General features: G+C 64.7%; 42 protein-coding genes (1 of these 42 running past the window's edge). 22 read left to right on the top strand and 20 right to left on the bottom strand.

Annotated features, from left to right (window positions below; genetic code table 11):
- The 7 genes in view from GWC77_RS13120 to GWC77_RS13150 are tightly spaced (at most 51 nt apart) and all read left to right on the top strand, a layout consistent with a single transcriptional unit that may run on beyond the window.
- Window positions 1–42, top strand: the 3' portion of a protein-coding gene (locus GWC77_RS13120) for an AAA family ATPase (protein ID WP_173257361.1). It extends 1,185 nt beyond the left edge of the window; 42 of the gene's 1,227 nt are visible here — the last part of the coding sequence; its start codon lies beyond the left edge, outside the window; the stop codon is at window positions 40–42.
- A complete protein-coding gene (locus GWC77_RS13125; protein WP_254366935.1) occupies window positions 42–1,493 on the top strand; it encodes a CpaF family protein in 1,452 nt (483 codons plus the stop codon). Before GWC77_RS13120 ends, GWC77_RS13125 begins: the two co-directional genes overlap by 1 nt.
- Window positions 1,490–2,488 carry a type II secretion system F family protein gene (locus tag GWC77_RS13130; RefSeq protein ID WP_173257363.1) on the top strand — a complete coding sequence of 333 codons (999 nt, stop codon included), beginning with the start codon at window positions 1,490–1,492 and terminating at the stop codon, window positions 2,486–2,488. The genes GWC77_RS13125 and GWC77_RS13130 overlap by 4 nt, the downstream gene beginning before the upstream one ends.
- On the top strand, window positions 2,485–3,429 hold the full coding sequence (locus GWC77_RS13135; RefSeq protein ID WP_173257365.1) for a type II secretion system F family protein: 945 nt from the start codon (window positions 2,485–2,487) through the stop codon (window positions 3,427–3,429). The genes GWC77_RS13130 and GWC77_RS13135 overlap by 4 nt, the downstream gene beginning before the upstream one ends.
- Window positions 3,430–3,480: 51 nt before the next feature.
- Window positions 3,481–4,350 carry a lipopolysaccharide assembly protein LapB gene (locus GWC77_RS13140; protein ID WP_173257367.1) on the top strand — a complete coding sequence of 290 codons (870 nt, stop codon included), beginning with the start codon at window positions 3,481–3,483 and terminating at the stop codon, window positions 4,348–4,350.
- Window positions 4,347–4,790: a TadE/TadG family type IV pilus assembly protein gene (locus GWC77_RS13145; protein WP_173257368.1), complete on the top strand. Its 444-nt coding sequence runs from the start codon at window positions 4,347–4,349 to the stop codon at window positions 4,788–4,790. Before GWC77_RS13140 ends, GWC77_RS13145 begins: the two co-directional genes overlap by 4 nt.
- Before the next feature lie 34 nt (window positions 4,791–4,824).
- The gene (locus GWC77_RS13150; RefSeq protein WP_367949044.1) at window positions 4,825–5,889 is read left to right on the top strand and encodes a TadE/TadG family type IV pilus assembly protein; all 1,065 of its coding nucleotides are present in this window, start codon (window positions 4,825–4,827) and stop codon (window positions 5,887–5,889) included.
- Between the two features lie 343 nt (window positions 5,890–6,232).
- Here GWC77_RS13150 and GWC77_RS13155 read toward each other — a convergent pair whose 3' ends face one another.
- The 3 genes from GWC77_RS13155 to GWC77_RS13165 are packed head-to-tail and all read right to left on the bottom strand — an operon-like array spanning window position 6,233 to window position 12,257.
- On the bottom strand, window positions 6,233–7,762 hold the full coding sequence (locus GWC77_RS13155; RefSeq protein WP_173257435.1) for an efflux transporter outer membrane subunit: 1,530 nt from the start codon (window positions 7,760–7,762) through the stop codon (window positions 6,233–6,235).
- A gap of 7 nt (window positions 7,763–7,769) precedes the next feature.
- Window positions 7,770–11,027, bottom strand: a complete 3,258-nt coding sequence (locus GWC77_RS13160) for an efflux RND transporter permease subunit (protein WP_173257370.1) — start codon at window positions 11,025–11,027, stop codon at window positions 7,770–7,772.
- An 18-nt stretch (window positions 11,028–11,045) separates the two neighbouring features.
- Window positions 11,046–12,257, bottom strand: a complete 1,212-nt coding sequence (locus GWC77_RS13165; protein ID WP_173257372.1) for an efflux RND transporter periplasmic adaptor subunit — start codon at window positions 12,255–12,257, stop codon at window positions 11,046–11,048.
- Between the two features lie 451 nt (window positions 12,258–12,708).
- Between GWC77_RS13165 and GWC77_RS13170 the strand changes: the two genes are divergently transcribed.
- Entirely contained in the window at window positions 12,709–13,338 is a 630-nt protein-coding gene (locus tag GWC77_RS13170) for a TetR family transcriptional regulator (protein WP_173257374.1), read from the top strand.
- Window positions 13,339–13,382: 44 nt separating this feature from the next.
- On the opposite strand, the gene GWC77_RS13175 is transcribed toward GWC77_RS13170, so the two are convergent.
- A complete protein-coding gene (locus GWC77_RS13175; protein WP_173257376.1) occupies window positions 13,383–14,024 on the bottom strand; it encodes a cysteine hydrolase family protein in 642 nt (213 codons plus the stop codon).
- 149 nt (window positions 14,025–14,173) lie between these two features.
- On the opposite strand from GWC77_RS13175, the gene GWC77_RS13180 reads away from it, so the two are divergent.
- On the top strand, window positions 14,174–15,211 hold the full coding sequence (locus GWC77_RS13180; protein WP_173257378.1) for a helix-turn-helix domain-containing protein: 1,038 nt from the start codon (window positions 14,174–14,176) through the stop codon (window positions 15,209–15,211).
- Here the strand turns inward: GWC77_RS13180 and GWC77_RS13185 are convergent.
- The 6 genes from GWC77_RS13185 to GWC77_RS13210 all read right to left on the bottom strand — a co-directional run bounded on the left by GWC77_RS13185 (window position 15,168) and on the right by GWC77_RS13210 (window position 20,615).
- Window positions 15,168–15,920 (bottom strand): CoxG family protein, encoded by a 753-nt coding sequence (locus GWC77_RS13185; RefSeq protein WP_173257380.1) that lies wholly within the window; start codon window positions 15,918–15,920, stop codon window positions 15,168–15,170. The two genes, GWC77_RS13180 and GWC77_RS13185, sit on opposite strands and share 44 nt — an antisense overlap.
- Window positions 15,921–15,960: 40 nt before the next feature.
- Entirely contained in the window at window positions 15,961–16,317 is a 357-nt protein-coding gene (locus GWC77_RS13190; RefSeq protein ID WP_173257382.1) for a DUF427 domain-containing protein, read from the bottom strand.
- A gap of 122 nt (window positions 16,318–16,439) precedes the next feature.
- Window positions 16,440–16,940: a carboxypeptidase-like regulatory domain-containing protein gene (locus GWC77_RS13195; RefSeq protein WP_173257384.1), complete on the bottom strand. Its 501-nt coding sequence runs from the start codon at window positions 16,938–16,940 to the stop codon at window positions 16,440–16,442.
- A gap of 87 nt (window positions 16,941–17,027) precedes the next feature.
- Window positions 17,028–18,515 carry a DegQ family serine endoprotease gene (locus GWC77_RS13200; RefSeq protein WP_173257386.1) on the bottom strand — a complete coding sequence of 496 codons (1,488 nt, stop codon included), beginning with the start codon at window positions 18,513–18,515 and terminating at the stop codon, window positions 17,028–17,030.
- Window positions 18,516–18,619: 104 nt separating this feature from the next.
- A complete protein-coding gene (locus GWC77_RS13205; protein ID WP_173257388.1) occupies window positions 18,620–19,918 on the bottom strand; it encodes an ATP-binding protein in 1,299 nt (432 codons plus the stop codon).
- Between the two features lie 34 nt (window positions 19,919–19,952).
- The gene (locus GWC77_RS13210) at window positions 19,953–20,615 is read right to left on the bottom strand and encodes a response regulator (protein ID WP_173257437.1); all 663 of its coding nucleotides are present in this window, start codon (window positions 20,613–20,615) and stop codon (window positions 19,953–19,955) included.
- A 300-nt stretch (window positions 20,616–20,915) separates the two neighbouring features.
- Here GWC77_RS13210 and dacB point away from each other — a divergent pair, with 300 nt between their 5' ends.
- The 6 genes from dacB to GWC77_RS13240 all read left to right on the top strand — a co-directional run bounded on the left by dacB (window position 20,916) and on the right by GWC77_RS13240 (window position 27,446).
- Window positions 20,916–22,352 carry a D-alanyl-D-alanine carboxypeptidase/D-alanyl-D-alanine-endopeptidase gene (dacB, locus tag GWC77_RS13215; RefSeq protein ID WP_254366940.1) on the top strand — a complete coding sequence of 479 codons (1,437 nt, stop codon included), beginning with the start codon at window positions 20,916–20,918 and terminating at the stop codon, window positions 22,350–22,352.
- A gap of 276 nt (window positions 22,353–22,628) precedes the next feature.
- The gene (locus GWC77_RS13220; protein WP_173257390.1) at window positions 22,629–23,486 is read left to right on the top strand and encodes a sterol desaturase family protein; all 858 of its coding nucleotides are present in this window, start codon (window positions 22,629–22,631) and stop codon (window positions 23,484–23,486) included.
- Window positions 23,487–23,536: 50 nt separating this feature from the next.
- Window positions 23,537–24,676: an SGNH/GDSL hydrolase family protein gene (locus GWC77_RS13225; protein WP_254366936.1), complete on the top strand. Its 1,140-nt coding sequence runs from the start codon at window positions 23,537–23,539 to the stop codon at window positions 24,674–24,676.
- 312 nt (window positions 24,677–24,988) lie between these two features.
- Window positions 24,989–25,606 carry an NUDIX hydrolase gene (locus GWC77_RS13230; RefSeq protein WP_173257394.1) on the top strand — a complete coding sequence of 206 codons (618 nt, stop codon included), beginning with the start codon at window positions 24,989–24,991 and terminating at the stop codon, window positions 25,604–25,606.
- Entirely contained in the window at window positions 25,603–26,739 is a 1,137-nt protein-coding gene (locus tag GWC77_RS13235) for an adenosylhomocysteinase (RefSeq protein WP_173257396.1), read from the top strand. Before GWC77_RS13230 ends, GWC77_RS13235 begins: the two co-directional genes overlap by 4 nt.
- Window positions 26,736–27,446 carry an HD domain-containing protein gene (locus tag GWC77_RS13240; protein ID WP_173257398.1) on the top strand — a complete coding sequence of 237 codons (711 nt, stop codon included), beginning with the start codon at window positions 26,736–26,738 and terminating at the stop codon, window positions 27,444–27,446. The genes GWC77_RS13235 and GWC77_RS13240 overlap by 4 nt, the downstream gene beginning before the upstream one ends.
- Before the next feature lie 62 nt (window positions 27,447–27,508).
- Here the strand turns inward: GWC77_RS13240 and GWC77_RS13245 are convergent, their stop codons facing one another.
- From GWC77_RS13245 to GWC77_RS13285, 9 genes are all read right to left on the bottom strand, one after another.
- Window positions 27,509–28,549, bottom strand: coding sequence for an L-threonylcarbamoyladenylate synthase (locus tag GWC77_RS13245; protein WP_173257401.1), 1,041 nt, complete (start codon window positions 28,547–28,549; stop codon window positions 27,509–27,511).
- 67 nt (window positions 28,550–28,616) lie between these two features.
- Window positions 28,617–29,843 carry a 5-(carboxyamino)imidazole ribonucleotide synthase gene (locus GWC77_RS13250; protein ID WP_173257403.1) on the bottom strand — a complete coding sequence of 409 codons (1,227 nt, stop codon included), beginning with the start codon at window positions 29,841–29,843 and terminating at the stop codon, window positions 28,617–28,619.
- 63 nt (window positions 29,844–29,906) lie between these two features.
- Window positions 29,907–30,434 (bottom strand): 5-(carboxyamino)imidazole ribonucleotide mutase, encoded by a 528-nt coding sequence (purE, locus tag GWC77_RS13255; protein WP_173257405.1) that lies wholly within the window; start codon window positions 30,432–30,434, stop codon window positions 29,907–29,909.
- A gap of 61 nt (window positions 30,435–30,495) precedes the next feature.
- Window positions 30,496–31,386 carry a phosphoribosylaminoimidazolesuccinocarboxamide synthase gene (locus GWC77_RS13260; protein WP_173257407.1) on the bottom strand — a complete coding sequence of 297 codons (891 nt, stop codon included), beginning with the start codon at window positions 31,384–31,386 and terminating at the stop codon, window positions 30,496–30,498.
- Between the two features lie 152 nt (window positions 31,387–31,538).
- Window positions 31,539–32,603 carry a class II fructose-bisphosphate aldolase gene (gene fba, locus GWC77_RS13265; protein ID WP_173257409.1) on the bottom strand — a complete coding sequence of 355 codons (1,065 nt, stop codon included), beginning with the start codon at window positions 32,601–32,603 and terminating at the stop codon, window positions 31,539–31,541.
- Window positions 32,604–32,831: 228 nt separating this feature from the next.
- Window positions 32,832–34,268, bottom strand: a complete 1,437-nt coding sequence (gene pyk, locus GWC77_RS13270) for a pyruvate kinase (RefSeq protein WP_173257411.1) — start codon at window positions 34,266–34,268, stop codon at window positions 32,832–32,834.
- Between the two features lie 149 nt (window positions 34,269–34,417).
- Window positions 34,418–35,611: a phosphoglycerate kinase gene (locus tag GWC77_RS13275; RefSeq protein ID WP_173257413.1), complete on the bottom strand. Its 1,194-nt coding sequence runs from the start codon at window positions 35,609–35,611 to the stop codon at window positions 34,418–34,420.
- 162 nt (window positions 35,612–35,773) lie between these two features.
- Window positions 35,774–36,097, bottom strand: coding sequence for an AzlD domain-containing protein (locus tag GWC77_RS13280; RefSeq protein WP_173257415.1), 324 nt, complete (start codon window positions 36,095–36,097; stop codon window positions 35,774–35,776).
- Window positions 36,094–36,858, bottom strand: coding sequence for an AzlC family ABC transporter permease (locus tag GWC77_RS13285; protein ID WP_173257417.1), 765 nt, complete (start codon window positions 36,856–36,858; stop codon window positions 36,094–36,096). The genes GWC77_RS13280 and GWC77_RS13285 overlap by 4 nt, the downstream gene beginning before the upstream one ends.
- Window positions 36,859–37,190: 332 nt before the next feature.
- Between GWC77_RS13285 and GWC77_RS13290 the strand changes: the two genes are divergently transcribed.
- The 7 genes from GWC77_RS13290 (at window position 37,191) to moaC (ending at window position 42,446) form a co-directional block, all read left to right on the top strand.
- Complete coding sequence (locus tag GWC77_RS13290; protein ID WP_173257419.1) at window positions 37,191–38,114, top strand: branched-chain amino acid transaminase; 924 nt, start codon at window positions 37,191–37,193, stop codon at window positions 38,112–38,114.
- Between the two features lie 72 nt (window positions 38,115–38,186).
- The gene (locus tag GWC77_RS13295; protein ID WP_173257421.1) at window positions 38,187–38,381 is read left to right on the top strand and encodes a zinc-finger domain-containing protein; all 195 of its coding nucleotides are present in this window, start codon (window positions 38,187–38,189) and stop codon (window positions 38,379–38,381) included.
- 145 nt (window positions 38,382–38,526) lie between these two features.
- Window positions 38,527–39,561, top strand: a complete 1,035-nt coding sequence (gene waaF, locus GWC77_RS13300) for a lipopolysaccharide heptosyltransferase II (protein ID WP_173257422.1) — start codon at window positions 38,527–38,529, stop codon at window positions 39,559–39,561.
- A 166-nt stretch (window positions 39,562–39,727) separates the two neighbouring features.
- On the top strand, window positions 39,728–40,180 hold the full coding sequence (locus tag GWC77_RS13305) for a nuclear transport factor 2 family protein (protein WP_173257423.1): 453 nt from the start codon (window positions 39,728–39,730) through the stop codon (window positions 40,178–40,180).
- 54 nt (window positions 40,181–40,234) lie between these two features.
- The gene (locus GWC77_RS13310) at window positions 40,235–41,284 is read left to right on the top strand and encodes a YheT family hydrolase (RefSeq protein ID WP_173257424.1); all 1,050 of its coding nucleotides are present in this window, start codon (window positions 40,235–40,237) and stop codon (window positions 41,282–41,284) included.
- Complete coding sequence (locus tag GWC77_RS13315) at window positions 41,277–41,879, top strand: DUF2946 family protein (protein ID WP_173257425.1); 603 nt, start codon at window positions 41,277–41,279, stop codon at window positions 41,877–41,879. Before GWC77_RS13310 ends, GWC77_RS13315 begins: the two co-directional genes overlap by 8 nt.
- 30 nt (window positions 41,880–41,909) lie before the next feature.
- A complete protein-coding gene (moaC, locus tag GWC77_RS13320; protein ID WP_254366937.1) occupies window positions 41,910–42,446 on the top strand; it encodes a cyclic pyranopterin monophosphate synthase MoaC in 537 nt (178 codons plus the stop codon).
- On the opposite strand, the gene GWC77_RS13325 is transcribed toward moaC, so the two are convergent.
- Window positions 42,406–42,758: transposase (locus GWC77_RS13325; RefSeq protein WP_173257426.1), on the bottom strand; the 353-nt coding region annotated here is incomplete at its 5' end. The two genes, moaC and GWC77_RS13325, sit on opposite strands and share 41 nt — an antisense overlap.

Here is a 42,758-nt window from a genome sequence, read left to right on the forward strand (position 1 = left end):
CCCTGGTATCGGCGTCTCGCGCCCGCACGGAGGGCAAGCTGATGTTCGGCCGCCGCAACGGGTTGCTGAGCGCCGATCCGGCAACGGACACGGACGATCTGCCGGCCTCGCCGGCCGAGCCAGCGTACGCCGCGCCTGTGGCCGGAAGCTTGCGCGACGGGAGCGCCAGCACCGCGGCCTCCGCGGCAATTCACGCCCCCTCGGTCGCGAGCGTGTCGGACCGCCACGAAGCGGTCATCCGCTCCGACACATTCAAGACGATACGCACGGCGGTCTTCTCGTCGATGAATATGTCCGCCGCACTGATGATGTCGCGCAGCGACGTGCGCGCCGGCATCGAGCAGATCGCGGCCGAGACGATCGCACGGGACAGGCTGACGCTGACGCTCGGCGAACAGACGCTGATCGTCGACGAGATCGTCAACGACATGTTCGGCATCGGGCCGATCGAGCCGTTGCTGGCCGACGAACGGGTGACCGACATCCTCGTGAACGGGCCCGATCACGTCTATGTCGAGCGCGGCGGCCGTCTCGAGTTGACGCCGTTGAAGTTCCGCGACAACGCACACGTCATCAACGTCGCGCAGCGCATCGCAGCCGCCGTCGGTCGGCGCGTGGACGAAAGCAGCCCGATGGTGGACGCGCGACTGGCCGACGGCAGCCGCGTGAACGTCGTACTGCCGCCCATCGCGTTGCGCGGCGCCTCCATCTCGATCCGCAAATTCGCCAAGCGCAATATCACGCTGGGCCGCATGGCGCAGCAGGGCAACATCTCGACGGCAATGGTCGACGTGCTGAGGATCGCCACCGCATGCCGCCTGAACGTCGTGATTTCAGGCGGTACGGGCTCCGGCAAGACGACACTCCTGAACGCGCTCTCGCGTTTCATCGACGAAAGCGAGCGGGTCGTCACGATCGAAGACGCGGCCGAACTGCAACTGCAGCAGCCTCATGTAGTCAGCCTCGAAACGCGGCCCGAGAACAGCGAAGGGCTTGGCGGCGTTTCTCAGCGAGACCTCGTGCGCAACGCGCTGCGGATGCGCCCCGACCGCATCATTCTCGGCGAGACGCGCGGCACGGAAGCGTTCGACGTGCTGCAAGCGATGAATACGGGCCACGACGGCTCGATGACGACGGTCCATGCGAACACACCGCGCGACGCGATCACGCGACTCGAAAGCATGGTGATGATGGCCAACGGCAATTTACCGCTGATGTCGATTCGCAGACAGATTGCGAGTGCAGTCCATCTGATCTTGCAAGTCGAGCGCATGCGCGACGGTGTGCGGCGCGTGACGCATGTCACCGAGATCGCGGGCATGGAAGGCGACGTCGTGATTACGCAAGACCTTTTCACGTTTCGCTACAACGCAAGCGCCTATGAAGAGCAAGTGCGCGGTGCGTTCGAATGCTCGTCGCTGCGACCTGTTTTCGCGCAACGGGCTATCTACTACGGACTCGAAGAGGCGCTGCTCGCAGCGATGCAATCATGAGACCGGTGGACGTCGTCACCGCCGGTGCATTCTTTGCACTCGTCGTGCTGGGCCTCATCGTGAGGTCCGTGCGTCAAATGGCGCGGCAGCAACCGGCCACGCGCATTCGGACGCGCATTGCCGAACTGGGTGACGAACAGCAGGTCGCCACGACGCGACGCAGCGACAAGGAAGGGCAAGACAAACAGCACGAGCTGCTCAAGCGCAAGCGCCGCCTGCCCGATCAGGCGGCACTGCTGGCCCCGTTCGTGGCGAAGTACGAACGCGTTCGCACGGTCGGCGGCGCGGCGGGCATACGGCTCATCTGCGTCGTCGGTGTCGTGGCGCTCGTCGCGTCGTTCGTCGGCGCGACGTCGTTCTCGTTGGGCCCGTTGGCGCGTCTCGCGATTTCAGTCGGCGCGACTGTTATCGCAATGCGCGCCGCTTACCGATGGGTCATCGGGCGGTTCCGACTGCGCTTTCTCGCAGTCTTTCCCGACACACTCGATCTCATCATTCGCGCGGTGCGCGCAGGCATCCCCGCGGTTCAAGCCATCTGCATTGCGGGCGTCGAAAGCGAAGAACCCGTGCGAACGACGTTTCGCACGATGGGCGATGCACTGCTCGTGGGCGCGGAGCTGAAGGAAGTGCTCGAACAGGCGGCAGCGCGTTTGCAGATCGCCGATTTTTCGTTTTTCACAGTCTGCCTGATCCTTCAACGCGAAACAGGCGGCAACCTCGGGGAGACCCTCGAGACCCTGGCGGCCATTGTGCGCTCGCGGCGCGACATCCGCGCAAAGAGCAAGGCGTTGACGGCCGAAGGCAAGCTCGCCAGCAAAATGATCGCGGCCGTCCCGTTCGTGATCATGGGCGTGTTTTATGTCGTGAATCGGCCGTACCTCGAAGTGCTCACGAATACGCACGCAGGTCACAAGATACTGGCGCTCGCGGCCGGGTTGATGACGGCCGGCTTGTGGCTGATCAGCAAGATTGCCAACCTGGATACTTCGCGATGATGAATGCCGACTTCTGGCGCAACGCCGCCTTGCTCTTGTTGCTTGCCGTCATCACGTTGTGGCTCGTCTTGCGCGGCACGAGCAAGCGCGCGCGCATCGCCCAACGGGTCCGGCAAAGCACGGTGCGCGGCGGCAGCAACGCCCAGACCGCCGCGGCCGCGATCAATGTGCCGAAACGGCTCGCCACACGCGTGGCCTCGATTGGCGAGCGCATGCCTGTCGTGCAGGCGGAAGACCGTGCGAAGCTCGCGACACGACTGGCCAGTGCCGGCTTTCGCGACCGGCGCGCCGTAGCGGTGATGTCGGGACTCAAGGTTGTCGTCGGCGCCTGCCTCGCTTTGAGCGCGATCGCGCTCGGCGGGCATCTGCCTAAACTCGGGCAATTCTTTATGTTCCGCGTTCTGCTGATGGCCGGCGCCTTCGTGATCGGCATGATGCTGCCGGAGTACGCAATGGGTTTTCTCATCCGGCGCCGCCGCCGGGCGATCGCCGTTGCCCTGCCCGATGCGCTCGACCTGCTTGTCATCTGCACGAACGCCGGCAACAGCCTCGTAGTAGCGATCAAGCGCGTCGCAACCGAGCTGCGGATCATCTGCCCGCCGCTAGCCGACGAACTCAGCGTGACCGCGGACGAGCTCAGCCTCGGCGGCGATAGCGGTCTCGCGCTGCACGCCATGGCGGGACGCATCGGCCTGTCCTCGGTGCGCGCGCTCGTGACCACGCTCGTGCAGGCCCAGAAGTACGGCACGCCGATCACACAGGCGCTGCGCACGTTATCGCGTACGGAGCGCTCGATGCAAATGGTCGCGCTCGAAGAAAAGGCCGCGAAGCTCGCACCGAAGATGACGCTGCCGATGATGCTGTTCATCATGCCGACCGTGGCGCTCATTGCGGTCGGCCCGGCCGCCATCCGGCTCGTCGCCGTATTTCGTCACCATTGAATGGCCGTTTCCGTTTTGTTTTTGGTTTTTGTTTTTGTTTCTGGAGGTGGCATGACCACACCCCGCCCCACCCGCTCGAATCGCGCCTTGCTGGCGCTCTGCACGTCGATTGCGGCAGCGCTGCTCATGGCGGGCTGCGCGAGTAATCACTACGTGGTGCCGCAGCCGGTGCCCGTCAGCCATATTCCCGACGCGAACGCCGACTTGCATATAGCTGAAAGCGCGCTCGGAGCGGGCGACACCCAGTTGGCCCTCTCCCTCTTCGAGAAGCTTTTGAAGGCCGATCCGCAATCGCGGCCCGCGCAATTGGGTCTCGCCGATACGATCTATCAGACGGGCGACCTTGCCCGAGCCAGCGTGCTCTATGCGCGCGTCGCGGCTTCGGCCCCCGACGATCCGCGCACCCAACTGGGACTCGCGCGCATCGCGCTACGCCAGCGGCATTTGGGCGAAGCGGAGCAGCGCTACCGCAAGTTGACCTCGGCCTATCCCGATAACGCGGTGGCGGCCGAGGGACTCGGAGCGACGCTGGACCTGTTGGGCCGGCATGAAGAGGCGCAGGCTGTCTATCGCGCCGCGCTGGAACGCCACCCCGAAGTTCAGGGCCTCAAGGCAGACCTGGGGTTGTCGCTCGTGCTCTCGGGCCAGGCGCGAGCCGGCGCGAACGTATTGCTCGACATTGCGAGCCTGGCCGATGCGCCTCCGCAAGCGCGCCAGAACCTCGCGCTCGCCTATGGCTTGCTCGGCAACGGCGAGGCGGCCAAGCGCATTCTCGTATCGGAGATGCCGGCCGAATCGGCCGAAGACAATCTGCGTTTCTATCGCGACTTGCGTGAACGATTGACGGCACAAGTCGGCAGCGGCGCGCACGCGGTACCGGTGCCGGGAGACGGCATTTCGTCGGGCGGAGCCATTCGATGAAACCGCGTCGGCATCTCGGCAGGCATCGCCGCACACGCGCGGGCGGCATCGTCTCGCTCGAGTTCGTGCTCATGCTGCCGTTCTTGCTGATGCTGATGCTCGGGATCATCGACATGAGCCTGCTGCTTTGCGACAAGGCAATCATTACGAACGCCGCGGGCGCCGCGGCGCGTCAGGGCGTGGTGTTGCGTTCGACGCCCTACACAACGACCCAGATCCAGAACGTCGCGTTGACCTTCATGCAGGGCAGCCTCGTGAGTGGCGGGACGGCCACGACGCCGACAGTCACTCCGTCGGGCAGTTGCTTGACGATCGGCAGCGGCAATGCACTGCAAGTGACGATCAAGTACACGTATAACGGGCTCATGGTCGGCTCGGCATTCAGCGCGCTGACGGGTCCTCTCACGCTAACAGCCACGGCGGTAATGAACTGTGAATGAGCGCCTTTACTCGAGCGAACTCAATTCCGCTGCGATTGGGCCGTTAGCTGCTGGTCCCGGCCACTCGCGCCGGTGGCCAGGCCGTTCCAAAGAGCGTGGATCGGCTGCGCTCTGGTTCTTGTTCACCTTGCCGCTGTTGCTGATGTTCGGCGCTTTCGCGGTCGATGTTCCGCGCTTTTTCGCCGTCAGCCACGAATTGCAGAATGCAGCCGATGCAGCGGCGCTCGCCGGTGCCGGCGCGCTCACGACGGGTTCCACTGTGCCCAACTGGACGGCGGCCGCAGCATCTGCAACGGCCGCGGTCCCATTGAACATATCGGACGGCGTCAAGCTATCGACCGGAACGGTCAAGACCGGCTACTGGGACGTCGCCGCGACGTCCCCGACTTTGGTTGCGCCCAGCGCGGTCATCCTACCGCCTCTTTCAGGGCACATGCCCGAACCAGCCGTGCAGGTCACCGTCACGCGAGATGCGAGTACCAACGGCGGACTCGTCACACTCTTGCTCGGCGCGCTGCTCGGCATGCCGTCCACCTCCGATAGCGCAACGTCCGTCGCGGTCATTACGCCGCCCTCGGCGCTCCCGGCCGGCGGGCTTTTTCCCGTCGTAATGGATCAGTGCGTCTACAACCAATATTGGGACAGCACGACGAATCAGCCGAAGCTCGACGCGGCCGGCCAACCCAAATCGTTCTCAATCGGCAACGGCGCCACCTATGGCGGCTCATGCGAAGCCGGGCAGTGGACTTCGTTCAAAACCGTCGCAAACGATACGCCGACCATCCGCGGACTCATCACCAACGGCAATCCTACCGCGTTGTCGATTGGGGACAGCATCTACGTTCAGCCAGGCGTAAAAGACACGATCTACAGCAGCGTGCCGACGGGTGTCACCGTTGTTATGCCTGTCGGCACCAATGTTTCGACGAGCGGTAGCACGCCGATCGTCGCGTTCGCCGCCTTCCACATCGATACGTCGAACGGCGCCAGCTCCAAGTACATTACCGGCCATTTCGTCGCAGGCTTCAAGATACCCACTCAGGCATCGGGCATTGGCACCGGCTACGGCAGCTATGTGGCACCGCGGATCGCGTATTGAACATGCCCGGACCGACATCGCACCCGCAAGAGTCGCGCTATTGCTATCGGCGCTCATGCGTGATCGGCTGGACGATCATAGGCGGAGGGGTGCCAGCACCCGGTGCATACGGATTCCGTACCGGATCCATCTTGTAGGGACCTTAGCAAGTTTATGTTCAATCAATAAACTCGCATCTTAGCGGGACGTTCGCTGCCGTCAACAGTTAGCTTCGGACGGCGTCGTCCCCTCGCAGAGCGATCGAATTGCTGCGCCGACCCGTGCTCGCGGGATGTATAAAACGAAACCGGCGAGCTGGATTGCCGCTCGCCGGTTCAAAATCATTTTGAAAAGCGCGGCCGCCTCAACTAGCCGGCGCCTTCACCGCCGAAGCCCCGCCTTGCGGCACCTGGGCAGGCAACGACCCATAATCCGTCCCCGCGTCCGCCGGCCTCGGTGTCTCACCCGTCTGCTGCACCCACCCACCGCCGAGCGCCACATACAGATCAACAAGACTGGTCAGCCGTGCGACACGCGCATTGATCAGCGATTGCTGCGCCGAATACAAATTGGTCTGCGCGGTCAACACCTGCAGATAACTATCGACGCCATTCCGATACCGCAGCTGCGACAAATCAAGCGCCCGCTGCTCCGCATTCGTATTGCGCTCGAGCGCACCGATCTGCGCATCATAAGTACTCCGCGCCGCGAGCCCATCGGCCACATCCCGAAACGCCGACTGAATCGCCTTCTCATACTTCGCGATCTCGATCCGCTTCTGAATATTGGCAAGATCGAGATTTGCGATATTCCGCCCACCCTCAAAAATCGGCAGCGAAATTTGCGGTGTAAAACTCCAAGCCGCCGACCCAGGCTTGAACAATCCACCAAGCGTCAAGCTCTCGGTACCAGCCGAACCCGTCAGCGAAATCTTCGGGAAAAACGCCGCACGTGCCGCGCCGATATTCGCATTCGCCGCGCGCAGCGAAGCCTCCGCTTCCATGATGTCGGGTCGGCGCGTCAACAAATCGGACGGCAGCCCCGCCGGGATATCGCTCAAAAGCGCCTGATCGCCAAGCGAGCGGCCGGGCGGCAGATCGTCGGGCAGCGACTGCCCGATCAGCAGCGCGAGTGCGTTTTCCGCCTGCGCACGCGAACGGGCCTGTGCTTCGCGATTTGCCTTCGCCTGCTCGACGACCGTCTCCGCCTGACGCAACGAAAGCTCGGAGCCCGTGCCGTTATCGAATTGCAGCTTTGTCAGATCGTAGGAGCTCTGCGCCGATTTCAGCGTGTCTTCGGTCACCTTGAGCAGATCGTCGAACGCGAGCATCTGCAGATACTCGTCGGCCACCTGCGAGACGAGCGAAATCTCAGCCGCTTTGCGCGCCTGCGCCGTCGAGAGATATTGCTCGAGCGCCTGGTCCTTGAGACTGCGTATACGGCCCCAAAAGTCGATTTCCCAGGAAGCGTCGAGCCCGACCGAATATGTCCGCGAAATCGTCTTGCCGAAAAAGCTCAAATCCTTCGGCGTACGCGAGACGCTTTCCTGGCCCGACGCATCGAGCGTCGGGAACAGGTCGGCACGCGTGATGCGATATTGCGCACGCGCCTGATCGACATTGAGCACGGATACGCGCAAGTCCCGGTTGTTCGCCAGCGCGATCTCGATGAGCCGCTGCAAGCGCTCGTCGACGAAAAAGTTCTTCCAGCCGATATCGGCCGCCGCTTGACCGCCGGCACTGCGGCCCGGCGTGCCGGCCGGCTGCGTGGCATAAACGCCCGAACTCGGGAACGCCGCAGCTACCGGCGGCGCCGGGCGCTCGTACTTGGGCTGGAACGAGCAGCCCGCGGCAAACACCGCAACCGCGATCGCAATCAGGGAATGGTTTCGCATCTGCATGTCACTGTCCTTCATTGCGGGGACCGCCGCCCGCGCCACTGTTACCGCCGTTGCCATCATTGCCGCCATGGCCGTCCCCACGCTCACCGCCATCTTCCAGCTTCGGCGCATGATGCGCTTGGGCCAAGCGCGCGGCTTCGTCGGGATCCTCGGTCTCGCCGGAGAACTTCGCGCGAATGACGACGAAGAACATCGGGATGAAGAAAATGGCCAGGAACGTTGCGGTCAGCATCCCGCCGATCACGCCCGTACCGATCGCGTGCTGGCTGGCGGAGCCCGCGCCGTTGCTGATCGCAAGCGGCATCACGCCCAGAATGAACGCCAGCGATGTCATCAGAATCGGCCGCAACCGCAGCCGCGATGCTTCCATCGCCGCCTCGACAGGTCCCATGCCTTCCTTGTGCTGCAACTCGCGCGCGAATTCGACGATCAGAATCGCGTTCTTCGCCGAAAGCCCCACCGTCGTCAGCAGACCGACTTGGAAGAACACGTCGTTCTCGAGCCCGCGCACCGTGGCGGCCAGCAGTGCGCCGATCACGCCCAGCGGCACCACCATGATGACCGAGAACGGAATCGACCAGCTTTCATACAGCGCGGCAAGACACAGGAACACGACGAGGATCGAGATGCCGTACAAAATCGGCGCCTGCGAACCCGACTGGAGTTCCTGATACGAGAGCCCCGTCCATGCGTAGCCGATCCCGGCCGGCAGTTTCGCGGCGAGCCGTTCCATGGCCGTCATGGCCTGTCCCGTACTCTTGCCGGCCGCGGCCTGCCCTTGAATCTCGACCGCCGAGATCCCGTTGAAGCGTTCCAGTTTCGGCGAGCCGTAGGTCCATTGCCCCGACGCGAACGCTGTGAACGGCACCATGGCGCCCGAGCCGTTACGCACGTACCACTTCGACATATCCTCGGGCGACATCCGGAACGGTGCATCGGACTGCAGGTAGACCTTCTTGATCCGGTTGTCCGTATCGAGGAAGTTGTTCACGTACTTCGACGCCCAGGCAATCGAGAACGTCTGGTCGATCGCTTCCGCGGTGACGCCGAGCGCCTGCGCTTTTTCGCGGTCGATATCGACTTTGAACTGCGGCGTGTCATTCAAGCCGTTCGGCCGGACCAGCGCAAGCGTCGGATCCTTGGCCGCCATCCCGAGCAACTGATCGCGCGCCGCCATCAGCGCCTCGTGACCATGCCCCGCGTTGTCGGTCAGCTCGAAGTCGAAGCCGGACGCGGTACCGAGCTCGGGGATCGACGGCGGATTGAACGGAATGACGAGCCCGTCCTTGTAGTTCGCATAGTGCATGAACATCCGCTGAATGACGGCCTGCACCTTCTGGTCCGCGTGCTGCCGCTCGCCGTAATCCTTTAGCCGCACGAAGACGAGACCCGAGTTCTGGCCGCGGCCCGCGAAGCTGAAGCCGTTGACCGTGAACACCGATTCGACGACCGATTTCTCTTTGTTGAGCAGATAGTCGGCGATGTTCGCGAGCGTCTTGCCCGTCGTCTCCTGCGTGGAGCCTGTCGGCGTGCGCACGAGAATGAACGCGTAGCCCTGATCCTCGTCAGGCAGGAACGATTTCGGCAAGCGCACGAACAGCAGACCGATCGCGACGATGACGACGATATAGATCAGCAGCCATCGGCTCGAACGGCGAATGACGTGATGCACGCCTTTCTGATATTTCTCGCGGCTCGTGTTGAAGGTGCGGTTGAACCAGCCGAAGAAGCCCGTCTTTTCCTCGTGATGGCCTGCCGGTATCGGCTTGAGGATCGTCGCGCACAGCGCCGGCGTCAGAATCAGCGCGACGAGCACCGAGAGCACCATCGCCGCGACGATCGTCAGCGAGAACTGCCGGTAGATCGCGCCCACCGAGCCGCCCGAGAGCGCCACCGGCACGAACACGGCCGAGAGCACGAGCGCCACGCCGACGAGCGCGCCCGTGATCTGGCTCATCGCCTTTCTCGTCGCCTCCCGGGGCGATAAGCCCTCCTCGGCCATGACGCGCTCGACGTTCTCGACCACGACGATCGCATCGTCGACGAGCAGACCGATCGCCAGCACGAGGCCGAACATCGAGAGCACGTTGATCGAGAAGCCCACGGCGTTCATGATCGCGAACGTACCGAGCAGCACCACCGGCACCGCGATCGTCGGAATCAACGTCGCACGCAGGTTCTGCAGGAACAGGTACATGACCAGGAAGACGAGCACGATGCCTTCGAGCAGCGTCTTGATCACTTCCTCGATGGACAGCCGCACGAACGGCGTCGTGTCGTACGGGTACTTCACCGCAAGGCCGTGCGGGAAGTACCGCGACAGCTCTTCGACGCGCTGGCGCACGAGCTTGGCCGTCTGCAGCGCGTTGGCGCCCGTGGCGAGCTGAATGCCCATACCGACGGTCGGCTGACCGTTGTAGGCGGTGTCGACGTTGTAGTTTTCGCCGCCGAGCTCGATGCGCGCAACGTCCTTGATGCGCACCTGCGAACCGTCCGGGTTCACCTTCAGCAAGATGTCGCCGAACTGACCGGGCGTGCGCAGCAGCGTCTGCTCGGTGATCGTGGCCTGCAGCATCTGTCCCGGCACGGAGGGCGTCCCGCCCAGCTGGCCGGCTGCGACCTGCACGTTCTGGTTCTGTATCGCCGTCGAGACGTCGACCGGCGTGAGCCCGTAGTTCGTCAGCTTGTTCGGGTCGAGCCAGATCCGCATCGCGTACTGTGTGCCGAACAGCGACAAGGTGCCGACGCCGTCGATACGGCTGATCGGATCCTGAATGTTCGAGGCGACATAGTTCGCAAGGTCGTACTTGTTCATGCTGCCGTCTTCGGACACGAACGCGAGCACGAGCAGGAAGCTGCTGCTCGATTTCGTCACCTTCGTGCCGAGCTGCTGCACGACCGACGGCAAAAGCGGCGTGGCGAGCGAGAGCTTGTTTTGCACCTGCACCTGCGCGATGTCAGGATTGGTGCCGGCGGCAAACGTCAGCGTGATCGTGGCGGTGCCCGAATCGTCGCTCGTCGACGAGAGGTACAGCAGGTGATCGAGGCCGCTCATCTGCTGCTCGATGACCTGCGTCACCGTATTTTCGACCGTCTTCGCCGAGGCGCCCGGATAGGACGCGCTGATCTGGATCGAGGGCGGCGCGATCGTGGGGTACTGCGCGATCGGCAGATTGAAGATCGACGCAATCCCCGCCAGCATCAGGATGATCGCAATCACCCACGCGAAAATCGGTCGATCGATAAAAAACTTGGCCATGTAACGGGCTCCCCTCTGTTACGCGCCGGACGCGGGCTGCGATGCCGACGCCGGCTGCGGGGCCGTGGCGGTGGAGGCGCCGGATGCCGGCGCCGCGAGCTGGGCCGGTACGGCCTTCACGGCCATGCCCGGGCGGACTTTCTCCGTGCCCTGAACGATCACGCGGTCGCCCGGATTCAAGCCGCTCTCGACGATCCAGTCGGGCCCACGCATGCCCGCGGTCACGAGCGGACGCGGCGCGACCTTGCCGTCGGCACCGACGACGAGCGCGCTCGCCTGTCCTTTCTGATCGTGCGTGACGCCGACTTGCGGCACGAGCATCGCGCGCTCGTTGACGCCCTCCTCGATGCGCGCGCGCACGAACATGCCCGGCAGCAGGACCCGGTTCGGGTTCGGGAAGATCGCGCGCACCGTGATCGAGCCCGTCGACTGATCGACGGTCACATCGGAAAACTGCAGCTTGCCCTGTTGCGCGTACGTCCTGCCATCTTCGAGAATCAACGTGACCTTCGCGGCGCCCGGTCCATTCGTCTTCAAGCGCCCTTCCTGGATTTCGCGACGCAGCTTGAGCCCGTCGAGGCTCGACTGCGTGAGATCGACGTACATCGGATCGAGCTGCTGAATCGTATCCATGAGCGTGGCCGCGCTCGCCTGCACATACGCGCCCGGCGTGACTTGCGAGACGCCGGTGCGGCCCGTGATGGGCGCGACGACGTCCGTGTAGCCGACATTGATCTGCGCCGTCTGAACGGCGGCCTTGGCCGACGCGACGTCCGCCGCGGCCTGCCCCTGCGCGGCAACGGCATTGTCGTAGTCCTGCTTGCTGACCGCGTTCGCGGCCACGAGCACCTTGTAGCGGTTCGCTTGGGCCGTCGTGCTGGCCAGATTGGCCTGCGCCTTGGCCAGCGACGCCTTCGCACTATTGAGCGAGGCGAGATAGGGCGCCGGGTCGATCTTGTACAAGCGCTGGCCGGCCTTCACTTCGCTGCCTTCGGTGAACTCGCGGCGCAGCACGATACCGTCGACGCGCGCACGCACCTGCGCCACGAGGAAGGCGCTCGTGCGTCCCGGCAACTCGCTCGTGACGGGGACGGCGCTGGTCGTGACGGTGACGACGCCCACCTCGGGCGTTTGCGGCGGCGGTGCCGACTGCTTTTGTCCGCACGCCGCGAGAATCATGGCAGCCGTCGCGGTAGCGATCAGGCGAAGAGGAACCGTTTCGACACGCATGGAGCGACCTCTGATCAATGACTGGGAACAAAGTAGGCCCGCTGCGCCCCATTCCCGCGAGGCGCGCGGCGCGACTCATGTCGCGAAACGCTTGAAGACGACGGCCCCACGAGAGGGCCGAACATGCACGGCACGTCGGGCGCGCGGCACCGCGCTGAGAAACCGGCGGCGCGCCTCGAGCGACAGCGCAAAGCTGGCGCGCGATCCCGCGCGCCACAGCCAGGGACCGATATTACCGGGAATCCGCACTGGACCATTCAAACGTAGGACGGTATTGTATATACATTCATCGATGTATGTAAAAGGTTTTCGTTGCGAAAGATGCGGATTTCGAGCAACAATTCTCGCCTGTAACACGCGGTAATCAATCGATCCGTTCTATTTGTCCGACTGTATCGTTACAGACACGTGACTGTCGGGAATCGACGAAACCCGCCAAGCGGAAAGCAAGATGGTCAGGAAAACGAAAGAAGAGGCACGAGAGACGCGCAACCGGATTCTCGATGCAGCGGAGCAGGTGTTTTATGACAAGGGTGTGTCGCGGACCTCGCTCGCCGACATCGCTGCGCAGGCCGGTGTCACGCGCGGCGCGATCTATTGGCACTTTGCGAACAAAGGCGATGTCTTCACGGCGATGTTCGACCGCGTCTTGTTGCCGCTCGACGAGCTTTCCGCCGGCGATGGCCAGCCGCCCGATCCCCTACTGCGGCTGGCCGAGAAACTCAAATGGTGTTTGCGCGCGGCGGCTATCGATCCGCAACGCCGCCGCGTCTTCGATATCCTTTTCCTGAAATGCGAATTCGTCGACGAAATGGGGCCCGTCAAGGCGCGCCATCAGGCCAGCATGGAAGAAGGGCTCGGCAAACTCGAGGACGATCTGCGCGCGGCCATCGAGCGCGGCCAGTTGCCGCCGGATCTCGATACCCAACGCGCGGCACTGTTTCTGCACGCGTTCGTCGGAGGATGTCTGCGCGATGCACTGATGCTTCCGCCGAAGATCGACCTCAGCGCGCACATCGAAGCGTTCGTCGATGCGTGCCTTCATACGCTGCGTACGAGCCAGGCTCTGCGCCGCGCGTGAACGGACGTAACGCAGAGCCGCTCGTCGCGCCAGCGACCCTACGCCTAAGCCCGCATCGCCGCGGCGCGCTGCCGGGCGGCCTGGTTCGACGCGTAGATCGAGCCGCGCTCGAGCGGCTCGCCCGCTGCAAGCGCCGCGAGCCATGTGTCGGTATCGGCCACGGACGCGAAGCGCGACTGCAGCACCACGCAATAGACGCGATGAATCTCCTGCGCGCTCGCAAAGCCTGCGCTGTTCTCGTAGGGCACTGAACCCGAGGCGTCGGACAGAAACTCGACGGCGAAACCCGCGTGCAGCGCGTGAACGATGGTCGAGGCGTCGCAGTTGTGCGTCATGTAGCCGACCACCGTCAACGTGTCGATTTCCCGCTCGGCGAGCCATTGAGCAAGGTCGGTCCCCGCGAATGCGCTCGGCAGCGATTTCTCGACGTAGTGATCGCGCTCACGGCCGGCGACCACCGGATGCAGTTCAGCTCCCGGCGTGCCGCGCGCAAAAAGCGGCGAGCCCGCTGGCGCGAAGTTCTGGACCACGACGATAGGGACCGAGGCGGCGCGAGCCGCATCCATCGCCCGCCCGATATTGGCGAGCGAACTCTGGACGTTCGGAAATTCGATCGGCAAATCGCCGGTGACATATTCGTTCTGCACGTCGATGACGACGAGTGCACGGCGCGGGAAACGGGACATGGTGAGCTCCTGATGTCGAAAGGGTCCGCGAGGCGGAAGACGGACTCCATTCTTCCGTTCCGGGCCGCCCGTCGATAGTGGCCCGAATGACATTAATCGATATAATCGGGCCAATCCAATCGTCGCATTCTCTGCCAGACGGGAGTCTCATGCGCCAACCGAACGCTGGCTCGCCCGACGCCGCGCCCATCGTCGCTGTCGTCGCTTTCGACGGCATCAGTCCGTTTCATCTCTCGGTGCCGTGCATCGTCTTCGGCGAGGACTACAGCGCGGGGCATGTGCCGCGCTTCGATTTGCGCGTATGCGCATGCCGCGCGGGCGATCTCGGAACAAAGGCGGGATTCACGATTACGGCAGCGCACGGGCTCGATGCACTGGATGTCGCCGACATCGTCATCGTGCCGAGCTGGGACGGCGCTTTCCGGGAACCCGAGGACGCGCTGATCGCTGCATTGCGGCGCGCTCATGCGCGTGGCGCGCAATGCGTGGGGCTGTGCCTCGGCGCGTTCGTCCTGGCGGCCGCGGGTCTGCTCGACGGGCGGCGCGCGACCACGCACTGGGCGTGGGCGGGCGAATTCGCCCGGCGCTACCCGGCCGTGGAGGTCGATGCGTCAGTGCTCTATGTCGATGACGGCGATATCCTGACCTCTGCCGGCACCGCCGCCGGCCTCGACTGCTGTTTGCACGTTCTGCGTACGCGCTGCGGCGCGCAGGCCGCGAACTACGTCGCGCGCCGGCTGGTCGTACCGCCGCACCGTCAGGGCTCGCAGGCTCAATTCGTGGAGCAGCCAGTCGGCAGCGACGCGCGCGATGCGCGGCTCGTCGCGCTGCTCGATTGGGTCCGCGCGAACGTGCACGCCCCCCATACGCTCGACTCGCTGGCCGAACGCGCGCTGATGAGCCGACGCACCTTCACCCGGCGGTTTCGCGAGGCGACGGGCACCACCGTCGGCGCATGGCTGCTCACGGCACGGCTTTCATGTGCTCAGCAGTTGCTCGAGACCACCGACGAGAGCGTCGATGCGGTCGCCGAATCGGCGGGCTTCGGCTCGGCCGTCTCGCTGCGGCAGCATTTCGCCGAGGCATTGAAAACGTCGCCGAGTGCATACCGGCGGGAATTCCGCGGCGCGGCGCGCGCGGTCGCTACTGGAGGCGGTGCAGCAGATAAAGCAATGCCCCGACGATGACGATGGCAAGCGCCCAGGCCCACGGCGGCATCGCTCGGGGTTCGCGGCGTTCGAGCCCGTGCGAGCCGCGCGCGCCAAGCAGCAGACCGCTCAATCGGCCCGAGGCGGGCGCCGGCGCGTCGACGTGTGCACTGCGGTGCACGAGGCCTGCCAGATTGATCGGCCGCAGGAACACATGCTGGCGCCGACTCCATCCGGCAGGCGCCGCACGATTGGGCCGTTTGCCGTGCTTGGCCTCGACCACGGCGGCGAACTCCGCGAAGAAATCCTCGGCCAGCGCTTGCAGCGCATTTTCGATTTGCCCCGGCGGCAACGCGGCCAGCGGCCCCGTGAGCGTTGTCCAGATCGCGTAATCGATGCGCGTGGTCTGGGCCGCATCGCCGGACCCGGCAGGCTCGAGTGCGATCTCGAGTTGGCCCCGCAGCGAACCGACGCCGGCCGCGCCGGCCTTGAAGTTGATCACGCGATGCAATACGCGAGCAGGCTCGCGCTCGGGTGAGTCGTCGACGTCCGCGAGATGGAGCCGTACCTCGTAGCGTCCTCGGAGCGGACCGACAGGCACGGTGAACGTCAACGCGAATTCCCCGTCGGGCAATCGGGTGAACGTCTCGCAGTTCTCGAGGCTTGCGCGCACGAGCGCGAGGTCCGACAGCGCTTGGGCCACGACGGCGGGCGCAAGGTCGACGCGCACCGCATCGGTCAGCTCCATGACGACTCCCTTCGCTGCATGCGCGGCTCCTCGCGTCAGCTTACGACGTCTGGTCGATTCGATCGACGCGCTCGCTGAAAAACGCCAGGCAATCCTTGATCGCGGCAGCGGATTCGTAGGGCGACTCGTAGCTCCATGCCACGTTTTGGATGACCTCGCCGTCTTCCGTGCGCAGATGAAAATACGAGGCATCGCCTTTGTAGGGGCAATGGGTCGTCGTGTCCGAACGCGAGAAGCGCGTCATGTTGACGTCCTCGCGCGGGAAATAGAAAACATCCTGCAAGCCGGTCTCTTTGAGCGTGAATCCCCGGCTCGTGTCCGCCAGCGTGATTCCGCTGTGAATCACCCGCAGACGATGCGGGTTGGGCTCGATATCGACGCGATGGGCATTCGTCATGGCGATTCCCTTGGCAAGGTTCGAACGGAGATGCGCCTTTGCGGCAATGCAAAAAGCCACGGGTTCTCACCCGTGGCTTCCATTATCAGACAAAGATCGCGCACGTGCGCGGCTGGCATGCGCTACTGCGTGTTCCAGTGAAAGTCCGCATGCGCACCGGGCTTACCCGTAACGGTCACCGCGCGAGTTTGCTCCTGGTCCTTGTAGCTCGCGTGCACCGTGTAACGGCCCGGCGGCAGCTTCACGAGCATGTATGGTCCCTTCGAGTCGGTCGACAGCACCTGATCGTTGCCCGCACCGAGAATCTTCACATGGACGTCGGCCAGATAATCGGCCGTCGGTCCCGTGAAACTCAGCGACAGCGGCCACTGATGTGCAGCGCTCTTGAGCGCCGTCGACTCGTCCAGACCCACGCCGCCCGACACGTACGACACCGAACCCTCGTGCTGAACAGGCGGCATGCCGCCGCCGTTCGCGTTGCCGGCGCTCGTCATGTCGGTCGTCGTACCGCCGACCGTACCGGCGCCGGAGGAGGCTTGCGCGAACGCACCGCCTGCGAACCCGAGGGCAAGGACCGCGGCCAGGGCCGAGAGTCTTGCTCGTTTGCTGTTGGGTGTTTTCATGGCATCACTCCTTTTTTCTTCATAACGAAGAGACTCAGCAATGCCCGTGCCCGGCGGGGCGCGATGCCCCGGCACGGGCTGCTGGGTTCAGCCGAGATCGACCGGCACGAAGATCTGCGCATCGTTGCGCTGGATCAGCAGCGCGACACTGCTGCCGGCCTTCGCAATGATTTGCTTCAGTTGCTCCGGCGACGAAACCGGGCTGCCGTTGACCGCGAGGATCACGTCGCCGGGCTGTATCCCCGCGCTCGCGGCCGGACCCGACGATTGCTGCACGACGAGGCCGTGATTCAGCGAACTGCTGTTCTTTTCCTGCGGCGTCAGCGCGCGCACTGCGACGCCCAGGCGGCTCGGCGCGGCGCTCGCGGTGCTGTTGTCGGCCACCTTGGTATCCGAGAGCGAGCCCAGCGTGACCGTCAGCTGCTTTTTCGACTTGTCGCGCCAGATGTCGAGCGTGGCCTTGCTGCCGGGCTTCATCGCCGCGATCTGCGCGGGCAGATCGGTCGAATCGCCGACCGCCGCGCCGTTGACGGCAAGAATCACGTCGCCCGCTTGCAGGCCCGCCTTCGCGGCCGGGCCGCCCGGATCGACCGAGCTCACGAGCGCGCCGGCCGGTTTGGGCAGGCCGAACGAGTTGGCCAGAGTCTGATTGACGCCCTGCACCGCCACGCCGAGCCGCCCGCGGCTGACATGGCCGTGCTTCACGAGTTCGTCCTTGACACGCATCGCTTCATCGATCGGGATCGCGAACGACAGTCCCTGGAAGCCGCCCGTTTGCGAGTAGATCATCGAGTTGATCCCGATGACCTGCCCTTGCAGGTTGAACAGCGGCCCGCCCGAGTTGCCGGGGTTGACCGGCACATCCGTCTGAATGAACGGCGTGTAGTTCTCGTCGGGCAGCGAGCGGCCCTTCGCGCTGATGATGCCCGAGGTCACCGTGTTCTCGAACCCGTACGGCGAACCGATCGCCACGACCCACTGACCGACCTTGCTCTGCTGCGGATCGCCGATCTTCACGACCGGCAGGTTCGAGGCCTCGATCTTGATCACGGCGACGTCGGACTGCTTGTCCGTACCGATGACCTTCGCGCGGAACTCCCGCTTGTCGGTGAGCTTGACCGTGACGACGTTCGCGCCATCGATCACGTGCGCATTGGTCAGGATGTAGCCGTCATTGCTGATGATGAAGCCCGAGCCCAGGCTTGCGCTCGGGGTGGCGTCGGGCTGCGCGTCGCCATCGCCGTCGTTGAAGCCGGGGAACTGGCCGTAAAAGCGCTTGAAGAACTGATAGAACGGATCGCTCGGATCGATCGGCAGTTGTTGCGCACGGCGTGCCGTGCGCTTCACGACATGCTTCGCGCTGATATTGACGACCGCCGGACCATAAGCCTCGACGAGCCCCGAGAAGTCGGGGATGCCGGTTTTCGCGGCGGCTTCGGCCGGCATCATCGGCGCAGCGTGCGCAGCCGTGATGATCTGGGGATCGGCGTGGCGCGTGCCCGCCACATAGCCTCCGGATACAGCGAGCGCAACCGCGACTGCGATCGCCCCGCGCGACAGAACTCTCCTGTTCATCGAATGGGCCTCCTTGCTTGATGGAACGCAGAGTAAGGCGCCTGGCTTAAAGGAGCCTTAACGGTGCGGCAACCCGCCGCACCGGGCTACGACGCAGGAGAAACTCAAAATTGCACGGTGACGAGCAGCCCGCCAAGCGCGGCGTCGCCCAACTCGATCGTCGCGCCGTTTTGCGTAGCGACGCGTTTGACGATGGCCAGACCGAGGCCGCTGCCCGAGACGTCGGCACGGGCGCGCGCCGACGCATCGCGATAGAAGCGGTCGAACACGCGCTCACGCTCGTCTGGCGGGATGCCGGGGCCGCTGTCGGCGATCTGCACGCATGGCCGCGCCTCCTGCCCCACCGTGAGCGTCACATCGATGCGCCCACCCGGCGGCGTGTACTTGACGGCGTTATCGAGCAGATTGCCGAACATCGCGCGCAACGCATCGGCATCGGCCATGACGGTGGCCGGCTGCGCGTCCTCGAAGCCCAGATCGACGCCGCGGCGCTGCGCGAGCGGTGCATGCGCGGCGACGCATTCGGCGAGCAACAGTTGCAAGTCCACCGAATCGCGCACGGCGCCCGCCGCCGGCTCCGCGCGCGCGAGCGCAAGCAGTTGCTCGGCAAGACGCGTCGCGCGCGTGACACCGGCCTGCAAATCGTCGAGCGCCTCGCGGCGGGATGCATCGTCGCGCGCCCGCGCCACGAGCTGCGACTGAATCTGCACCGCGGCCAGCGGCGTGCGCAACTCGTGCGCGGCATCGGCCACGAAGGCGCGCTGCGTATCGAGTGCCTCGGTCAGCCGCGCGAGCAGGCCGTTCAACGCACGCACGAGCGGCTGCACCTCCAGTGGCAGCCGCCTGTCGGGCAGCGGATCGAGCGCTTCGGGCCGCCGCGCATTGAGCGCCCGCGTCACGCGCGCAAGCGGCGCCAACCCGCGCCCGACGATCACCCAGACGGCGAGACCCAAGAGCGGCAGCAGCACGATGAGCGGCCACAGCGTGCGCAGCGCGACGTTCGCGGCCAACCGGTTGCGCACGGACACGGGCTGCGCGAGCTGGACGACGTTGTCGCCGACGATGGCGCCATACACGCGCCAGTCGCCGCGCTCGGTACGCTCGGTCGAGAACCCGAGCTCGGCGCGCGGTGCGAGCGGCGCGCGCGGATGGGAGTAGTACATCAGTGCGCCCGTGCGGCTCCAGATCTGGATGACGATGCCCTCGTCGGCCTCCTTGTGGGCGCCGAAGATCTGCGAGAAAGGCTCCGACGGCAGCGCGGCGGCGATCTCCTGCAACTGGTAGTCGAAGAGTTCGTTGGCCTCGGCGAGTGCCTGGCGATAAATGAGCCAGCCCGCCGCACCCACGCCCGCAACGACGATCGCGAGCAGCCAGACAAGCAGTTGATGACGAATGGAACGCATTGAAGAAAACGAGAGGACCGCGAAAAGGAAGCGCTCAGGCGTCCTTCGCGATCATATAGCCGAGGCCGCGCACGTTGCGGATGAGTTCCGCGCCGAGCTTCTTGCGCAGCGCGTGGATGTAGACTTCGACGGTGTTGCTGCCGATCTCCTCGCCCCATCCGTACATTTTTTCCTCGAGCTGACTCTTGGAGAGCACGGCGCCGGGGCGCGCGAGCAGCGCCTCGAGCAGCGCGAATTCGCGCGCCGACAGCGCGACGGGCGCGCCGTCGAGCGTCACTTGATGCGCAGCCGGATCGAGGGTCAGCGTACCGTGACGGATGACGGACTCGCTGCGCCCCGCCTGCCGCCGGATCAGCGCCCGCATGCGCGCCGCCAGCTCGTCCAGATCGAACGGCTTCACGAGATAGTCGTCCGCGCCGGCATCGAGCCCCTTCACGCGGTCCGCGACGGCGTCGCGCGCGGTCACGATCAGCACCGGCATCGTCAGCCCGCGCGCGCGCATCGCGCGCAGCACGTCGAGGCCGTCGCGCTTGGGCAGCCCGAGATCCAGCAGGACGAGGTCGTACGGCTCCCCGGCCGCGGCAGTCAACGCGCTTTCGCCGTCTTGCACCCAGTCCACCGCGAAGCCCTCGCCGCGCAGCGCTTTACGCACGCCTTCGGCAATCATCTTGTCGTCTTCGACCAGCAATATCCGCATTGCATCCGCGCGGCCGACCGCGCCAGTGTCGCTCATGAAGTGCATTGTAGCCGGCTCGGCGTACCGTCGTGCCGCCCGCACCGGGACGCGCCGCTCTACAATGTCGGCTTTGTCCGACCGTTCGCCATGCCCTTCGTGCCTTTCATGACGATCGCCCCGCTCGCCGCGCTGCTCAATCGGGTTTGCCGTCTCGCCCCGTCCTCGGTATTGCCCATGCGCCCGGAAGCGCCGCGCGCGATCGTCCGGCCGCGGCGCCGCGCGCGGGCTTGCGCACGAAGCGCGGCCGCGCTCGGCGTGACGATGAGTCTCGTCTTTGCCGCCGGTGCGGATGCCGATGCGCGCACACTCAAGCACCGGCCGCACATCAACGTGAGCACCGAGTTGCCCGTCACGGTCACGCGCGCGCTGGCTCGCGCCCATGTGCCGCTGAATTCGGTCAGCGTGGTGATCGAGCGCATCGGCAACGCGACGCCCGCCGTCGCGCTCAATGCCACCAAACCGATGCTGCCCGCCTCCACGATGAAACTCGTGACCACCTACGCCGGTCTCGCGATGCTCGGGCCCGACTACCGGTGGCGCACGCGCGCCTACGCGGACGGCACGGTGGATGCGAACGGCGTGCTGCACGGCGACCTCTACATTCAAGGCACGGGCGATCCGAAGCTCGTGCCGGAAGAGCTCGTCGATCTCGTCGACAAGATCCGCAAGAACGGCATCACGGGCATCGACGGCGCGCTCGTGCTCGACAAGCGCTTTTTCGATCCATCCACGCGCGATCTGCCGCCGTTCGACGACGATGCGAACGCCCCGTACAACGTCGGGCCGGATCCGCTGCTCTATGCATTCAAGTCGCTGTCGTTCACGCTGACGCCGGCCGGCGACGGCGCTGTCGCCATCGACGTGCTGCCGCCGCTGGCTCAGCTCAAGGTCGACAATGCGCTGCGCGCAAGCCCGGGCCCGTGCGTGGGCGCGGCCGATGCGGTGACGCCGAACGTGACGCCGCAAGGCGACGGCACCGTCGAAGCGATGTTCGCGGGCAATTACCCTGCGCGTTGCGGCCCGCGCACGATCAACCTCGCGGTGCTCGATCACACGGCGTTTTTCGCGGGCGGCTTTCTCGCGCTATGGCGCCAGGCGGGCGGAACGTTCAAGGGCACGACGCACGAGGGTGCCGTCCCGTTCGGCGCACGGCTCGTGGGGACTCACCACGGCCCGCCGCTCGCGGACATCGTGCGCGACATCAACAAGTTCAGCAACAACGTGATGGCGCGCAATCTGTTTCTCACGATCGGCGCCGTTGCCAGCGAGCCGCCCGCCACCCCGCAAAAGTCGGCCGCGGCCATCGAGCGCTTTTTGCATTCGCATGGACTCTCGATGCCCGCATTGACCCTCGCCAACGGTTCCGGGCTCTCGCGCGACGAAGAGGTCAGCGCGCTGGGACTCGCCGAACTGTTGCAAACGGCGAACGCCAGCCCGGTTGCCCAGGTGTTCGTGGCTTCGTTGCCGATTGCAGGCGTCGACGGCACCATGCGCAACCGGCTACGCAACGAACCCGTCTTAGGCAATGCGCATATCAAGACCGGAACGCTGCGCGACGTGCGGGCGATCGCGGGCTATGTCGCCGCGGCCAACGGCGAAAGCTATGTCGTAGTCAGTCTCATCAACGACGAGCATGCCGCCGCGGCCCGCGAAGCCCACGACGCACTGCTCGAATGGGTTTATCGCGGATTGAAGTGAGGCGAGCGCCGGCGCTGCCTCGACGCGTCCGCACATCGGCCGACGCGTTTGCCACACGCTTGCCGCTTGCCCGATGACACCCACCGCTCGTACCCGTTCGCTCGAATACTTCTTCTAAGATAAAGTGCGCCGCCGCGAGGGCCGAACGTGTAGGCTGTCGGGCAGCGATCGAGATGCGCGCCAGGATTCTCCCCGCCGCTCCGGTCGACCGAAAAGGGGACAGCAGCGCCGACAGCGCTGCGGCAAAATCAAGCAGAAAAACAGGAGGAAGACGTCATGCAATTCGACGCCGAATTGCTCCTCATTGCCATGGCGCCCGTCTTTCTCGCATGTATCGGCTGGGAAGCGCGGCATATGGCGCGTACGCGGGCCGAAGCGCGAATCTACAACTGGCGCGATACGCTTTGCAACGCGGCACTCGCGCTCATGCATCAAGGCGCCGACAAGCTCGCCTGGTTCGCCGTCGTGCCGATCTACGGCTACGTCTATACGCACTACCGGCTGCTGACGTGGGAACCCGGCGCATTCGCCTTCGCGGTGCTGTTCGTGGCACAAGACCTGCTCTACTACGTCTTCCATCGCATGAGCCACCGCGTACGCTGGCTTTGGGCCGCGCATGTGGTGCATCACTCGTCGGAGCGGCTCAACTTGTCGACAGCGTTTCGTCAGAGTCTCATGTATCCCGTTGCGGGCATGTGGGTGTTCTGGATACCGCTTGCGCTGATCGGATTTCCGCCCGCGCAGATCGTCGCCATCGTCCTCGTCAATCTCGCCTTTCAATTCTTCGTGCACACGCAGGCGTTCGGCCGGCTCGGCTGGCTCGAATACGTGCTGAATACGCCGTCGACACACCGCTGTCACCATGCGCGCAATCCGCGCTACATCGATCGCAATTTCGCGGGCGTCCTCGTTGTCTGGGACCGCATCTTCTGCAGCTATGTGACGGAAGATCCGGCGGACCCGCCCGAATATGGAATCGTCGACGGGCCCACGACGCATAACCCGCTGAAGGCGACGTTTCACGAATGGGCATCGATGTTCGCCGATGTCGCCCGCGCCGACGGCCTGCGAAACAAGCTGCGGGTGCTCGTGGCACCGCCTGAATGGTCCGCGGCGTTGAACACAACACGCTAGCAGCATCACGAAGACTCGAGCCAAACCACATATACGAGGAGATGAAGCCGATGGAACTCAGTCATAAAACGCAGCCGAAGCGCCTGTTGCGCGTGGCGCAAACAGCGCTTGCCGGTTTCGCATTCGCATTGCTCGTGGCGTGCGGCGGTGGAGGCGGCTCGAGTTCGTCAGCGAGTTCCACCCCCGCCGGCGGCGTGTCGCTGAAGGTCGTGTCGTTCGGAGACAGCCTGTCGGACGTCGGCACCTACGCCCCCTTCGCGAACGCGAACTTCGGCGGCGGCCGCTTCACGACGAATCCGGGGCAGGTCTGGACACAGGATGTCGCCAACTACTACGGCGATACACTGACGACCGCGGTAACGGGCGGCTTCGGCTCGCCCACCACGTCCACGGGCGGCTTCGGCTACGCGCAAGGCGGCGCGCGCGTTTCGCTACAGCCGGGCATCGGCTATCCGACGGCAACGGCGGTGCCGGTCGCCACGCAGGTTCAGAACTACCTGAGCCAGAACGGTAGTTTCAATAGCGGACAACTCGTGCTCGTTCAAGGCGGCCCCAACGATATCCTCATCGCGGCTCAGGCGATCGCTGCGGCTCCGACCAACCCAACCGTGATCGCGCAGCAACAGGCCAACGTGGTATCGGCCGCCACGACGCTCGCGGGCGTGGTCGGCACGATCCTGCAAAAAGGTGCAACGAAGGTCGTCGTGGCGAATGTGCCCGACATCGGCAAGACGCCGCTCGGCGTCGCCTCGTCGGACGGCGGTGCGTTGCTCACCGCGCTCAGTAGCGGCTTCAATACCGCCTTCAGTACGGCCCTCACCGCCACGGGCTTGGTGAGCAAGGTCATCTTCGTCGATTCGTTCTCGTTCATCGACAGCGTCGTGGCCAGTGCGTCGGCGAACGGGTTCTCGGTTTCGAACAATGGCACAGCCTGCAACCTGACGGCGATGCAAACGAACGCGACGAACTACGCGACGGCCAACCCCAGCGTGCTCCAGCCGGGCGAGACGCCGGCTCAGTTCGGTGCTTCGCTGGCGTCCTCGCTCTTTTGCTCGCCGCAGGTCTATACGACGGCCAACGCGGACCAGACCTACATGTTCGCCGATATGGTCCATCCGACCACGCGGTTGCATCTGCTGTTCGCTCAGCAAGTCGAAAAACAGATCGCCGCAGCCGGCATCGGCAAGTGATGCCTGCGTGATCTGATCGCCTGACGCAACCGTCGTCGCGTTCGAAGCAGGCCGTTTCGAACGCGGCGACGGACGATCGTTGACAGTCGTATCAGAACTATTTACATTCCCCGCACTTATACCTAGTGCAGTGTTCGGCGCTAAGCGGCACTTATGGCGCCGCTTAGCACCGCTTAGCACCGCTTAGCACCGAACACTACACTAGCAGTCGATTACAGTCGGACGAACCGACGCAAGGAACGGCCCGTTCATCGCGGAGCTGTTTCCACCCAGCGTGATACCTCGAAGAGGCAAGCGATTGTTGGAGAAACAATGCTTGACCTGCCTCACTTTCCTGTCGCGTCCGACAGGGCCGATGCATTGCCGCTGTTGCACTGTGCATCCGATCCGCTCAGCCAGCTGATCCTCTACATTCGGGCGATGCCCGCCGAGATTTCGATTCTCGATCCCGTCGTCGCCGCGCTCACGCAAGGTCTGCCCTTGACCAGCCGAAAAACGTGGCCTGCGCATATCACGGCGAGCGCGATCGCGCTCCGCGAAGAATCGGTTCTGGTCGTCAGGCACGAGACGCTCGGCAAATGGCTCCCACCCGGCGGCCACGTCGAGGAAGGCGAACATCCTATTCGAGCCGCGTTGCGCGAGCTCACTGAGGAAACCGGATTTTCGTGCTCCGTGCATACTTGGCATCGCTTGCACCCTTTTCCGGTCGACGTCGACGTGCACGAAATTCCATCGAACAGCGCGAAACGCGAACCGTCCCATCTGCACATCGATTTTCGATATCTGATAGACATTGGCGCACATACGAGGGCGCCCGAGATGGAATGCGAATATCGGAGCATTGCCACGATCGACGAGCCCAATCTGCGCTCGCTGTTCGCCAAGCTCGGCCGTATGGGTCTCGCCCAGGCGGAGGCCGAAGTACGATGAGCAGGCAGTTCTTCTCGATGATGCTGCAGCATGTGCCTGCCGACGTGGAGTCGATCGTCATCGTCACTCACCTCGTTCCCGATGCGGATGAATTCGTGCTCGCCCTCAATGACAAGGTTCCCGTTTCGGCTGTCATCCCCAAACCGAGTTCGTTGAATCGCAGTGTGCTTTCGAAGATCCAGCGCGATGTGCCGGTCTTGAACTACACCAGGCGTGCGATTGCGTCGCAGCCGGCCGCCTTTCTGAGCGACCTGAAAAAGCGCGTCAGCGGCAGAAGGTTCGCCATCATCGACACGGGGGGCTATTTTTCCCACGTCCTCGACGACATGGCGAAGTCCAACGAATTCAACCTGGCCGGAATCGTAGAGGACACGGAAAACGGCCATAAAAAATACGAGTCGTTCCTGGCAAGCAACGATGAGCGCCGCGAGCTTCCTTTTCCTATTCTCTCCGTCGCCCGCAGCAAGCTGAAGGAGCCCGAAGATTTCCTCGTCGGCCAGGCCGTCGTTTTTTCCGCCGATGCGCTGCTGCGCGAGTGCGGCATCTTGTTGACGGGCAAACAGGCCGCCGTGCTGGGTTACGGAAAAATCGGAAGCAGCATCGCGGCGAACCTGCGCGCGAAAGGCGTCAGGGTGGACGTGCACGATTCCAACCCGGTCAGGCAGGCACTCGCGTGTGCGCACGGATACAGCTTGCGCAGCCGGGCCGCCGTGCTGAGTCAGGCCGACGTGATCTTCGGCGCGACGGGAAACAAGTCGGTTCGCGCAGCCGATATCGACGCCATGAAGGAAGGCGCTTTCATTTTCACGGCCACATCGGGCGATGACGAGATCGACGGCTACGATGATATTCTTGCGCGCCGCACGCCATCGCCGCTTCATCCGCGCGTTTGCGCACTCGCATCGCGCAAGGGGGCGACCTATCTGTGCAACGACGGCAATGCCATCAACTTCATGCATGGCGGCGTGCTAGGCCCGTTTATCAAGCTGGTCCAGGCTGAATTGATCTTCGCGCTTTCTCAGCTCGACACCGCGCATCGCGGCCGCATTCGCCATCTCAGCGACGAATCCAAGCGGTTCATCGCCGATCTCTGGCTGTCTCATTTCCACCCTCCACGCCTGAACGAGCAATGAGTCCAACCCACACCTTTTCGTCGTCCGCTTCGATTCAACCGGTCATCGAGGCACTTCGGGGCGAGTTGACGACGACGTTCGACCAAAGCATCGTGGCGCACGATATCGCCCATCTCGATCGCGTCGTATGCAACGCCGCGCAGATCTGCGATAGCGAACCGGATGCCGATCGCTTCGTCGTCGCCATCGCGGCACTACTGCATGACTTTCATCGCGTGCTCGAGAAGCAACACCGTCGCCATGTCGCCCCCGAAGAAGCCGAACCGGAATTGCGGCGTTGGATGGCGGGCTCGACGCTCGTGCCGGCGAGCGATATCGATCGCATCTGCGCGGCCGTCAATTTCACGGAGTACTACCGTTGCGCAGGCCACGATATCGAATCGATGGCACCGTCGCTCGAAGCGCGGATCGTCCGCGATGCGGACATGCTCGATGCGCTCGGGGCCGTCGGCATCGCCCGCGCATTCATGTTCGGCGGCTATCTGGGCGAGCCGATGTGGGTCGAGAGAGACCCATCGTCACTCGGCGGAGCGTTCGTTCCCGGCAAGGCCACGTCCGTGGTCCACCACTTCCACGAAAAGCTCTTCCGGCTCGAATCGGAGATGCTCACGCATCGGGGCAAAGTCCTCGCCCGTGCGAGGACTGAGTACATGCGCAGCTTTCTGGACAGGCTCATGGAGGACTTGCGCCCGATGCCCGCGCAGTGAATCCGCGGCAATACGGCGTGTAGCCGCGGCGAAGCGTGTGCCGGACCGGCCTTCGCTTTTTGCTATGCGCCCGCTTCGAACGCGGCGGCGGCCCGGCCCAGCCGATCGTTGACGGCAATCCATTCGGCCGTCTCGGGCAGTTTCTCGACCAAAATCCGCGTGACGTCCGCGCGGTCCAGCGCCCGCAGCAGGCCGTAAAGCTCGCGCGCATAGATGTGTGGGTCTTCCGGCGCCGCGACGAAATGCACGCCGGCCGCGTCGGCCCATGCACCGGCACTCGAGGTGCGCGCCACGAGCGCAATATGCGCGCCCTCGTTACGCGCGCCCTCGAGCAGCGGCACCAATGCCTCGAAAGCAGCCAACGTGAGCGGCGTACGCGGCGCGTAATGTGCTTTGAGCGTACCCGAGGCGCGCGGTGCCGTTGCATCGCTGCCGTCAGGCAGACGCGGGGCCACGCCGAGTACATCGGCAATGTCGACGGGCGTCACGCGCCCGGGCCGCAGCAGCGCGGGAAACCCGCGCGACAAATCGAGAATCGTCGACTCGATGCCGACGTCGCACGCGCCGCCGTCGAGGACGTAGACGCTATCGCCGAATTCTTCGCGCACGTGCTGCGCCGTCGTCGGGCTCACGTGACCGAACCGGTTCGCAGACGGCGCCGCGACACCGCCGTGGCCCGCCCGGCGCGCGTCGAACGCGTCGAGCAGCGCCTGCGCCACCGGATGCGAAGGCGCCCGCAGGCCGACTGTGTCCTGACCGCCGCTCACGGCCGCGGGTATGTGTGCCGCACGCTTCAGGATCAGCGTGAGCGGCCCCGGCCAGAACGCGTCGATGAGCCGTTTGGCGTCGTCCGGCAGGGCGTCGACCCAGTATTGCGGATCGCCGTTGGGGCCTAGATGGACGATGACGGGGTGATTGGACGGCCGTCCTTTCGCCGCATAGATTCGGGCCACGGCCGCCGGGTCCTGCGCATCGCCGCCGAGCCCATAAACGGTCTCCGTCGGAAAGGCGACAAGCTGCCCCGCGGCGAGCAGCGCGGCGGCCTCTTCGATTCGCTCGGCCGCAACGGCGGGCGCGGGAGACTTTGGCGGGCGGGGTGACATCGCGATGCGACTTCCTGGTCTGGCTTGCAGCTTGTCTGGGCCGGTTCGATTCGACGACGGCCGGGCCTCAGCCGAGCTGAATATGCATGAGACGCGCGCAATCGCGCGCCGCGGTGCGCGCTTCGTCGAGCGTCGCCGCCGTGAAATTGATGTGTCCCATCTTGCGGCCCGGCCGGGCTTCCTCCTTGCCGTAAAGATGCAGCCGCGCCGTCGGCATGGCGGCCACCTCGTGCCAGGGCGGCGTCACCGGCGCAGTCGCGGCGGCGCCGGCGCCGGCGGTACCGGTGGGGCCGCTGCCCGCAAACCAGACGTCACCGAGTATGTTCAGCATGACGGCCGGCGAATGCTGACGCGGATCGCCGAGCGGCATGCCCGTCATCGCGCGCACCTGCTGCTCGAACTGGCTCGCAGCGCAGGCGTCGACCGTGTAGTGCCCGGAGTTATGCGGCCGCGGTGCCATTTCGTTGGCGACGAGCGAACCGTCTTCGAGCACGAAGAACTCGACGCACAGCACGCCGACATAGCCGAGCGCCTCGGCGATCCGCCGGGCGGCCTGCTGAGCGCGCTCGACGAGCGCAGCAGGCGCGTCGGGCGCGGGCACCATCGTCAGCGCGAGCACGCCATGACGGTGAATGTTCTGCGCGAGCGGATACACTGCCGTCGCACCACCGGCGCCGCGCGCGACGAGCGCCGACACCTCGAACTTGAGCGGCAGCAGCTTTTCGAGCACGCAGGGCACACCCGAGAGCGCACTGTGCGCATCGCGCACCGCCTCGGCGCTCGTCACGCGGACTTGCCCTTTGCCGTCGTAGCCCAGGCGTGCCGTCTTGAGAATGCCCGGGAGTACGGCCTCGAGCTCCGCGTCGGACAGTGCCGCGAGCGCGTCCTGCGATTCGATGACGACATGGGGCGCCACCGGGACGCCGCAGCTTTCGATGAAGCGCTTCTCGGCGATGCGGTCCTGCGCGATGGCGACGCAGCGTCCGGCAGGGCTCACGAACGTGCTGCGCCCGAGAAAATCGAGGCTCGCGGCCGGCACGTTCTCGAATTCGGTCGAGACCGCCGCACACAGGCGCGCAAGCTCGGTCAGCGCCGCCTCGTCGGTGTAGGCGGCACGCAGATGCCGATCGGCCACGCGGCCGGCCGGACTCGATGCATCCGGGTCGAGCACGGCGACGCGGTAGCCCATCGCCTGCGCGGCGAAGCAAAACATGCGGCCGAGCTGGCCGCCACCGACCATGCCGAGCCACGCGCCGGGCAGAATCGGAGAAACTGGGGTCATGTCAGAACTCATTTCAGTGGTGTGATCTCACGCGCAAGCGCGGGCATCGGCCTCTGGCTATATCGATCGATCTTCTCAAAGCGGGGGCAGCACCATCGCGCGGGCCGCTTCGTTCTGGCGATCGCGAAATGCCGCTAAACGCTTCGCGTAGTCGTCCGACGTACCAGCCAACACTGCCACCGCAAACAGCGCCGCATTGGCCGCGCCGGCCTCTCCGATCGCGAACGTCGCCACCGGTACGCCCTTGGGCATCTGCACGATCGAATGCAGCGAATCGACCCCCTTCAGATACCGGCTCGCCACGGGCACACCGAGCACGGGCACCGTCGTCTTCGCGGCGAGCATGCCCGGCAGATGCGCCGCGCCACCCGCGCCGGCGATGATCGCGCGCAAGCCGCGCGCGCGGGCCGCTTCCGCGTAGGCGAACATTTCATCGGGCATGCGGTGCGCCGAGACGACGCGCGCCTCGTACGGTACGCCGAACTCCTGCAAAATCGAGACGGCGTGTTTCATCACCTCCCAATCGGAGCTCGAGCCCATCACGACGCCGACGAGCGGTGCCGCATGCGTATGGGTGGGATCGGTCTTGACTGCTTCGCTCATCGTGCGCGGTTCCTTCGCTTGCGTCCAATCAATCACATGTCGTTCAAATGCGGCACGGCGCTTACGCGAGCTTTTGCCCCGTCAGACGCTCGAGCGCTTCGCGGTACTTCTCGCTCGTCTTCGCGACCACATCGCCCGGCAGCTTCGGTGCCGGCGCCGTCTTGTTCCAGGGCTGCGTCTCGAGCCAGTCGCGCACGAACTGCTTGTCGAACGACGGCGGATTGCTGCCCACCTGGTACTGATCGGCCGGCCAGAAGCGCGACGAATCGGCCGTGAGCGCCTCGTCCATCAAGTAAAGCTTGCCGTGGTTGTCGAGCCCGAATTCGAACTTCGTATCGGCGATGATGATGCCGCGCGTCGCCGCGTACTCCGATGCTTCCTGGTAGAGCTTGATCGAAATGTCGCGGATCGTCGCCGAGAGCTCGGTGCCGATGCGCCGTTCCATCTCGTCGAACGTGATGTTTTCGTCATGATGCCCGAGCTCGGCTTTGGCCGCCGGCGTGAAGATCGGCTCGGGCAGCTTCTGCGCATTGGACAGGCCCGCCGGGAGCGCGACGCCGCACACCGAGCCCGTCGCCTGATAATCCTTCCAGCCGCTGCCGGCCAGATAGCCGCGCACGACGGCCTCGACGAGAATCGGCTCGAGACGCTTCACCACGATCGCACGCCCCTTCACCTGCTCCACCTCCTCGGGCGCGACCACGCTTTCGGGTGCGACACCGGTCAGATGATTCGGCACGATGTGCGCGAGACGCTCGAACCAGAAGTTGGCCATCTGGTTCAGCACGCGCCCCTTATCGGGAATCGGCTCGCCCAACACGACGTCGAACGCCGACAGGCGATCGGTCGTGACGATGAGCAGGCGATCGGCGCCGACCGCATAGTTGTCGCGGACCTTCCCACGGCCCAGAAGGGGCAGCGAGCGAAGCGTGGATTCGTAGAGGGTAGACATCGTCGTGGACCGTCAGTCGTCAATAGGAATACAGGTCAATACAGCGTCCAGCGTCCCGCCGAACAGCATGAAAAAGCGCGACTCGAACAAAATGCAAACGCCGTTCCCATCGATGCAGCGGGAACGGCGAGGCGTCGAGACTACCGTGCGGCTCAGCGCACGACTTGCGCCAGCTCGCCGGACTTGTACCGCTCGGCGATCTTCTCGAGCGGCAGCGGCTTGATCTTCGCTGCCTGCCCCTCGCAGCCGAACGCGCGATAGCGATCCACGCAGATCTTCTTCGCGGCCTCGCGGGCCGGTTTCAGGTAGTCGCGCGGATCGAACTTGCCCGGGTTCTCGAACAGATAGCGGCGGATCGCGCCGGTGATCGCAAGGCGCAGGTCAGTATCGATATTGACCTTGCGCACGCCGTGCTTGATGCCTTCCTGGATCTCTTCGACGGGCACGCCGTAGGTTTCCTTCATGTCGCCGCCGAATTCGCGAATCTCCGCGAGCAGCTCCTGCGGCACCGACGACGAGCCGTGCATCACGAGGTGCGTGTTCGGAATGCGCGCGTGGATCTCCTTGATGCGATCGATCGCGAGGATATCGCCGGTCGGCTTCTTCGTGAACTTGTAAGCGCCGTGCGAGGTACCGATGGCGATGGCCAATGCGTCGCATTGCGTTTGCTTCACGAAATCGGCAGCCTGCTCGACATCGGTCAGCAACTGCTCGCGCGTCATCGTGCCTTCGGCGCCGTGGCCGTCTTCCTTGTCGCCCTTCATCGTTTCGAGCGATCCGAGCACGCCGAGTTCCGCCTCGACCGTCACGCCGATGGCATGCGCCATTTCGACGACCTTGCGCGACACCTCGACGTTGTACTCGTACGAGGCGACGGTCTTGCCGTCGGCCTGCAGCGAGCCGTCCATCATGACGCTCGTGAAACCGCTGCGGATCGCGGCCATGCAGACGGCCGGCGATTGCCCATGGTCCTGATGCATGACGATGGGAATGTGCGGGTACGATTCGATGGCGGCTTCGATCAGATGGCGCAAAAACGGCTCGCCGGCGTATTTGCGTGCACCGGCCGAGGCCTGCATGATGACCGGCGCCCCGACCTCGTCCGCCGCCGCCATGATGGCCTGGACCTGCTCCAGGTTGTTCACGTTGAACGCGGGCAGGCCGTAGCCATGCTCGGCTGCATGGTCCAGCAGTTGACGCATTGATACGAGAGGCATGCTGAGTACTCCTTGAGATGAAAACCGGGTGCTCGTAGCGGCACTTATTGTGCGAATGTGCGCGATTTTATCGCGAAGCAGGTCGGGTCCCGTAGTTTTGAGCCGGATTGTGTCCGGCCACCACGAACGACTGGCGGTCGCGCGAGCCCGGGCGGCGCCCCGAACAAAGCGGCCAGCGGCACGTAATCCGCGCTGCCGCCGCCCGCATTCGGCGCATGCGGCCAGGCGCTACGCCGGGTCGCCGACACGCACGATCTTGAGCGTATTCGTCCCGCCCGCCTGCCCCATCGGCTCGCCCACCGTCAGCACGATCATGTCGCCGCGCGAAGCGAAGCCCTTCGACACCACGACCTCCACGGCCTGCTTGAGCGCCTGGTCGCGGTCGCTGTTCGGCTCGATGGCCAACGGCGTCACGTTGCGAAACAACGCCATCGCGCGCTCGCTCGCCACACGCGACGTCAACGCGAAGATCGGTACATGGGTCCAATGACGCGAGAGCCACAAGGCCGTCGCGCCCGATTCGGTCAGCGCGACGATCGCCTTCGCGCCGAGATGGTAGGCCGTGAACAGGGCCCCCATGGCGATCGACTGGTCGATGCGCGTAAACGTCCGATCGAGAAAGTCGCGATCGAGCTCGACGTGCTCGGATTTTTCGGCTTCGATGCAAATCGCCGCCATCGCCTCGATCGTCTGCACCGGATACTTGCCGGCGGCCGTTTCGGCCGACAGCATCACGGCATCGGTCCCATCCAGCACGGCATTGGCGACGTCGGACACTTCCGCGCGGGTCGGCACGGGCGCATAGATCATCGACTCCATCATCTGCGTGGCCGTGATCACGAGCTTGTTCGACTCCCGAGCCATGCGAATCATGCGCTTTTGCAAGGCCGGTACCGCCGCGTTGCCCACTTCGACGGCCAGATCGCCGCGCGCGACCATGATGCCGTCCGACGCGTCGAGAATGCCCTGCAGTGCCGGAATCGCTTCAGCGCGCTCGATCTTCGCGATCATCTTCGGCTTGATGCCGTACGGCATGCCGGCGATGTTCGCGAGCTGGCGGGCCATTTCCATGTCCGTCGCGTTCTTCGGGAACGACACCGCGATGTACTCGACGCCGATCGCCATCGCCGTGCGAATGTCTTCCATGTCCTTCGCCGTCAGCGCGGGCGCGGTAAGGCCGCCGCCCTGGCGGTTGATGCCCTTGTTGTTCGAGAGCTCGCCGCCCACCTTGACGATGGTGTGAATCTCTTCGCCGACGACACGCGACACCGTCAGGACGATCAAGCCGTCGTTCAGCAGCAGCACATCGCCCGCTTTCAGGTCGCGCGGCAGATCGCGGTAATCGAGCCCGACGCGCTCCTCGTTGCCGAGTTCGCAATTCGCATCGAGGATGAACGGGCTGCCGGCCGTGAGCTGCACCTTGCCGTTTTCGAATTTGCCGACGCGGATCTTCGGACCCTGCAGATCGGCCATGATGGCGACTTCCCGCCCCGTCTTGCGGGCCGCTTCGCGCACGTGCTCGGCGCGCTCGCGATGGTCGTCCGCCGTGCCGTGCGAAAAGTTCAGGCGCACCACGTCGAGACCAGCCTGCATCATCTGCAGAAGGACTTCCGGCGAACTCGATGCCGGGCCGATAGTGGCGACAATCTTGGTGGCGCGATGCATGTAACTCCTCGTCTGAGTTGAGTCGTTGGTTGATCGCTGCGAGTTGGCGCTATACGTCTGCGCCACGCGTATCGGCGTGGGCGCTGGGTCGCGCGCCGGCTCGAACCGGCGTCGCTTTGTCAAAATCCGATTCCCGACGACGCGCCCTGTCAGGCGCGCGACTCGAGTACCTCGACCGCCGGCAGCGTCTTGCCCTCGAGGAATTCGAGGAAAGCGCCGCCGCCCGTCGAGATGTAGCTCACCTTGTCGTGAATGCCGTACTTCGCGATGGCAGCCAGCGTATCGCCACCGCCCGCGATCGAAAACGCCGACGAATGCGCGATCGCCTCGGCGAGCGTCTTCGTGCCGTTGCCGAACTGGTCGAACTCGAATACGCCGACCGGACCGTTCCAGACGATCGTGCCCGCATTGGCAAGCTGCGAAGCGAGCGCGCGAGCCGTTTGCGGACCGATGTCGAGAATCATGTCGTCGGCCTCGATCTGCGCGACGGGCTTCGTCGTGGCAGCGGCCGTCGCCGCGAACTCCTTCGCCGTGACGACGTCGCTCGGAATCGGCACGGAAGCGCCGCGCGCACGCGCCGCTTCGATGATCGCCTTCGCTTCTTCGACGAGATCCGGTTCGGCGAGCGACTTGCCGATCGGCAGCCCTGCCGCCAGCATGAATGTGTTCGCGATGCCGCCGCCGACGATCAACTGATCGACCTTTTCGGCGAGCGATTTCAGGATCGTCAGCTTCGTCGACACCTTCGAGCCGGCCACGATCGCTACGAGCGGCCGTTTCGGGTTGCCCAGCGCCTTGCCGAGCGCATCGAGTTCCGCCGCAAGCAGCGGGCCCGCGCATGCGATCGGCGCGTACTTCGCGATACCGTGCGTCGTCGCCTCGGCGCGGTGGGCAGTGCCGAACGCATCGTTGACGTAAATGTCGCAAAGCTTCGCCATCTTTTGCGCGAGCTCGTCCGAATTCTTCTTCTCGCCCTTGTTCACGCGGCAGTTCTCGAGCAGCACGAGCTGACCCGGCGCGACGTTCACGCCGTTCTCGACCCAGTTGGCGACGAGCGGGACGTCGCGGCCCAGCAGCTCGGAGAGGCGCTTCGCGACGGGCGCGAGCGAATCCTCCGGCTTGAGCTCGCCTTCGGTGGGGCGCCCGAGGTGCGAGGTGACCATCACGGCGGCGCCGGCCTCGAGCGCGGCCCGGATGGCCGGCACCGATGCGCGCACGCGGGTGTCCTCGGTGATGTTGCCGTGCTCGTCCTGCGGCACGTTGAGATCGGCGCGGATGAACACGCGTTTGCCGGACAGCTTGCCGTTCGCGATCAGATCGGTAAGACGCAATACTTGGCTCATGGGGATATTCGCTTGCGAAGTGGGTTGCGGGCGGGCATTGCGAAACGTGCGCGCGGCCGATATCCCTGGCGCGCGCGACGCGGCAAACGTGCATTTTAGCCGATCGACCCGCCCCGAAATCGAATTCGCCGAATTTTGGCGCCGTGTTCGCGGGTGGAACCGCTATGCCACGAGCCGCAGCACCGTGAAGACGAGCATGCCGACGACGATGGTGCCAAGCATGCTGCGACGCCAGAGAAACCAGGCCAGCCCCGCCAGCGTGCCGTAAAGCGGCTGATTCGACAGCGCGAGCGAAACGCCATGCGGCGTTTCGAGGACTTCGGGTACGACTACCGCGACGAGCGCGGCGGCCGGAGCGTAGCGCAGCGCGCGCTGCAAGCGCTCGGGCAGCACACCGCGCTCGCCGCCGAGCAGAAAGAAAGCGCGTGTGGCCGCCGTCACGAGCGTCATGCCCGCGACGATGAGCCAGATCTGGAACGTGCTCATCGCACGCGCTCCTTGCGTGGCGCGGCCGCGCGGGTCGTGCGGGCCGTGCGCGCATCGGCGCGCTCGACGAGAAACTCCGCCACGCTGCCCGCCCCGAGCGCGGCCAGCACCGCGAGCGGCAAGCCGAGCCGATACGGCAGGTCGGCCGTGGCAACCGCGACGATGGCGGCAACCGCGACAGCGGCCGCCATCGAGCGGTTCGAGACGGCGGACACGATGAGCGGCACGAGCGCGAGTGTGCCGGCAAGGCCGAGCCCCCAGTCATCGGGCACGAAGCTCGCCAGCACGATGCCGGCGATCGACGAAATCTGCCAAGACACCCAGCTCGAGGCCGCCATACCCCAGAAATAGGCTTCCTTGCCCGGTACATAGCCGTTGGCAAACGCTTTTTTCTGAAACAGCAGATAAACGACGTCGCCATTGAAATACCCGAGCGCGAGCCGCCGCCCGAACGAAAGATACGAGAAATGGGGAACGAGACCCGCGCTAAAGATCAGAAACCGCAGGTTCACCATGGTCGCCGTGAGCAGCACTGTCCAGATCGGGAGTTTCGCCGCGATGAGCGGCAGCACGGCGAGCTGCGACGAACCGGCATAAACGAGGACCGACATCACGATCGCCTGCGGCACGGTCAGTACCGACTTGCTCATCGCGACGCCCGTCACGAGCCCCCACGAGCAAATCGCCATCAGAAACGGAGAATAGTCGCGCAAGCCATCTCGAAAAGCGGCGCGGTCGGTGGGCGAGAAGCGAGCGAACATGTCGGCAATGCGCCACCCGGCGGCGGGCGGCAATCAGTGTGCGAGGCGCGGTGGGGTGCATCGGCGCACCGGCGGTCCCGCGAAATGGGGCAAGCGCTCGATTATAGAGGGGCGGCGCCAAATTGACCGATACGCTGCCCCTCGGCTCGGCCATAACAGTTCGCAGTATCGAATCCCCGGGGCAAACGGGCACCAATGCCGGGTGCCGACGCCGGCTGCCGCGCGATTTCTGGCGCGCGCCGCGGAAAACTGGCTTAGAGCCGCGCCGAAAAAAACGCTAAAATAGCGCCCTTATCGCAAAAAGCCCGCTCAAGGGCCGCTAGGAGATTCGTATGTCAATGGCCGACCGCGACGGCAAAATCTGGATGGACGGCAAGCTGATCGAGTGGCGCGACGCGACGATCCACGTCCTCACTCATACGCTGCACTACGGAATGGGCGTTTTCGAGGGCGTGCGCGCATACAAGACCGCCGACGGCAGCACCGCGATTTTCCGGCTGAAGGAGCATACGAAGCGCCTCTTCAATTCGGCCAAGATTTTCCAGATGGATGTGCCGTTCGACCGCGAGACAATCTCGGCCGCGCAATGCGAGGTCGTGCGCGCCAACGGGCTCGAATCGGCCTACGTGCGGCCCATCGTCTGGGTCGGCTCGGAAAAGCTCGGCGTCTCGGCGCGCGGCAATACCATCCACGTCGCGATCGCGGCATGGCCGTGGGGCGCATACTTGGGCGAGGAGGGCATCGCCAAGGGCATCCGCGTGAAGACTTCCTCGTTCACGCGCCACCATGTGAATGTTTCCATGGTCCGCGCCAAGGCCTCGGGCTGGTATGTGAACTCGATTCTCGCGAACCAGGAAGCCACGGCGGACGGCTACGACGAGGCACTGCTGCTCGACGTCGACGGTTATGTTTCGGAAGGCTCGGGCGAGAACTTCTTCCTCGTGAACAACGGCAAGCTCTACACGCCCGATCTCTCGTCGTGCCTGGACGGAATCACACGCGACACGATCATCACCCTCGCGCGCGAAGCCGGCATCGAAATCATCGAAAAACGGATCACGCGCGACGAGGTCTATACGGCCGACGAAGCGTTCTTCACCGGTACCGCGGCCGAAGTGACGCCGATCCGCGAGCTCGACAACCGCACGATCGGGACCGGCTCGCGCGGGCCCATCACGGAAAAGCTGCAGTCCGCGTTCTTCGACATCGTCGCCGGCAAGAATGCCAAATACGCGCAGTGGCTCACGAAAATCTGATGTATGCCCTGCCTCGGCTCGCCAGCCGCGGCAGGCGCCAAACGCACATCGCATAACGAAAACCGTCCTCATATGAGCGTAATCAAGGAAATGCCGCTGGTCGAGCTCTCGGCCAAGGATCTGCCCGCGTACTGCCCGAACCCGGCGATGGCGCGCTGGAGCGCGCATCCGCGCGTTTTCATCGACGTGTCGCACGGCGAAGCGCGCTGCCCGTACTGCGGCACGCGCTACAAGCTGCGCGACGGGGAAGTCCTCAAAGGGCATTGATCGATTCTGCGCGGGCTCGCATCGAGCCCGCATGCGCGGGTGCCGCGCCAGCGCCTGGCGCCGGTACGGCGGCCCGCCCCGCCGCTCGCCTTCAGCTCATTCGTGCGGCATTGCCGCTTTTTCACGCTCTTGGAACCCCCTACTGATGCGTCGCGCGTTGGTTATCGCACCGAATTGGATCGGTGACGCATTGATGGCGCAGCCGCTTTTCACGCGGCTGATGCAACTGCACCCGCGCCTCGTCATCGACGCGATCGCCCCTTCCTGGGTCGCGCCCGTTCTCGAGCGCATGCCCGAAATCCGCGATGTCCACGCAACCGACCTCGGACACGGCAAGCTCCAGCTGTTCAAGCGCTGGCAGTTGGCCGGCGATTTGCGCGATGCCGGATACGACGCGGCCTATGTCCTGCCCAATTCGTTCAAATCGGCGCTGATCCCCTGGCTGGCCGGCATTCCATTGCGGATCGGCTATACGGGCGAGCATCGCTACGGACTCCTCAATGTCCGTCACGCCAACCCGCGCCGCGACGAACGCGGTCCGATGGCGGCGCACTATGCCGCGCTCGCCTATGCGCCGGGCGCGAACGTTCCCGATCTGGCCGGGAATCTGCCGATGCCGCGGCTCGAATCGGATCTGAACGAGGCGTCGCGCGTCTCGTCGCGCTTCAATCTCGATACGCGGGTGCCGCTCGTTGCGTTTTGCCCCGGCGCCGAATATGGCGGCGCGAAGCGCTGGCCGACCGAGCATTTCGCCGCACTCGCGCAGATGATCGGGCAATCGTTCCCTTATACCCAGATCGTCGCACTGGGGTCCATGAAGGATGCGCCGATCGCGCGCGCCATCGCCGAGCGCGCTCCGCAGGTGCGCAATCTGTGCGGACAGACGTCGCTCGGCGAGGCTTGCGCGCTGATCTCGCGCGCCGGTGCCGTCGTCTGCAACGATTCTGGCCTGATGCATGTCGCCGCGGCGCTCAAGCGCCCGCTCGTCGCGCTGTTCGGATCGAGTGATCCGCGCCACACACCGCCGTTATCGGAATTAGCGAAGGTACAATGGCTGCATCTCGAGTGCAGTCCCTGCTTTGCGCGCGAATGCCCGCTCGGCCACTTGCGATGCCTGCGCGAGCTGTCTCCCGAACAAGTGTTCGGCGACTTGCGCGGAATGCTGCTCGGCGAGCGGTGACGCACTGACGCACGACGAAGCTTCGTGCGTTCATAGTTGCGTGAGCGCCGCGCTGAGCAAGCCTGACACCGGTGCAGAAGTAGCGCGCAGCCCTTTCGGGCAGCGCGCGTCGCACTGCCAGCCAAACGACGCGCCGCGCGCGCGAACGACATCGACGAGCTATCAGATGCCACGTTTTGCCCGACTCTTCGAAGCCGCAGCGGACACGCTCCACGCCTACTACCAGGCGATCGCCGATAGCGATATCGATGCCGTCATGAGCTTATGGATCGACGAGGACTTCGCGAGCTTCATCGATTCGAGCGGTGCGCACTGGCACGGTATCGACAGCATTCGCGCGGGGCTCGCGCAGCTGGCTGGAACCGGGACGCTGGCGTCGGCGATCGAACCGCTCGACGTGCGCGTCTACGACAGCCTCGGCACGGTCGTCTATGCGGTGGCCGAGGCGCATCGGGCGCGCGAGCCGCTTGCCGCGCCCCGCATGGTCTACGCGACTTACGTGCTGGTGCACGAGCGTGGCGAATGGCGTATCGCGCATATTCATGCGAGCCCGATGCCGGACGAGACGGCCAACGAGTTCGCGGCGAAGGTAAGACAGGGACAGGGGGCGCTGCACTAAGAAAGATGGCGCTCCGACCGCCTTCATCGAGGGCGGCGGTTTTTGGGGACGGAAATGAGTACGGCGCACGACAAGGCAACTTCGATCCCGTCATCGAACGGGGCGACCGGCAACGCTCTCCTCGAACTGCTCTACTGCCCGCCCCCTTGGTTGCCGACGAGCCACGCCCAGACCATCGTTCCGGCCCTCTTCGCCCGGCGTCCGGCCGTCGATTATCGGCGCGAACGATGGGATACGCCCGACGGCGACTTCATCGATCTCGACTGGCTCGCCTATCCAGGGACCGCGTGCGCACCGCCGCCGGATGCCCCGCTTCTCGTGCTCTTTCACGGCCTCGAGGGCAGTTCCGATTCGCACTATGCGCGAGTTTCGATGGCGACTGCGCGTGCATTCGGATGGCACGCCGTCGTGCCGCATTTTCGCAGTTGCAGCGGGCCGCTCAATCTGGCGCCGCGGTTCTATCATTTGGCCGATAGCGCGGAGGTCGACTGGATTTTGCGGCGTTTGCACAACGAGCACGCGGGGCCGCTGCTGGCCGCGGGCGTCTCGCTGGGTGGCAACGTGCTGTTGCGCTGGCTCGGCGAGCGCGGCACCGATGCGTCTTTCCTTGCCGCCGCGGCCGCCATTTCCGCCCCGCTCGACGTGCATGCGGGGGGCCGTGCGTTATCGCAGGGCTTCGCGCTCGTCTATACGATGAGCTTTCTCAAGACGCTCAAGAAAAAGGGTCTGCTCAAGCTCGAGCAGTACCCGGGGCTCTTCGATCGCGACGCCATGTTGGCGAGCCGGACGATGTACGACTACGACAACGCCGTGACGGCCCCGTTGCATGGCTTCCGAAATGCCGATGACTATTGGACGCGCGCGACCACGCTTCCCCTGCTGCGAGAAATCGTGGTGCCGACGCTCGTGCTGAACGCCCGCAACGATCCGTTCCTGCCGGGCACCGTTTTGCCGACTCGCGCGCAGGTCTCGCCCGCCGTCGTCCTCGAGCAGCCGGAGGCGGGCGGACACGTCGGTTTCATGACCGGGCCGTTCCCGGGCCAGATCGACTGGCTGCCGCGCCGGCTGTTTTCCTTTTTCGAACCGTTTGCGACGCATGGATGAGATCGTCAAAGCCGCTCTGGCGAAGTGGCCGAACGTGCCGGCCTGTACCGGCTGGCTGCTGCTGGATCGGCGCGGACAGTGGCGCATGCGCGACGAAGGCGCCCAGGCGCGCGGCGAGCTGGGCACACCGGTGCGTCACGAGGCACTGATCGGCTTCATCAACCGCAACTACGAATGCGACGAAAGCGGGCAGTGGTTTTTCCAGAACGGCCCGCAACGGGTTTATGTCGAACTCGCTTATACGCCTTGGGTCGTGCGGCTCGCGCGCGCGCCGGAGGGCGGGGATGCTTCCTGCATGCCGGCGCCCACGTTGACCGCTCATACGGGCACGGCATTCGAACCCGCTGAAGTGTTCATCGACGATGAAGGCGCCGTGCTTTTCGTCGATGACACCAAGCCCCCGCGCGCCGCACTTCTGCACGATCACGATCTCGACCTCTTCAGCGATTTAGCGACGTTCGATGACGAGAGCGGCGGCCGTTTGCCCTGGGGCGCAGCCCGAACGCTGTCGATCGGTAGGATTGCGCGCAGCGTCGTGCCGGAGCGCTTCGGCTTCGTGGCCAGCCCGGCAACGAAGGCGGCCAAGCGCGGCTGATAAGATAGGTGCCCTTCGAAGGAACCTCACATGGCAGAACTCACTCATTTCGATGCGTCGGGCCAGGCGCATATGGTCGATGTAGCGGGCAAGGACGAGACCAAACGCATTGCCGTGGCGCGCGGCTCGATCAGGATGTTGCCGGCCACGCTCGCACTGATTCGCGAGGGCGGTGCGAAAAAAGGCGATGTGCTCGGCGTTGCGCGGATTGCGGCGATCCAGGGAGCGAAGCGGACAGCGGACCTGATTCCGCTTTGCCATCCGCTCGCGCTGACACGCGTGGCCGTCGAGTTTGCGCTCGACGAGGCGCTGCCTGGGGTGCATTGCACGGCGCAGGTGGAGACGCTCGGGCGCACCGGAGTGGAAATGGAAGCGTTGACCGCCGTGCAGGTCGGGTTATTGACCGTTTATGACATGTGCAAGGCGGTGGATCGGGGGATGGTCATCACCGATGTGAAGGTAATGGAAAAGCATGGCGGGAAGTCGGGGAGTGTCAGAATTTCCGTGTTCAAGGCGGGGTTGAGATTTACACGGATGGCCGAACGAATCGATCGGCGTAAAGGATAGCGAATTGGTTCATGGCCTGCTTCCAATCGTGAGCGGAACGACTCCACCCGGCCGTGATGTTGCGCAGGGCAAGCCAGATGAGTTTCGTGGCGGCATCATCGGTCGGGAAGTGGCCTCGCGTCTTGATGATCTTTCGTAGCTGCGCGTTGATATTTTCAATTGCATTTGTTGTGTAAATGACCTTACGCACCGCCGGCGGGAACGCGAAGAACGGAATGACGCGATCCCAAGCATTGCGCCACGCCGCGCTGACCGTCGGGAATCGTTGCCCCCAAGGCCCTTCGGCAAACGCGTCGAGTTCGGCCTGCGCGG

Source organism: Paraburkholderia sp. NMBU_R16 (assembly GCF_013282575.1).
GTDB lineage: Bacteria > Pseudomonadota > Gammaproteobacteria > Burkholderiales > Burkholderiaceae > Trinickia.

Coding starts and splice junctions, on each gene's coding strand:
- GWC77_RS13125 (WP_254366935.1), top strand. CDS start 42: ATGTTCGGCCGCCGCAACGGGTTGCTGAGCGCCGATCCGGCAACGGAC.
- GWC77_RS13130 (WP_173257363.1), top strand. CDS start 1,490: ATGAGACCGGTGGACGTCGTCACCGCCGGTGCATTCTTTGCACTCGTC.
- GWC77_RS13135 (WP_173257365.1), top strand. CDS start 2,485: ATGATGAATGCCGACTTCTGGCGCAACGCCGCCTTGCTCTTGTTGCTT.
- GWC77_RS13140 (WP_173257367.1), top strand. CDS start 3,481: ATGACCACACCCCGCCCCACCCGCTCGAATCGCGCCTTGCTGGCGCTC.
- GWC77_RS13145 (WP_173257368.1), top strand. CDS start 4,347: ATGAAACCGCGTCGGCATCTCGGCAGGCATCGCCGCACACGCGCGGGC.
- GWC77_RS13155 (WP_173257435.1), bottom strand. CDS start 7,762: ATGCGAAACCATTCCCTGATTGCGATCGCGGTTGCGGTGTTTGCCGCG.
- GWC77_RS13160 (WP_173257370.1), bottom strand. CDS start 11,027: ATGGCCAAGTTTTTTATCGATCGACCGATTTTCGCGTGGGTGATTGCG.
- GWC77_RS13165 (WP_173257372.1), bottom strand. CDS start 12,257: ATGCGTGTCGAAACGGTTCCTCTTCGCCTGATCGCTACCGCGACGGCT.
- GWC77_RS13170 (WP_173257374.1), top strand. CDS start 12,709: ATGGTCAGGAAAACGAAAGAAGAGGCACGAGAGACGCGCAACCGGATT.
- GWC77_RS13175 (WP_173257376.1), bottom strand. CDS start 14,024: ATGTCCCGTTTCCCGCGCCGTGCACTCGTCGTCATCGACGTGCAGAAC.
- GWC77_RS13180 (WP_173257378.1), top strand. CDS start 14,174: ATGCGCCAACCGAACGCTGGCTCGCCCGACGCCGCGCCCATCGTCGCT.
- GWC77_RS13185 (WP_173257380.1), bottom strand. CDS start 15,920: ATGGAGCTGACCGATGCGGTGCGCGTCGACCTTGCGCCCGCCGTCGTG.
- GWC77_RS13190 (WP_173257382.1), bottom strand. CDS start 16,317: ATGACGAATGCCCATCGCGTCGATATCGAGCCCAACCCGCATCGTCTG.
- GWC77_RS13195 (WP_173257384.1), bottom strand. CDS start 16,940: ATGAAAACACCCAACAGCAAACGAGCAAGACTCTCGGCCCTGGCCGCG.
- GWC77_RS13200 (WP_173257386.1), bottom strand. CDS start 18,515: ATGAACAGGAGAGTTCTGTCGCGCGGGGCGATCGCAGTCGCGGTTGCG.
- GWC77_RS13205 (WP_173257388.1), bottom strand. CDS start 19,918: ATGCGTTCCATTCGTCATCAACTGCTTGTCTGGCTGCTCGCGATCGTC.
- GWC77_RS13210 (WP_173257437.1), bottom strand. CDS start 20,615: ATGCGGATATTGCTGGTCGAAGACGACAAGATGATTGCCGAAGGCGTG.
- dacB (WP_254366940.1), top strand. CDS start 20,916: ATGAGTCTCGTCTTTGCCGCCGGTGCGGATGCCGATGCGCGCACACTC.
- GWC77_RS13220 (WP_173257390.1), top strand. CDS start 22,629: ATGCAATTCGACGCCGAATTGCTCCTCATTGCCATGGCGCCCGTCTTT.
- GWC77_RS13225 (WP_254366936.1), top strand. CDS start 23,537: ATGGAACTCAGTCATAAAACGCAGCCGAAGCGCCTGTTGCGCGTGGCG.
- GWC77_RS13230 (WP_173257394.1), top strand. CDS start 24,989: ATGCTTGACCTGCCTCACTTTCCTGTCGCGTCCGACAGGGCCGATGCA.
- GWC77_RS13235 (WP_173257396.1), top strand. CDS start 25,603: ATGAGCAGGCAGTTCTTCTCGATGATGCTGCAGCATGTGCCTGCCGAC.
- GWC77_RS13240 (WP_173257398.1), top strand. CDS start 26,736: ATGAGTCCAACCCACACCTTTTCGTCGTCCGCTTCGATTCAACCGGTC.
- GWC77_RS13245 (WP_173257401.1), bottom strand. CDS start 28,549: ATGTCACCCCGCCCGCCAAAGTCTCCCGCGCCCGCCGTTGCGGCCGAG.
- GWC77_RS13250 (WP_173257403.1), bottom strand. CDS start 29,843: ATGAGTTCTGACATGACCCCAGTTTCTCCGATTCTGCCCGGCGCGTGG.
- purE (WP_173257405.1), bottom strand. CDS start 30,434: ATGAGCGAAGCAGTCAAGACCGATCCCACCCATACGCATGCGGCACCG.
- GWC77_RS13260 (WP_173257407.1), bottom strand. CDS start 31,386: ATGTCTACCCTCTACGAATCCACGCTTCGCTCGCTGCCCCTTCTGGGC.
- fba (WP_173257409.1), bottom strand. CDS start 32,603: ATGCCTCTCGTATCAATGCGTCAACTGCTGGACCATGCAGCCGAGCAT.
- pyk (WP_173257411.1), bottom strand. CDS start 34,268: ATGCATCGCGCCACCAAGATTGTCGCCACTATCGGCCCGGCATCGAGT.
- GWC77_RS13275 (WP_173257413.1), bottom strand. CDS start 35,611: ATGAGCCAAGTATTGCGTCTTACCGATCTGATCGCGAACGGCAAGCTG.
- GWC77_RS13280 (WP_173257415.1), bottom strand. CDS start 36,097: ATGAGCACGTTCCAGATCTGGCTCATCGTCGCGGGCATGACGCTCGTG.
- GWC77_RS13285 (WP_173257417.1), bottom strand. CDS start 36,858: ATGTTCGCTCGCTTCTCGCCCACCGACCGCGCCGCTTTTCGAGATGGC.
- GWC77_RS13290 (WP_173257419.1), top strand. CDS start 37,191: ATGTCAATGGCCGACCGCGACGGCAAAATCTGGATGGACGGCAAGCTG.
- GWC77_RS13295 (WP_173257421.1), top strand. CDS start 38,187: ATGAGCGTAATCAAGGAAATGCCGCTGGTCGAGCTCTCGGCCAAGGAT.
- waaF (WP_173257422.1), top strand. CDS start 38,527: ATGCGTCGCGCGTTGGTTATCGCACCGAATTGGATCGGTGACGCATTG.
- GWC77_RS13305 (WP_173257423.1), top strand. CDS start 39,728: ATGCCACGTTTTGCCCGACTCTTCGAAGCCGCAGCGGACACGCTCCAC.
- GWC77_RS13310 (WP_173257424.1), top strand. CDS start 40,235: ATGAGTACGGCGCACGACAAGGCAACTTCGATCCCGTCATCGAACGGG.
- GWC77_RS13315 (WP_173257425.1), top strand. CDS start 41,277: ATGGATGAGATCGTCAAAGCCGCTCTGGCGAAGTGGCCGAACGTGCCG.
- moaC (WP_254366937.1), top strand. CDS start 41,910: ATGGCAGAACTCACTCATTTCGATGCGTCGGGCCAGGCGCATATGGTC.